The organism is Bradyrhizobium sp. SMVTL-02 (assembly GCF_051853005.1).
Taxonomy (GTDB): Bacteria; Pseudomonadota; Alphaproteobacteria; order Rhizobiales; family Xanthobacteraceae; genus Bradyrhizobium.
Map to the genome: position 1 here is coordinate 3,006,316 of NZ_CP182469.1, position 57,382 is coordinate 3,063,697.

At 60.1% G+C, this 57,382-nt stretch carries 47 protein-coding genes and 6 pseudogenes (2 of these 53 running past the window's edge); 34 read left to right on the top strand and 19 right to left on the bottom strand.

Going from position 1 to position 57,382, the window contains the following annotated elements:
* Positions 1-807, top strand: partial view of an ABC transporter ATP-binding protein gene (locus ACNJYB_RS13975; RefSeq protein ID WP_439374492.1) — the 3' portion only. It extends 177 nt beyond the left edge of the window; the window shows 807 of its 984 coding nt (coding positions 178-984); the start codon falls outside the window, past its left edge; it ends in the stop codon at positions 805-807.
* On the opposite strand, the gene ACNJYB_RS13980 is transcribed toward ACNJYB_RS13975, so the two are convergent.
* Complete coding sequence (locus tag ACNJYB_RS13980) at positions 780-1,451, bottom strand: aminotransferase class III-fold pyridoxal phosphate-dependent enzyme (RefSeq protein ID WP_439375819.1); 672 nt, start codon at positions 1,449-1,451, stop codon at positions 780-782. The two genes, ACNJYB_RS13975 and ACNJYB_RS13980, sit on opposite strands and share 28 nt — an antisense overlap.
* Here ACNJYB_RS13980 and ACNJYB_RS13985 point away from each other — a divergent pair.
* Positions 1,405-1,524: pseudogene (locus ACNJYB_RS13985) on the top strand (ABC transporter ATP-binding protein); the annotation flags it as partial. The gene ACNJYB_RS13980 and the pseudogene ACNJYB_RS13985 sit on opposite strands and share 47 nt — an antisense overlap.
* On the opposite strand, the gene ACNJYB_RS13990 reads toward ACNJYB_RS13985, so the two are convergent.
* Entirely contained in the window at positions 1,525-3,075 is a 1,551-nt protein-coding gene (locus ACNJYB_RS13990; protein WP_439374493.1) for a glucosamine inositolphosphorylceramide transferase family protein, read from the bottom strand.
* 29 nt (positions 3,076-3,104) lie between these two features.
* A complete protein-coding gene (locus ACNJYB_RS13995; RefSeq protein WP_439374494.1) occupies positions 3,105-4,295 on the bottom strand; it encodes a glycosyltransferase family 4 protein in 1,191 nt (396 codons plus the stop codon).
* A 276-nt stretch (positions 4,296-4,571) separates the two neighbouring features.
* On the opposite strand from ACNJYB_RS13995, the gene ACNJYB_RS14000 reads away from it, so the two are divergent.
* Positions 4,572-6,668 carry a GumC family protein gene (locus tag ACNJYB_RS14000; protein WP_439374495.1) on the top strand — a complete coding sequence of 699 codons (2,097 nt, stop codon included), beginning with the start codon at positions 4,572-4,574 and terminating at the stop codon, positions 6,666-6,668.
* 7 nt (positions 6,669-6,675) lie between these two features.
* On the opposite strand, the gene ACNJYB_RS14005 is transcribed toward ACNJYB_RS14000, so the two are convergent.
* A complete protein-coding gene (locus tag ACNJYB_RS14005; RefSeq protein WP_439374496.1) occupies positions 6,676-8,022 on the bottom strand; it encodes a lipopolysaccharide biosynthesis protein in 1,347 nt (448 codons plus the stop codon).
* Positions 8,023-8,307: 285 nt separating this feature from the next.
* On the opposite strand from ACNJYB_RS14005, the gene ACNJYB_RS14010 reads away from it, so the two are divergent.
* The 3 genes from ACNJYB_RS14010 to ACNJYB_RS14020 all read left to right on the top strand — a co-directional run bounded on the left by ACNJYB_RS14010 (position 8,308) and on the right by ACNJYB_RS14020 (position 11,354).
* A complete protein-coding gene (locus tag ACNJYB_RS14010) occupies positions 8,308-9,594 on the top strand; it encodes an O-antigen ligase family protein (RefSeq protein WP_439374497.1) in 1,287 nt (428 codons plus the stop codon).
* A gap of 18 nt (positions 9,595-9,612) precedes the next feature.
* Positions 9,613-10,635, top strand: coding sequence for a glycoside hydrolase family 5 protein (locus tag ACNJYB_RS14015; protein ID WP_439374498.1), 1,023 nt, complete (start codon positions 9,613-9,615; stop codon positions 10,633-10,635).
* Between the two features lie 443 nt (positions 10,636-11,078).
* Positions 11,079-11,354 (top strand): DUF3303 domain-containing protein, encoded by a 276-nt coding sequence (locus tag ACNJYB_RS14020; protein ID WP_439374499.1) that lies wholly within the window; start codon positions 11,079-11,081, stop codon positions 11,352-11,354.
* 155 nt (positions 11,355-11,509) lie between these two features.
* Here the strand turns inward: ACNJYB_RS14020 and ACNJYB_RS14025 are convergent, their stop codons facing one another.
* The gene (locus ACNJYB_RS14025) at positions 11,510-12,025 is read right to left on the bottom strand and encodes a ParB N-terminal domain-containing protein (protein ID WP_439374500.1); all 516 of its coding nucleotides are present in this window, start codon (positions 12,023-12,025) and stop codon (positions 11,510-11,512) included.
* Positions 12,026-12,557: 532 nt separating this feature from the next.
* Here ACNJYB_RS14025 and ACNJYB_RS14030 point away from each other — a divergent pair.
* The 3 genes from ACNJYB_RS14030 to ACNJYB_RS14040 are packed head-to-tail and all read left to right on the top strand — an operon-like array spanning position 12,558 to position 14,100.
* On the top strand, positions 12,558-13,523 hold the full coding sequence (locus tag ACNJYB_RS14030; protein ID WP_439374501.1) for a FecR family protein: 966 nt from the start codon (positions 12,558-12,560) through the stop codon (positions 13,521-13,523).
* A gap of 30 nt (positions 13,524-13,553) precedes the next feature.
* Positions 13,554-13,829, top strand: coding sequence for a hypothetical protein (locus ACNJYB_RS14035; protein ID WP_439374502.1), 276 nt, complete (start codon positions 13,554-13,556; stop codon positions 13,827-13,829).
* Positions 13,830-13,872: 43 nt separating this feature from the next.
* The gene (locus tag ACNJYB_RS14040) at positions 13,873-14,100 is read left to right on the top strand and encodes a hypothetical protein (protein WP_439374503.1); all 228 of its coding nucleotides are present in this window, start codon (positions 13,873-13,875) and stop codon (positions 14,098-14,100) included.
* Positions 14,101-14,127: 27 nt separating this feature from the next.
* On the opposite strand, the gene ACNJYB_RS14045 is transcribed toward ACNJYB_RS14040, so the two are convergent.
* Positions 14,128-14,574, bottom strand: coding sequence for a hypothetical protein (locus tag ACNJYB_RS14045; protein ID WP_439374504.1), 447 nt, complete (start codon positions 14,572-14,574; stop codon positions 14,128-14,130).
* Positions 14,575-14,785: 211 nt separating this feature from the next.
* On the opposite strand from ACNJYB_RS14045, the gene ACNJYB_RS14050 reads away from it, so the two are divergent.
* The 3 genes from ACNJYB_RS14050 to ACNJYB_RS14060 all read left to right on the top strand — a co-directional run bounded on the left by ACNJYB_RS14050 (position 14,786) and on the right by ACNJYB_RS14060 (position 18,758).
* On the top strand, positions 14,786-15,286 hold the full coding sequence (locus ACNJYB_RS14050; RefSeq protein ID WP_439374505.1) for a hypothetical protein: 501 nt from the start codon (positions 14,786-14,788) through the stop codon (positions 15,284-15,286).
* 391 nt (positions 15,287-15,677) lie between these two features.
* Positions 15,678-17,390: a type I secretion system permease/ATPase gene (locus tag ACNJYB_RS14055; RefSeq protein ID WP_439374506.1), complete on the top strand. Its 1,713-nt coding sequence runs from the start codon at positions 15,678-15,680 to the stop codon at positions 17,388-17,390.
* A gap of 9 nt (positions 17,391-17,399) precedes the next feature.
* Complete coding sequence (locus ACNJYB_RS14060; protein ID WP_439374507.1) at positions 17,400-18,758, top strand: HlyD family type I secretion periplasmic adaptor subunit; 1,359 nt, start codon at positions 17,400-17,402, stop codon at positions 18,756-18,758.
* Positions 18,759-18,949: 191 nt separating this feature from the next.
* Here ACNJYB_RS14060 and ACNJYB_RS14065 read toward each other — a convergent pair whose 3' ends face one another.
* Positions 18,950-19,594 (bottom strand): hypothetical protein, encoded by a 645-nt coding sequence (locus tag ACNJYB_RS14065; protein ID WP_439374508.1) that lies wholly within the window; start codon positions 19,592-19,594, stop codon positions 18,950-18,952.
* A 473-nt stretch (positions 19,595-20,067) separates the two neighbouring features.
* Between ACNJYB_RS14065 and ACNJYB_RS14070 the strand changes: the two genes are divergently transcribed.
* From ACNJYB_RS14070 to ACNJYB_RS14085, 4 genes are all read left to right on the top strand, one after another.
* Positions 20,068-20,445, top strand: coding sequence for a helix-turn-helix domain-containing protein (locus ACNJYB_RS14070; protein WP_439374509.1), 378 nt, complete (start codon positions 20,068-20,070; stop codon positions 20,443-20,445).
* A gap of 1,198 nt (positions 20,446-21,643) precedes the next feature.
* A complete protein-coding gene (locus ACNJYB_RS14075; protein ID WP_439374510.1) occupies positions 21,644-23,008 on the top strand; it encodes a TadE/TadG family type IV pilus assembly protein in 1,365 nt (454 codons plus the stop codon).
* On the top strand, positions 23,005-23,580 hold the full coding sequence (locus ACNJYB_RS14080; RefSeq protein ID WP_439374511.1) for a TadE/TadG family type IV pilus assembly protein: 576 nt from the start codon (positions 23,005-23,007) through the stop codon (positions 23,578-23,580). The genes ACNJYB_RS14075 and ACNJYB_RS14080 overlap by 4 nt, the downstream gene beginning before the upstream one ends.
* A 2-nt stretch (positions 23,581-23,582) precedes the next feature.
* A complete protein-coding gene (locus ACNJYB_RS14085; protein WP_439375550.1) occupies positions 23,583-23,957 on the top strand; it encodes a TadE/TadG family type IV pilus assembly protein in 375 nt (124 codons plus the stop codon).
* 747 nt (positions 23,958-24,704) lie between these two features.
* Here the strand turns inward: ACNJYB_RS14085 and ACNJYB_RS14090 are convergent.
* The 3 genes and pseudogenes from ACNJYB_RS14090 to ACNJYB_RS14100 all read right to left on the bottom strand — a co-directional run.
* Positions 24,705-25,079, bottom strand: a pseudogene (locus ACNJYB_RS14090) (transposase); the annotation flags it as partial.
* A 576-nt stretch (positions 25,080-25,655) separates the two neighbouring features.
* A complete protein-coding gene (locus ACNJYB_RS14095) occupies positions 25,656-26,327 on the bottom strand; it encodes a hypothetical protein (RefSeq protein WP_439374512.1) in 672 nt (223 codons plus the stop codon).
* 93 nt (positions 26,328-26,420) lie between these two features.
* Entirely contained in the window at positions 26,421-28,070 is a 1,650-nt protein-coding gene (locus ACNJYB_RS14100; protein WP_439374513.1) for a hypothetical protein, read from the bottom strand.
* An 835-nt stretch (positions 28,071-28,905) separates the two neighbouring features.
* Here ACNJYB_RS14100 and ACNJYB_RS14105 point away from each other — a divergent pair.
* Complete coding sequence (locus ACNJYB_RS14105; RefSeq protein ID WP_439374514.1) at positions 28,906-29,805, top strand: isoaspartyl peptidase/L-asparaginase; 900 nt, start codon at positions 28,906-28,908, stop codon at positions 29,803-29,805.
* 331 nt (positions 29,806-30,136) lie between these two features.
* Here ACNJYB_RS14105 and ACNJYB_RS14110 read toward each other — a convergent pair whose 3' ends face one another.
* Genes ACNJYB_RS14110 through ACNJYB_RS14120 form a run of 3 tightly spaced genes read right to left on the bottom strand, consistent with a single transcriptional unit; the run spans position 30,137 to position 32,592 of the window.
* Entirely contained in the window at positions 30,137-31,111 is a 975-nt protein-coding gene (locus ACNJYB_RS14110; RefSeq protein WP_439374515.1) for a glycosyltransferase family 2 protein, read from the bottom strand.
* Positions 31,112-31,114: 3 nt separating this feature from the next.
* Positions 31,115-31,828, bottom strand: coding sequence for a class I SAM-dependent methyltransferase (locus ACNJYB_RS14115; RefSeq protein WP_439374516.1), 714 nt, complete (start codon positions 31,826-31,828; stop codon positions 31,115-31,117).
* Positions 31,829-31,833: 5 nt separating this feature from the next.
* Complete coding sequence (locus ACNJYB_RS14120; RefSeq protein WP_439374517.1) at positions 31,834-32,592, bottom strand: class I SAM-dependent methyltransferase; 759 nt, start codon at positions 32,590-32,592, stop codon at positions 31,834-31,836.
* Between the two features lie 294 nt (positions 32,593-32,886).
* Here ACNJYB_RS14120 and rfbF point away from each other — a divergent pair, with 294 nt between their 5' ends.
* The 6 genes from rfbF (at position 32,887) to ACNJYB_RS14150 (ending at position 39,795) form a co-directional block, all read left to right on the top strand.
* Entirely contained in the window at positions 32,887-33,657 is a 771-nt protein-coding gene (gene rfbF, locus ACNJYB_RS14125; protein WP_439374518.1) for a glucose-1-phosphate cytidylyltransferase, read from the top strand.
* Positions 33,654-34,733: a CDP-glucose 4,6-dehydratase gene (gene rfbG, locus ACNJYB_RS14130; protein ID WP_439374519.1), complete on the top strand. Its 1,080-nt coding sequence runs from the start codon at positions 33,654-33,656 to the stop codon at positions 34,731-34,733. The genes rfbF and rfbG overlap by 4 nt, the downstream gene beginning before the upstream one ends.
* Before the next feature lie 71 nt (positions 34,734-34,804).
* The gene (locus ACNJYB_RS14135; protein ID WP_439374520.1) at positions 34,805-35,674 is read left to right on the top strand and encodes an NAD-dependent epimerase/dehydratase family protein; all 870 of its coding nucleotides are present in this window, start codon (positions 34,805-34,807) and stop codon (positions 35,672-35,674) included.
* Positions 35,655-36,467, top strand: coding sequence for a transketolase (locus tag ACNJYB_RS14140; protein WP_439374522.1), 813 nt, complete (start codon positions 35,655-35,657; stop codon positions 36,465-36,467). The genes ACNJYB_RS14135 and ACNJYB_RS14140 overlap by 20 nt, the downstream gene beginning before the upstream one ends.
* On the top strand, positions 36,464-37,384 hold the full coding sequence (locus ACNJYB_RS14145) for a transketolase family protein (protein ID WP_439374523.1): 921 nt from the start codon (positions 36,464-36,466) through the stop codon (positions 37,382-37,384). Before ACNJYB_RS14140 ends, ACNJYB_RS14145 begins: the two co-directional genes overlap by 4 nt.
* Positions 37,385-38,016: 632 nt before the next feature.
* Positions 38,017-39,795, top strand: coding sequence for a hypothetical protein (locus ACNJYB_RS14150; protein WP_439374524.1), 1,779 nt, complete (start codon positions 38,017-38,019; stop codon positions 39,793-39,795).
* A gap of 1 nt (position 39,796) precedes the next feature.
* Here the strand turns inward: ACNJYB_RS14150 and ACNJYB_RS14155 are convergent.
* Positions 39,797-40,039: pseudogene (locus ACNJYB_RS14155) on the bottom strand (IS3 family transposase); the annotation flags it as partial.
* 253 nt (positions 40,040-40,292) lie between these two features.
* Here ACNJYB_RS14155 and ACNJYB_RS14160 point away from each other — a divergent pair.
* Positions 40,293-41,519: an IS110 family transposase gene (locus ACNJYB_RS14160; RefSeq protein WP_439372688.1), complete on the top strand. Its 1,227-nt coding sequence runs from the start codon at positions 40,293-40,295 to the stop codon at positions 41,517-41,519.
* Positions 41,520-41,616: 97 nt separating this feature from the next.
* Here the strand turns inward: ACNJYB_RS14160 and ACNJYB_RS14165 are convergent.
* Positions 41,617-41,748 (bottom strand): annotated as a pseudogene (locus ACNJYB_RS14165) (IS481 family transposase); the annotation flags it as partial.
* 168 nt (positions 41,749-41,916) lie between these two features.
* On the opposite strand from ACNJYB_RS14165, the gene istA reads away from it, so the two are divergent.
* Together istA and istB are read left to right on the top strand one after the other, a co-directional pair.
* On the top strand, positions 41,917-43,179 hold the full coding sequence (gene istA, locus ACNJYB_RS14170; RefSeq protein WP_439373215.1) for an IS21 family transposase: 1,263 nt from the start codon (positions 41,917-41,919) through the stop codon (positions 43,177-43,179).
* Positions 43,176-44,033, top strand: a complete 858-nt coding sequence (istB, locus tag ACNJYB_RS14175; RefSeq protein ID WP_439374525.1) for an IS21-like element helper ATPase IstB — start codon at positions 43,176-43,178, stop codon at positions 44,031-44,033. The genes istA and istB overlap by 4 nt, the downstream gene beginning before the upstream one ends.
* A gap of 83 nt (positions 44,034-44,116) precedes the next feature.
* Here the strand turns inward: istB and ACNJYB_RS14180 are convergent.
* A pseudogene (locus tag ACNJYB_RS14180) lies at positions 44,117-44,717 on the bottom strand (DDE-type integrase/transposase/recombinase); the annotation flags it as partial.
* Positions 44,718-45,119: 402 nt separating this feature from the next.
* On the opposite strand from ACNJYB_RS14180, the gene ACNJYB_RS14185 reads away from it, so the two are divergent.
* The gene (locus tag ACNJYB_RS14185) at positions 45,120-45,851 is read left to right on the top strand and encodes a hypothetical protein (protein WP_439374526.1); all 732 of its coding nucleotides are present in this window, start codon (positions 45,120-45,122) and stop codon (positions 45,849-45,851) included.
* Positions 45,852-45,859: 8 nt separating this feature from the next.
* Here the strand turns inward: ACNJYB_RS14185 and ACNJYB_RS14190 are convergent, their stop codons facing one another.
* Positions 45,860-47,128, bottom strand: a complete 1,269-nt coding sequence (locus tag ACNJYB_RS14190) for an IS256 family transposase (RefSeq protein ID WP_439370872.1) — start codon at positions 47,126-47,128, stop codon at positions 45,860-45,862.
* A 123-nt stretch (positions 47,129-47,251) separates the two neighbouring features.
* On the opposite strand from ACNJYB_RS14190, the gene ACNJYB_RS14195 reads away from it, so the two are divergent.
* The 4 genes from ACNJYB_RS14195 (at position 47,252) to ACNJYB_RS14210 (ending at position 52,622) form a co-directional block, all read left to right on the top strand.
* On the top strand, positions 47,252-48,211 hold the full coding sequence (locus ACNJYB_RS14195) for a hypothetical protein (protein ID WP_439374527.1): 960 nt from the start codon (positions 47,252-47,254) through the stop codon (positions 48,209-48,211).
* A 649-nt stretch (positions 48,212-48,860) separates the two neighbouring features.
* Positions 48,861-50,255, top strand: coding sequence for a hypothetical protein (locus ACNJYB_RS14200; RefSeq protein ID WP_439374528.1), 1,395 nt, complete (start codon positions 48,861-48,863; stop codon positions 50,253-50,255).
* Between the two features lie 43 nt (positions 50,256-50,298).
* A complete protein-coding gene (locus tag ACNJYB_RS14205) occupies positions 50,299-51,054 on the top strand; it encodes a sterol desaturase family protein (RefSeq protein WP_439374529.1) in 756 nt (251 codons plus the stop codon).
* Complete coding sequence (locus ACNJYB_RS14210) at positions 51,054-52,622, top strand: hypothetical protein (RefSeq protein ID WP_439374530.1); 1,569 nt, start codon at positions 51,054-51,056, stop codon at positions 52,620-52,622. Before ACNJYB_RS14205 ends, ACNJYB_RS14210 begins: the two co-directional genes overlap by 1 nt.
* Before the next feature lie 246 nt (positions 52,623-52,868).
* On the opposite strand, the gene ACNJYB_RS14215 is transcribed toward ACNJYB_RS14210, so the two are convergent.
* Complete coding sequence (locus ACNJYB_RS14215; RefSeq protein ID WP_439370872.1) at positions 52,869-54,137, bottom strand: IS256 family transposase; 1,269 nt, start codon at positions 54,135-54,137, stop codon at positions 52,869-52,871.
* A 420-nt stretch (positions 54,138-54,557) separates the two neighbouring features.
* On the opposite strand from ACNJYB_RS14215, the gene ACNJYB_RS14220 reads away from it, so the two are divergent.
* Positions 54,558-55,397 carry a sterol desaturase family protein gene (locus ACNJYB_RS14220; protein ID WP_439374531.1) on the top strand — a complete coding sequence of 280 codons (840 nt, stop codon included), beginning with the start codon at positions 54,558-54,560 and terminating at the stop codon, positions 55,395-55,397.
* Between the two features lie 122 nt (positions 55,398-55,519).
* Positions 55,520-56,260, top strand: a complete 741-nt coding sequence (locus ACNJYB_RS14225) for a methyltransferase family protein (protein ID WP_439374532.1) — start codon at positions 55,520-55,522, stop codon at positions 56,258-56,260.
* Between the two features lie 101 nt (positions 56,261-56,361).
* Here the strand turns inward: ACNJYB_RS14225 and ACNJYB_RS14230 are convergent.
* Positions 56,362-56,720, bottom strand: a pseudogene (locus tag ACNJYB_RS14230) (IS5/IS1182 family transposase); the annotation flags it as partial.
* A gap of 547 nt (positions 56,721-57,267) precedes the next feature.
* Between ACNJYB_RS14230 and ACNJYB_RS14235 the strand changes: the two are divergent.
* Positions 57,268-57,382: the 5' portion of a hypothetical protein gene (locus ACNJYB_RS14235; RefSeq protein ID WP_439374533.1), read on the top strand. Its footprint extends 98 nt past the window's final position; only the first 115 of its 213 coding nucleotides appear in the window; the start codon lies at positions 57,268-57,270; the stop codon falls past the right edge of the window.

Genomic DNA, 57,382 nt, shown 5'->3' on the forward strand with positions numbered 1-57,382 from the left:
CGCGCCATCCTGCGCCTGTTCGAGATCACCTCGGGCCAGGTCATCCTCGACGGTCAGCGCATCGACGATGCGCATCCGAGCACGATGCGCCAGATGCGCCGCCGCGTGCAGGTGGTGTTCCAGGACCCGTTCTCCAGCCTCAACCCGCGCATGCGCGTGCGCGATATCCTGGCCGAGCCGATCCGCAATTTCGGCCTCGCCAAGTCCAAGGAAGATCTCGAGGTTCGCGTCGCGGAGCTGATGGATACCGTGCGCCTGCCGCGCGAGGCCTTGAACCGCCGGCCCCATGAATTCTCCGGCGGCCAGCGCCAGCGCATCGGCATCGCGCGGGCGCTCGCGGCCGAGCCAGAGCTGATCGTGTGCGACGAGGCGGTCTCGGCGCTCGACGTCTCGGTCAAGGCGCAGGTCGTCAATCTGCTCCAGGACCTGCAGCAGAAATTCGGCCTGGCGCTGCTGTTCATCAGCCATGACCTCGCCATCGTCGAGCACATGACCCATCGCGTCGCGGTGATGTATCTCGGCAAGATCGTCGAGGTGGCGCCGCGCCGCGAGATCTTTGCCGCGCCGAGGCATCCCTACACCAAGGCGCTGCTCTCGGCGGTGCCGCTGCCCGAGCCCGGCGCCCAGCGCAATCCGATCATCCTCGGCGGCGACGTGCCGAGCCCGATCAATCCGCCGAAGGGATGCCGTTTTCACACCCGCTGCCCGTTCGTGTTCGACCGCTGCCGGACCGAGGAGCCGATGCTCCGCGCAGCCGGAGACGAGCAATGGGTGGCGTGTCACCTCGATGCGTTGCCGGCGGGATGAGACCCGGCGGCGCCACCAAGGCTGGAATGAGTCTTGGTTGAAACGATGCGCAGCCCGGACTCGATTCGCGGCTTCAGGTCGATCGCGGCGAGCGGCCCGATGTTGCGGATGTCGACGACGAGAGGGAGATCGCGCAGGCCATGCGCGTGGTTCTCCCACACCGGCGCGAGGCGGCAGGCGCGCTCGAACAGGCCGGAATCCTGGTACACATCGAGCGCGGCAAGACTCGCCGCGCAGGCCAGCGGATGCGCCGAATAGATGTAGCCGTGGAACAGCCCGATCGCGTTGTCCGGCCCCTGCGTCAGCGCGTCATGGACCTTGCCGCTGACGATGACGCCGCCCATCGGCACGGCGGCATTGGTCATGCCCCCCGCGGCATGCGGGATTTCGCCAGCACGCAGTGAATGCCCTTGTTGCCGTCGGCCAGCTGCGTCACGCCGCAGCGCAGCTCGATAGCCAGGACGGACGCGCACTTCCAGCACGTCGCCAGGCTCGGCGCCCTCGATGGATTGGCCCGGCGAGAAGGTGTGCGGTCCCGGACCACGGAAGGCACTTGCCAGCACCTCCGCATGTCCGGGAACGGTGTTAAAGCCGAGCGCGGCGGAGCCGTCGATGCTGCTGCTCGACGAGCCCGTCTCCGGCATGAACGCCTCGGAAACGCACCGGTTCGTCGAATTGATCCGCAGCATTCGCGACCGCGGCATCACGGCGTCGCTCTCACCTGTCTGCCACGAATCCCGCGCGGATCGAACGTCGCTCGCGCTCAGGCGAGGAATGCGCCCGTGACGGGACGAAAGCGCGCGTCTTGGGCTGAACGCGCGATCCGTCGATCACCTCGAGCCGGCCGCAGCGGTTCAGCGTGTGCAGCTTCCGGCCGGGCCATAACGGTCCGGGCTTGAGGGAGCGGCGGACGATCTGTTTGAACGTCGTCGGTGATAGTTCGATAATTTCCGCCAGCGCCAGCCCCGCGCCGTAGGCTTCGGCGCAGTCCTGCACCGGGCGCCACAATTTGCGATCGATGGTGACGAAGTTCCCTGCCGGTCGCGCGCTGGCGCGATCGATCATAACAGGGTTGCTGGCATGCGGCCGCCAGGGGCCGAGCAGGTGCTCGGCGTAGTAGATCGCAAGCGAATCCGAATAGCCGCCGGTGCCGTCGCGCCAGGCGCCGAACAGATAGGAGAGGCCGTTGTGCCGTGTGATCGTCGCATCGGCAAGCTCGAGGCCTGACAGCAGGGTCGCGTGCCGCTCCCACTTGTCCGGAAACCGCACGCATTTGTAGAGGGCGACGTCACCGTTGAGCGAGCTCTCCGGGATCATCCACAACTCGCCACCATCCTCGATCAGGAAGGGATAGGAGAGGTGCCAGGGCTCTTCGAGCACCGGCATGACCTCACCGATCGGCCCGCTGTCGCCGAATTCGATGGCCGAGATGATTCCCTTGCCGACGCGGTGATCGAGATCCTCGAAGAAGACGAATGTTCGTCCGCGCCAGGTGATGGGGAAGGGATCGGCGTAGAAATGGTTTCCGGGATCGCCGAGCACGTTCCAGCCGGGGCCTGAGAGATCTCCCGTCTGCCAGACGCCTGCATCGTCGTTGAAGCGCCACCCGACGTGCCAGTGTGGGGCGTAGCAGCAGAGGCGATAGATCTCCTTGGCGATCGACATGGCGAGGCCGCGGGCGACGTAACCAGCCGGGCCGCGCTGGCTCGTCGTCGTGGCGGGATGGGCAAGCTGCGGCACGATTCGGGGCCGTCCCGACAGGATCGCGGTCACCATGGTCATGGTCCGCGCCATCAGGGTTTCGAGCGCGCCGCTGAGACCGGCCGCCATCTCGCCGGATGGGTGACCGCGATCGAGGATTGCTCCGTCGACCTCGTTGACGATCTCGATGACGGGCAGGTCGCCGGCGAGAATGGCGGCGAGTGCGGCGTTCTCGCCTGAGACTCCGTTGAACCGCGGACGGAGATATAGCCGGGCAGGACAGTTTGGGTCTCGCACTCCGCCCGTGAAATCGACGATCACGTCGGCCGTGCCGGTGCGAGTCTGTGTTCGCTCCGGAATGATCTTCAGCCTGGAGGCGGCGCCGTGTTTGCCCTTGTGCAGCACGATGCGTTCGAGCTCGAACAGCATGTCCAGACCTGCGAACCGCGGCTCTGCGGTCGCCGTCCAGGCGATTTGAACGGGAACGTCGCGCCCGTCGATCGACAGCGTCTCGCGGTCCATCCAACGCCGCGCATGCTCAATTTCACAGCGAAACTCGATGATCATGTCGAGCCCATCTAGTCCAACCTGTCAGGTCAAATGACTTGGCCGAGAATTCGAACGTATTCCTCCACCATGGCGTCTACCGAATAGCGCGACCTCAGGCCTTTGGCGTTTTGTCGCAGCTCATCGCGCAAGGGTTGGTCGGTCAGCAGTTTCGAGACGGCCGTCGACAGCTTCGCATGATCGGCGGCATCGACGAACAGTGCGGCCGGCTTTCCTTCGAAGGACAGCACCTCGCGCAGCACCGGAAGATCGGTGACGACGGAGGGAACGCCGGCGCTCGCGGCCTCGACCGCAGCGAGGCCGAAGGTCTCGGCCTGCGTCGGAAACACGAAGACGTCGAGACAGGCGAGAAAGTCCGCCATCCGGCGCGGCGTGATTTCGCCGAGCAGATGCAACCGGTCCGCTACTTTCAAATCATCCGCAAGCCGCCGCAACCGGGCCTCGTCGGCGCCCTGACCGGCCAGCGCAAGCTGCCAGGACGGCTGCTCCGGCAACAGACGTATCGCCGCATCGAGCCGCTTGTGCGGGTGCAGCCGCGCGGCGCAGCCGAGCAGGGTGCAGTTTTGCGGCAGGTTGAAGTTCGCGCGCGCAGCCTCTCCGGAGAGGGTGGGGGCCTTGTCGTCGAAGCCGTGCGGGACATGCACCATGCGCGAGCGGTATGCCGCGGGGTAGCGCAAATATTCGCGTTGCATGTCCTGCGAATTGAGGGTGATGCGGTCGAAGAAGCCGAGGCTGCCCATGACGATGTCGGCCGTGCGCACCGGCCGCGTCATCGACAGCGCGGACGAGACCTGGTTGGCGACGACGGGTGCGCGACTGACGAGACGTGATACGGCTGCACCGATGACGTTGCCGAAATGCTGGAAGGTCAGAACCGCATCGGGCCTTGTGGTCCTGATATGACGGCCGAGCGTCCACAGCATCCGCAAGAGTGCCAGCGGGTTTCCCGGCCGGCGCGCCGCGCAATAGAGTGTATCCGGCGGTTCGTCGAAGGACTCCGATTTGCGGAAGAAGAACAGGTTGCTGACGCGGTAGCCGCGCGCGGCGAGACCGGCGCCAAGCAGCCTGGAGATCTCCTGCGCACCGGCGTTCTCGGCCTGGGTCTGGACGAGAAGCACGTGCGGCATCGCTGCACCGCTGTCTGGACTTGCGAGTGCTGCTGCGGTGGACGGCAGCTTCGGTGCATCGCCCAGTTCTGCGCCTGGTGGGTAATGGAGCACGAAGGCCGACCTGCTAATGAAACGTTCACCGTCTTAACCCCGTACCTATCATGCGAGCATCTCGCGGACACCGACTAGCAACAAACGGAGTTAATGCGCGCAGCGCCGGAACGGCGTCGAGCAAACGGGACTTCCACCGGTTTCGTCACGGCGTGACGCGCGCCTTAACCAATGGTGAGGGTCGCGCGAGGGGCGGGTAACCGCCGATTAACCACAGATATTTACGGTGGAGCAGGCCACTGAACAGTGTTCGCCAGTTGAATCCGAGTAAAGTCCATGACGTTCGGTCGCCGCGCAGACCCGACAAGTTCCGGATCGACCGATGTCGCCGCGTCGTGGCAGTCTGGGACCGCATCGACCGACAAGCCTCGCGGAACGGCCGCGCGTCTTGGCGGCCTGCTCACGGCCGCAGGCGCGTTCTCCTTCCTTCGCGACAATGCTCGCCGCATCCTGACGCTGGCGCTGGCGATCTTCGGCCTCGGCGTCGTCGTTCTCCTGGTGATCCCGGCTCGATTTGCCGCGACCGCGCTGGTCGTCGTCGATCCCCGCGAGCAGCGCGTGACTGCGGACCAGGACGTTCTGCCCGGCATCGGGCAAGATAGCGCCGCACTGCAGAGCCTCGTCGAAGTGGCGAAGTCTGATGGTTTCCTCAAGCCCCTGATCGAGCAGCTCAAGGTTCGCGACGACGAGGATATTTCCGGGGGGCACACCGACCCTGCGCGCTTGCTCGAGCGGTTTCGCAAGCGTCTCGATATTTCACGGCGCGGGCTCACCTACGTCATCGCCATCCGCTTCACCTCCAACCGGTCGGAGCGGGCGGCCTATTATGCCAACGCGATCGCCGAGGCGTTCGTCGCCAGCCAGAGCCGCATCCGTAGCGAGGCGACTGATGAAGCCGCCGACTGGCTGAGTGGACGGCTCAAGACATTGAGCGACCGGCTGAAGGCATCGGAGGACGCCGTCGCCGCGTTCAAGCTCGAGCACAGGATCGTCAACGCCGGCAGGGATTCCACGACCCAGCAATTGCGCGTGACCGAGCTGTCGCAGCAGGTTGCCGCCGCCCGGGCCCGGACCGAAGAGGCGAAGGCCCGCTACGAGCAGGCGCAGCGCGACGTGAAGGCGAATGTCGAGGCGCCCGCCAAGCAGGATCTCCTGAGCGCGCTGCGCGCCCAGCGATCGGCCCTCAACGACCAGATTGCGCAGAAGCGGGCGGTGCTCGGCGATCGCCATCCCGATCTCGTGATGTCGTATAGCCAGCTGAACGATCTCAACAGGCAGATCGAGGTCGAGCGGGCCAAGGGCGTCGATACCGCAAAGTCGGAATACGAGTCCCAGCGCGATCAGCAAAAGGCCCTCGAAAGCCAGATGAAGGCGGCTGAATCGCAGCTCCTTGTCGATGGCCAGGCCCTGGTGAAGCTCCAGGAGCTGCAACGCGACGCCGAGGCCAACAGGAATATCTACGAGCAGTTCCTTTCGCGCTCCAAGACGACGAACGAGCAACGCCTCTTGCAGAGCTCCCAGACCAAGGTGGCCTCGCCCGCCATTCCGCCGCTGCGCTCGACCCTGCCGCCGCTGCCATTGTTGCTCGCCGCTCTCGCGATCGGCTCGCTGCTGGCATCGACGGCGGTCGTTGCCGCGACCGCGCGCGGATCCGACGAGCCCGCTGAAGAGGTTCGTGCCACCGATCCGGCGCCGCGCCAGCCCGCGGCTTGGCCGCGCCCGCCGGTGTGGGCCCGCATTCCCGACCTGTTGCCCGGCGATGCGCCCAGAAACATCTGGCAGAGCCCGGTGTCCGCGACAGCCGAGCTCGATCTCGGTCCGCATCTGCGTCCGGTGTTCGACAGGCTGGAGAGGCTCCCGGGAGCGAGGGGCAAGGTCGTGCTCGTGATGTCGGTCGGCAAGCGTGCCGGCGGCAACACCGTCGCGCGATCGCTGAACCGGTGGGCGGTGAACAGGGGGAAGCTGAGCGTCCTGATCCGAGTGGAGCCTGACCTCGGCGGTGCCGGGACCGGTCTTGCCAAGGGACAGGCCGACGGTGTGAGCATCGCGAACGTCCGCAGCGTCGATGCGCTTCTGGGCGCGAGCAGGAAGGCCGAGCCGCTGCCTGCGGATGACATTCGCTCGGAGTTCGATCTGATCCTCATTCATGCGACCTCGCTGGCGCTGCAGCCGGAGGCGGCGGCGCTTGCCGCGCATGCCGATCTCGTCATGCTGGTTGCGCGCGACGACGTGGTCGATTCAGCCGCAATGCGCCGGACAACGGCCGCACTCTCGGGCTTCGGTGGTGTGCCGACCGGGATCGTCGTCAATCATGTGCCGGCCGATCCGGCGACTGCGCGACGTCGGGGGGAAGTGCTGGGCCTCGCCGGTTGATCGGCGCCTACTCGCCGGGCTCGGCAGCGCGGACAGCATAGGCGCGGCGCTTCCATGCCGAGAAGCGCAACAACGCCAGAATGGATGGATCCACGCCGGTTCGCCGCCGGCAGAGGATGTTGAGCGCGATGGTCGCAAGCGCTAGCGAGGCGGTCGCCGAAATCGCGGCGCCAAGCACGCCGAGCCAGGGGATCAGGACGAGGAATCCGACCAGCCGCAGCGCGACATTCGCGGCGACGACGGGGACATAGATGCGCTCGTGACCGGTCAGCTGCAGGATCGCCGCAGAAGGACCGCCCGCTGCTTGAACGGCCGTTCCGATCGCGAGCACGATCAGGACCCAGTGCTGTGCCGCGAAATGAGGCCCGAACAGATTGAGAAGATGTGGACCGCCGACCCAGATCAGCAGCAGTCCGCTGACCACGCAGAACGCGGTCACTTCCGCCATGAGCTTCAACGTTTGCTCGAACTCCCGATGGTTCTTGCTGAAGTACAGCGAAGGAAGGCGGCGTGCGCCAAAACTGTACAGGGCAGCCGACAGCATGGCGAAGATGTTGGCGAGGCGGGAGGCGGCGAAATAGATTCCGGCCGTTGCCGGATCGAGCATCCAGTGGACCAGAATGACGTCGAAAGACTGGTTTGCCGCCTCCAGGATGGACGCGATCCAGAAATGAAGTGCGCTCGATCTCCAGCGCGACGTCTCGGACCGGGCCACCGTGCCCCGAAAATCCGGGAGGGCTTGTGCAACGGCAGCGATCTGCGTGACCAGACCAATCGACATCGCGATCGTTATCACGGCGATCAGTTCGGCAGGATCGAGCTGTCGGTGGCCGAACAAGACGGCGAGCAGGAACAGGACGACGGCGACCCGCCAGAAGAATTCCCTGTTTCCTTCCCCCATGAGAATGCTGACCAGCGAGCGTGCGACCTGGCTGCCGAGCATCAGTCCTGCGCTCACCGCGGTGTAGGCGGACACCGCGACGATCAGCAGCCATCCATCGCCTCTCATGCTCGCCACGATCGCGATCGCGCCGATCGCAACCAGCATCGCGACGGCCGATACCCCCAGGCTCGATAGCAACACGCCCTTGGTCAGATCGGGCCGATCTTTCACCCGGTACTCGTTCAGGAAGCGCACCAGAAGCGATTCCTGCCCGACCAGTCCCACGACGGCCGCGATCTGGGAAACCGAGAGCCAGGTCGCAAAGATGCCGAATCCATCCGGCGACATTGTTCGCGCCGCCAGCGAGAACAATGCAAACGCAAGCGTGCCGCTACCAACCTTGAGGAGGATGGTCCCGACGACACCGCGCGTTACATCACGCCGCAGAAACTGGAGGATTGTTTCGATCATTGAGGTCAAAGGGGCAACTTCCCCTGAAGGAACGCATTACGATATCGGCGGCAGCCTAGCATGTCGAAAAAACCCCGAGGGTTAATGGACCCTCCGAAGCCGTGGATCGCAACCGATGCCGGTGGAACGTCCGCTGCGCCAGGATGAAATACCTTCGTCCGGATTGTCCCAGATAGAGAGCTTGGTTCGTATCGTTACCGAATTCTTAACGGGGCGTGGGGGACTCGGACGTGGAGGCCGACCCGCGCTAGCGAACAATTAACCGCGTTGAAGCAAGGTCGGCCCATGGCCAGCCTACAGAGCGATGCCGACTCCGGGGTACCCGAGAGCGCGATCTGGCACACGCGCAGCGTTGGCATCCAGAGGATTGCCAGCGCCGCAATCCGCTGTTCGATCACCGTCAATGTCATGGCGTCGATGGGCACCCTCAACCCGGGGCTGCTGCCGGCGGAGTTGACCTATCTGCAGCAGGCCGCCGCGATCCTGATGTGGGGCGTCTTGATCTATGCAAGCGCGTTCGTGCCGCCGCGCCTGCGTCTGCAGTTCAACCCCGATATGATCGTGCTGGTCGCGTTCTACGGCTTCGCCGTCACCTCGGTGTTCTGGTCCAGCCTGAATGTTGCCGCGCTGATGAAGAGTGCGGCGCTCGCGATGACGACCTTTGGCGCCTTCTGCCTCGTCACGCGCATCGACCTGGACGAGATTGTAGGAGCCACGGCCCTAGGACTCTTCGTCCTGGTCGCCGCATCGGCCTTCTTTGCGGTCGCTGTTCCCGACATCGGGATCGATCACAGCTGGATGCACAGCGGTCAATGGCAGGGCATCTATGAATCGAAGCAGACTCTTGGTTTCGTCGGCGCCTATCTGATGTTCTTTGCGTGCTATCTGAAGATGAGGGGGCAGGCGTGGCCGGCCTTCCTCGCGGCATTCCTTCTGGCGTCGACATGCGTCCTTGCCTCGGAATCGCGAGGTGCCGGTGCGGTCGCGCTGGCCGCCTGCGCGCTGCTCGTGACCTCGATGTGGTCGGTCACCTGCATGCGGCTTTATGCGGTGCTGCCGTTGGTCATGTGCCTGGCGGCCGGCGCGCTGTTCCTCTATTTCTACACGACCGGATACGATGCAATCCACATCGGCGACGCGAGCATCGACTTCACCGAGCGGACCTTCATCTGGCACTACGCGATAAGCCATTTTGACGATGCCCCGCTGCTCGGATTCGGGATCAACGGCTTCTGGACGATTCCGTCGATCTACGATTATTTCGAGCAGAACCACAGCTGGGTGCTGGACAATTATCACAGCGGCTACATCGCCATCCTGATCGAGACGGGATTCCTCGGGTATATGCTGTTCGCAGGAAGCGTCCTTCTGTTCTCGAACAAGATGCTCCATCTTATCTCAGCACAGTCGATCGATCGGTCGCACTGCGCCCTCATCATCGGATTTGTCGTTCTGAGCTTCCAGACCAATTTCACGGAGACGACATTCCTTCGCTCGACGATGTTCACGTCGGTGCTGCTGGTCGGGTTCTTCTTTGCGACGTGTAGACCGGTACGACAGACAGATTTCTAGCCTCTGGAATGGAAGCAGATGACCTTCATCCGTGCTCGCTGGCCGAAGAGTCTCAATCTTGCGGCGGGCTTTCTCTTCGTCGCGGCGCTCTGCTCTCCATCTGTCGGTGCCGCGCAGGCTTCCAATGGTGTGCCGAAACTGGGGCGCGGCATCAATGTTCTCGGCTACGACGGGATCTGGGAAGGCGGTCAGAATGCGCCGTTCCGCCTCGACAATCTGACGGCCATCAAGAAGGCCGGGTTCGCGCATGTCAGGATCAATTTCTTCGGCTTCAAGTTCATGGGGCCGGGTAATGTCCTGGACGAGATCGTCCTGAGGCGGCTTGATGCCGTCATCGAGGAGGTTCTCGCGCGCAATCTCGTTCCCGTTCTCGACGAGCACGATACCCATGTCTGCCAGAGTGACGTGGCTGGATGCGTGGAAAAGCTGAAGGCGTTCTGGCGGCAGATCGCCGAGCGTTATACCGGCAAGTATCCGAGACTGGTTTTCGAGGTCTTGAACGAGCCGGGCGGACGGATGACGTCGGCCGAGTGGAATTCGCTGCTCAACGAATGCCTCGGAATCATCCGCCACACCAACCCCGTGCGGCCGATCGTTGCCGCCGTTCTCAACGTCGATGACAATCCGGTCGAAGAGCTGGTTCTGCCGGCCGACGACCGGAACCTCATCGTCACCTTTCACTATTACGCGCCCTTGCGGTTCTCGCATCAGGGAGCACCGTGGTCCCCGACGTTCTCGCGGATCGGTCCGCTGGATTGGGGCTCACAGGATGACGAAGCGCGGGCCGCGGCCGATTTCGGGAAGATCAGCCTCTGGGCAGAGAAAGAGAAGCGCCCGGTCTATCTCGGTGAGTTCGGCGTGTACGAGCGCGCGCCAACCGATAGTCGCGCGAGATACCTGTCGTACGTGGCGAGAAGCGCCGACCGGCTCGGCTGGTCATGGGCCTATTGGCAGTTCGACCATGATTTCGCCGCCTTCGACAGCGCGCGCCAGGCCTGGAAGGCGGACATCCTGCGAGCGTTGATCCCGCCTTCGCGTTAGAGAGGCATGCTGGGCGGTCAAACCTCGAAAGTCCCTGGTCGGAAGATCGTCGCGTTCGAGTAGGGCGACGGTTGGATGACCGCGAAGACCGCGTCGGCAACCCTGCGTGGCACGAGCCTCGGACGCCTTATCGGTCGCGCCTGCCGCTGCGGTGGCTGGTTCATCCAGTAAGGATGTTGGTTCAATGCCCGGCTGAAGATCCGGCCCGACGCCGGGCGGCACGGTTTGCGCGGATCTGCCATCGCCAAATGCGCCGTTGCGCGAAGAGCCAATCGTTTGAATTAGCTAGTCCCCGGAAACGTCCAAGAACACGCCGGAAATGGCGTCGACCGACAGAGGCCCATGCTCGAGCAAGGTGCGGGCCTTTGCAGCGTCATCGCTTCGTGTTTGACTGGGCACTGCCGTACAGGCAAGGAAGCGCATTTTTAAATGGGAGAGCATTGATGAAGTACATCTCGCATTGGAAAATTCCGCCAAGCTCGATCGATGCAGCGATCAAGAAATTCCTGGAGACCGGCGGAGCGCCGCCCGAGGGCGTCAAGATGCTCGGGCGTTGGCATGGAATGAATGGCGAAGGTTTCGCCATCTCGGAAAGCAATGATCCCAAGGCCATGTACCAGTGGTACGCACAATGGGCGAATGTCATGGAGCTCACGGTCACTCCCTGCGTCGAGGACGCGGAAGCGGGCCCTATTCTGGCAGCGATGGCAAAGCACTGATAGCGCGCTCGGGCGAGCAATCAAAAGCTGCGCGTCGAGGGGCGCCGATGTTTCCGGGGATCGGCGCCCCATTTCTGCGCCAGAGATTGTCCGGGCCAAATCCCATGTTGCAGCAACAGGCTCGCCAATTGGCGCTCGGACAGCGCGGCGAAGGGTCAATAACGGCCCCCGTCGCTTTTCTGTTGAGCGATCCATTGGGACAGGGTTTTCGTTCTGTGTCCCAAAGTTGCTGCCGTCCGGGCGGTTCGCGCCGATGATGCGGCCGGCTTCGCCCCAGTGCTTCGTTCCGGTTGCCGATTCAAACCGGGTTTCGCCGGTGCAGCTGCTGCCGCCGCCTCTCTTTCAAGGCGCAGTTGCTTCAGCCGGGCCATCTTGTTGCGCTCGGCTTCCAGTTCGGTGCTGTCGGACAGCAGCTTCCTGGGCTGAGAACTCTCTGCCGCGACCGCGACAGCGATGACGGACATTTCGCCAAGGGCCTTGCAGGCCTCGAGCCGATGCAGTCCGTCGACCAGGACGAACTGATCATCATCGGGGCGAACGGAAATGGGAACTCGCTGTCCGATCTCCAGGATGCTTTCCGCGATCTTTTGAACGAGCCCGGGGTCGAGCGTCTTTTTGCTCTTGGTCGGAACGCGAATTTTGTCGATCGACAAGCTTTCCGCCTTGGGCATAGCTTCTGCTCCGGCACTCTCGATCCCGTCGCCGCGCGGCGAGGCGAGGGATGCGGCTATCCTAGGAGCGAGCGGGCGCGTGAAGCAACCGGTTTTCTTTCGCTTGTACAGGGCGGACGGGAGACTGGGAAACAGCGCCTTGAGGCAGGCGGCGTGCCGACGCAGGCCGAAGGCTCTCTCTGGAGTGCTCGCGGCAGTCTGATGGCAGGTCGTCAAAACCGGCTGGCCAGGTTTAATCCCGTTTCTCCTCGACGGCGGGCCGCGATCGGGCTCCGGGCCGTCTTCCGGCCCCGCGCTCCGCGAGCCGGAGACTGCTTTCGGATAAACGCCAAATCCAACTTTCATGTATTGGAATTGGGTAATATTTTCAGATGCCTGTCGCGGATTTGCGTCGCGGTTTTTACGCCGTCGCGGGCTGAATTAATTACGGTGCAGAAAACTCGGGCAGGCGGTTCGTCGCCACTTTTCTCTGGAACTTCATAATGGTACTTAAAAACAATTTTATTCTTTTTCAACAATTTACGGTGGCGTCTTGAACCACACCGACAGAGTTTTGCCGAACGGCTGGGGGCACCAATCCCTTCAATTCGGGCACGACGCGTTGGCGGAGATGCCGTCCGCTGCAGTTGTGATCCCGGACGCGCACCTTCTCTTCTCCGGCGATTTCCTGCGCAGCGGCGTCGACCTGATCCTCTCGGATCAGCTCCATCGTGTCATCGTGCCAAACCATTTCCGAGATCACGCCCGCCCGTTGCTCGTTTTCCCCGAAGGCGCACACCTTGACCCCGGCGTCGTCGATGCTCTGACGGGACACCCCCACTTGGCGCAAGCCGGCGCGCCCGCGGCGAGCGGCAAGGTAGTGGGCCATGTCGTCAAGATGACCGGCAGCGCGAGCATTGTCCGCAACGTCGTGACGATCGTCGCCAACGTCGGTGATGCGGTCTACCAGAACGACGTCGTGCAGACGGGGAGCGACTCGACCCTCGGTCTCGTGCTCGACGACGGTTCGACGTTCAATCTGTCCGCCACTGCGCGGTTCATGGTGAACGAACTGACCTATGATGCCAACAGCACGTCCAACAGCTCGCTGATAACCTTGGTCCAGGGCGCCGCCAGCTTCGTGACGGGACAAGTTTCGAAGACCGGTGATATGCGGGTCGCAACACCCAGCGCCACGATCGGGATTCGCGGCACGGCTGTGATCCTCGATGTTTCGGCGACCGACGGAAAGATTTCGGTTTCCGTCATCGATCAGCGCGACGGTCTGGTGCATGCCATCCAGGTCTTCAACACGACCGGCGTCCTGATTCGTATGATCACCGATTTCATGGAGGGGATCGACAGGCTCGACATTCGTCAGTTCACGAACGTAACCTGGGCTTCGGCGGCAGATAGCCTCAACGACACGGTGGTGACGCTCGATGCCAACGACTCGATTCTGCTCAAGAACACCGTGGCGTCGAACCTCAAGGCGGCCGACTTCACCTTCCATGTGTAGTCGGCACAAGCAGGATGTGGACTGAACGGAATGCGTGACGTAGAGGTCTTGTTGAATTCGCTGGTCGATGTCGATCGCAGCATGCTGATCTCGGTGTTGTCGATGGAGGTGCAGACTGCCACAAAGCTCGCAATGAGTGGGCACCAGCGCACTGCCTGGCAGCGTGCGAAAAGGCGAAGCGCCATCGAGCACGCTGCCCGTCTCGCGCATATCCTGGCCTATTTCAAATATGGGGAGACGCCGCCCGGCATGTCGGAGGACGATCGCCGGCTTTGCAGCAGTCTCGTGGAGAAGCGTAGCGCGTAGGTTGACCTGAGTGACCCTGTCTGCAAGACATTTGGATGAAGAGTTGACCGCCATGAATGAAAACGACGCCCTCGTGCTGGATCTTGCGATCGGCAGCCGCTTCCGAGTCAAGTCCCTCGGCAAGCACAGCAAGCGCTTGGACGGGAGGACGGGACGGGTCATCGGCTTTGCCCAGACCAAGAACGCGCTGCGGGTCCTTCTGGACGGACACAAGCATCCGCAAACGCTGCACCGCAGCTATCTGGAACCGCTGGTCGAGACCGCGTCGTGAAGCGGCACCGCCCGCGGCGGCAGCGTTTCAGTTGGATTCGATCGGCGCGATCAGGTCGACGATGCGGAGCAGGCCCTGGCAGACACGCCAGATGCAGCCGGTGCCGAGAAACAGTTCGGTCGCTGCGTTCATGTCGCCAAACTGGAGGTGATATCCATTGGCGACCACGTTGATGGATATCCTGATGCCATTCGTGCCCACCAGCTGGGTGCGCGCCGTATGGACCGCTTCGACCAGCCGCCGTCCGAACTCCCTGGCATCGTCGAGATCAAGCGATGCGAGCCGCGGTGGCGTGCGCGCCTGGTTGAACGGATACACGGCGTCGATGAGGATGGTGTGGCCGTCCGATAGCAACAGCAGCTGGCTGACCGACTTGCCGGCCGGAAAGAGGAAGCATCGCTCGTCGAGGTCGATCTTGAGCTCGTACTTCGGCCGCAACTCTGCAATGATCCGGGAAGCGGGATTGATACTCATAGTGGTGCAATGCGAATTGACTGTAACATGGCTTTATCCTAGGTCGCTCGTCTGGAAGCAGCAAGGCGGATGCGCCAAGGTTGATCCATCGCCCGATTTTCGGGCGACCGGCGGAGAGATGCTGTCCCAGGCCGTCCTAGGCAGTATAGTCGGCGCATAGTCGGGCAGGAGGGCCAACTCGGCCCCAGCCACATTTCGAGGCATTAAGCTCATGGCGATCAGGATTGCGGCGGTGGGTTCCGCCACCATGTCGGACGACAAGAAGGAATTCATTGTCCAGACCACGGGCAAATATACCGGCGCACTGGAGCTGAGATTTGCCAGTGACTGCGTCGACGATCTGATCACGGCGCTGACAAATGTGCGCGGCGGGGCGCAGCCGGCCGCGTCAAACGGCGGGGAAGCGGCGCTTGCCTCCGAAGCAGTCGCCCCCAGCGCTGAAGCCGCGGCGCAGATCACGCCGGGCGCGACCGACAAGGCCAACGAGGTGAGGTTCGAAATCCCCAGGAACTGCACGATTTCCGCGGACCCCAGCGGCCGCGGCCTTGTGCTCTTCATCCTCAATCACCGGCTGGAAGGCCAGGCCGGTTACGCGTTCTCGCCGGACGCAGCGAAACAATTGGCTGGCGGACTCACCAAGAGCGCCGATGCATTGCTGGCGCAGGGGGCGGTACCCAAGAGCGATCGGATGACGGGACCAAACCAAAGGTAGGTAAATTGAGCGGTAAAACCGGGATCAGCGGTTCCAGAGCGGGGACGACGGCCGTCCAGGTTTCCCAATCTCTTCAACGGCGCTAAAGGCGCATAAATAAGGGAAGCGCCGCTCGGGATCGAGCACGTTGCGCTGCGGGAATCCGAGCCGGTCCGGCCGCATTTAGGCCAGCGCTCAATCGAGATAAATATCATAAACGCGCGGGAAGCCCGTATCTCTACGGGCACCTTTACCTTTCCAGCGAGGATCATTTCGCGGGGCCTGATGACTGTGCTAGACACGCTGTCGATTGGACAAGAATTGTAACGGCTATCAATAGATCTTTAATTCAGCCGGCCGTTGTCGCTGCGGCGGTCATTTTTGATGGGGGGCGGGGTATCCGCCGGATTGTGTGAGTGCGCCTTTCAAAAGGCCGGACGAGCTCCGGCGCCTGCTGCAGACATGCCAGGGCTATTTCGTGACGGCCGGCATCTTCAGCCTTGCCATTAACCTGCTGTACCTCGCCGGCCCGCTCTACATGCTGCAGGTTTATGACCGCGTGATCTCGAGCGCCAGCGAGATCACGTTGCTGATGCTCACGATCGCGCTGCTGCTGGCGTTCATGGCGCTGGCCGGGCTGGACGCGGTTCGCGCGAGGGTGCTGACCCGCGCCAGCGTCCGCCTCGACCGCAACATCGCCTCGCGGGTGATGACGGCGATCATCGATCGATCGGCCAACGCGGGCGGCGCCCGCAGTCAGGCGATCCGGGATTTCGATACGTTTCGCCAGTTCGTCACCGGGACCGGCATCCACGCCATTTTCGATCTGCCCTGGGCTCCCATCTACATCGCGGTGATCTTCGCCCTGCATCCGTTCCTGGGGGCATTTGCGCTGGGGTGTTCGGTCCTCCTGGTGCTGATGGCGCTGTTGAGCGAGTGGCTGGTGAAGCTGCCGCTCACGGAATCGAACGAAGCCGCCGCGCGCAGCTACAACTTCACCGAAATGAGCCTGCGCAACACCGAGGTCGTGCGTGCCATGGGCATGACAGGCGGCCTGCTGCGGCGCTGGAGTCGCGATCGCGACCGGATGCTCGAGCGCCAGGTCGCTGCAAGCGACCGTGCCGCCGCGATTCAGAGCCTGATCCGTTTCCTGCGCCTCGCCATGCAATCGCTGATCCTGGGCTTGGGCGCATATCTCGTGATCGAGCGAGTCACGACCGTCGGTTCGATGTTCGCGGCCAGCATTCTGCTCGGCCGCGCGCTGCAGCCGGTCGAGCAGATCGTTGGATCGTGGCGCGGTCTCGTGTCGGCGCGTGCTGCGTTCCTGCGCATTCGCGAGCTGCTGACGACCCATCCTCTTGTCGAGGCCGGCCTGACGCTGCCCAGGCCCAGGGGGCATGTTTCGGTGGAGGCGCTCAGCTTCGTTCCTTCGGGCGGCTCCAAGCCCATTCTGCGCGGCGTCACCTTCGCGGTAGAGGCAGGAGAGGTGCTCGGGGTCATCGGGCCGTCCGGGGCCGGAAAATCGACCCTGGCGCGCCAGCTTGTCGGCGTGCTGACGCCCTCGGCGGGCGCTGTGCGGCTGGACGGCGCCGATGTCGCGACCTGGGTCAAGCGGGCGATCGGCGACCATGTCGGCTACCTGCCGCAGGACATCGAGCTGTTCTCGGATACGATCGCCGCCAATATCGGCCGCTTCGATGAGGGCAGCGACAAGGACGTCATCCTCGCCGCCCAGCTCGCCGGCGTGCACGAAATGATCCTGAGACTCCCGTACGGTTATGACACCCAGGTCGGAGAAGGCGGCGCTATTCTGTCCGGCGGCTTCCGCCAGCGGATTGCTCTGGCCCGCGCCGTCTATGGCCGCCCAAGCCTCGTCGTGCTCGACGAGCCGAGCTCGAACCTCGATGCCGAAGGTGATGCCGCTCTGGCGGATTGTATCGTGCAGCTGAAAAAAGGCGGCACGACGGTTGTCATCGTCTCGCATCGGCCGGCGACCATCGGAGTCGTCGACAAGATTCTCGTCCTCAGAGATGGCGTCGCCGAAATGTTCGGGGCTCGTGCCGAGATCATGGCACGGCTGACCCGTCCTGTCCCCGTGCATGCCGTGCAAGGCTCCAGCAGCTAGGCTCGCCCAATGGCCATTCTAGACGGAACACCCAAGACTCTCGCCGCTGCCGGCAGCCGGACCGGTCTTTTCGCCGGGCCGCCCAGCGACTCGATCAGGCACATCTCTCTCGCCGGCTGGATCATTGTTGCCGTATTCTTCGGCGGGATCGGTGCGTGGGCGCTGACCGCGCCGCTCAACGGCGCCGTCGTTGCAACCGCGGTCGTCAAGGTCGAGGGCAATCGCAAGAGCGTCCAGCACCTTGACGGTGGCATCGTGAAGGAGCTGCGGGTCAGGGAGGGCGACAGGGTCCGCTCAGGTGACCTGCTGATCGTGCTGGATGAGACCCAGGCGCGCGCCGAATACGAAGTGCTGACGCAGCAATGGGCCGTGCTTCGCGCCACCGAGGTTCGGCTCCTGACCGAGCTTGATCACGGCTCCGAGCTCGTGATGCCATCGGATCTGAAGGCGCGTTCCGAGGATCCCTATCTCAAGAGCGTCTGGAACGGGCAGGTCAGTCAGTTCGAGAGCCGCCGAGCCGCGCTGGAGGGACAGCGCAGCGTCATCCGCGAGAAGATCAACCAGCTCGGCTCGCAGATCGTCGGCGCCCAGGCACAAGTGAAGTCATTTACCGACCAGATCAATTCCGTTCACAGCGAGGCGAAGGATATCGCGCCTCTCGTCGAGCGGGGCCTGATCGCGCGCCCGCGTATTCTGCAGCTGCAGCGTACCGCCTACGGCCTCGAAGGTCAGATCGCGGATTCCAACGCCAGCATTGCCAAAGCGCGCCAGGCCATTGCCGAGCAGGAGCAGCAAATGGCGCAACTCGACAATGATCGAATGACCGACGTGACCAGGGACCTTCGGGACACGCAAGCCAAGATTCTGGAGGTCATCCCGAAAGCCATGAACGCCAAGGCGGTCTTGGGGCGCATGGAGATCCGCGCGCCCTATAGCGGCCAGGTGGTCGGCCTCAACGTCTTTTCAGTCGGCGGGGTCATACAGCGCGGCGACAAGATCCTGGACATCGTCCCGGAGCAGGACGGGCTGACGATCGAAGCGCAGGTGGCGGTCGAGGACATCAGCGACGTGCATCCCAACACGCGCGCGGAAGTTCACCTCACGGCTTACAAGCAGCGGATCGTGCCGATCATTCATGGTGACGTCATCCAGGTCTCGGCAGATCGTCTGACCGATCCCAAGAGCAACAACCCATACTACACGGCCTTCGTGCGAATTGATCAGGGTGAGCTTGCGGCCATGCCGAACATCAAGCTCTACCCGGGCATGCCGGCAACCGTCATGATCCCGACCGTCCAGCGCACGGCGTTTGAATATCTGGTTGGGCCGCTGATCATGTCCTTCAATCACTCCTTCCGGCAGAAATAGGCGCCGCGCGTTCGGAAGGGCAGGGACGGGACGCAGCCCGTCAGCCGTGGTTTCAGTGGCGGGCTTCCAATTCCGATGCGTGTGCCCGGCTCAGGGGCAATTCCTCGAATTGCTGCTGAACGCGCCTGACTGGCGGAGGCCAAACTCTGGCGCGGAAGGCGGCGCGAAAAACCGCCTGCGTCGCTCCAGGACTATTTGGCCGTAGGACTATTAAACGGGTCGTCGATCGAGGCGGCCGACTGCCTCACGCGCCGAACGCCGACGGGAGAGCCGTCCGACACGAACAGCAGCTCGTAGCTCTGTCCCCGCGAGTCCGTCGCGGTGCAGGTGACGCTCGAGACCCGCCGCGCGGCAAAGTTGCCGACCTGGCGGCAAATGCCCGTCGATGCCTCCTCCGCGGGCACCGGCAGCCCATGGAGCCTCGGCCGGTGCTTGGAATTCAGGAGCATCCGATCGATCGGAAGCTCGTAGGAATTGTCGTCGAAGCGCTTTCCTCTTTCGCCGGAGAAAGACACGACGTGGCCGTCGTCCGCCGGGTCCTCGATAGCCACTGCGAAGCTCACACGTCCGGTTTCGTTATGGGCGTAGGCAACGGCCTTGCAGGCATAGCTGCGACCCGCGATCTTCAGCGTCGTGCACTTGCCGGACATGTGTGCGAGGAGGTCGATTAAAGGCTGACGATGCTCGATGCGTTTGGGCGCCTCCGGACCTTGCTCTGCTGCCGGACGTGGCCCGGCCGTCTGCGCGACGCCAGGGACCGCAAGAGCAAAAAGCGCCCCGGCCGACAGCAACAGCCCGGGCCGCAGCCGACATACAAAACGCCGCCAAATGGTCACGCGATCCCCTCTGCCCGGCCGTGTCCCGCGACGAGGAAAAGCGCGTCCGGCCAAACCCTTATCCTGCCAAATCCGGCGCATAGTGACATTGGAGCGATCACTGATCAATCGAGTGAAGGAGCGACGGGGCGAGCCTTGCCTGTTAACTTAACGCCGCCGAGGCATTACAGGGCCGTAACTGGCCGTCCTTTCCCTCGGCGCTCACTCAGCGTTACGCGTTCATAACGCCGCGGCTGCGAATGGCCGCTCCGCGCTCGACCCTGGCGTGACATGAGACCCGCCAGTTCTGGCTCAGGCCTTACATGCCTTGCCGGTTGAACGGAATCGAAGAGGGCGGTGGGGCTGACCGATTGCACGGGATTGTTACAAACTGCACGGGCTTCCGCAGGCGAAAACCCAAATCGATGATTGACTTGAAAACGACCGAGACCGTAATCTTACGGACTTGTGGTCGTTAACGCTGATTCTCGCACATGCAATGGAAGTTACAGGTGCCTAAATTAAAAAACAAACCGATTGCCAACTTCGGTTCGCGCTTGAAACAGCTGCGGGAAGAGCGGTCGATGACCATCACCGAGCTGGCCAGGCGGATTGACGTAACTCCCCCCGCGATTTGGCATTGGGAGAAGCGGGGCAGGGTGCCCAAGCCCGCTACGATAAAAGCCGTGGCAAAGGCGCTTAACGTCAGCTCTGAGTTTCTCGAGGACGGTGTTCACCTTGTGAAGACTCAGGATCAAGGCCCTTCGGACCAGCTCTCGCTGCGGCCGGACGAGATGAGCCTCGAACAGCTGATCCGCGCCATTGAGGCAAAAGGCTTCCACGTCAGGATCTCTTCGGCTGGCGATCGGTAAATCTAGAAGGCGAGGTGCACCGGCGGACCACGCCAAGTGCCTTCACCTGTCGTGTTTTAACCTGGATCGAGTTCACGCCTCTTCGATGAGCCGTGACTGCCACGCGCTTGTGGGCAAGTTACGTCCGTGACATATTTTCGCGGTTAAATCCCATTTAAGCTACGCGTGAATTTCGTTTTAAGCCGCAATTCAACATTCGGGGCAGCGCAATGAATGGAAATTTCGGCACCCTTAGCATTTGACATCACCACGTCGGCGCGCCGGTTACTCGCCGGCCGGCTGCAAGCTCTTCATGTTGCGGGGACATCATGTTCGGTCGCCTTCGAAAGATTGTTTTCCACATTCGACACCGTAGTCCCGCAGCCCGCTTCAGCGACAACGTTCGCCGCGTGAACCGCCTGGCGCGCCTAATCTCCTTGATGCAACGACGATCTCTTGGCAAAGCCGGGCAAGACTGAGCGGACGAACCGGACGGAAGCAGCATGGTCGAGCGGGAGACGGTCGTTGGTCGACTGTTGCTCCCGTTCGGCCGCGAAAGCGGCCCCAATCTCGAATTTGACGAGCGCCGGACCAGTAGCGAACTGGGGGTGGCTACTGCACCAAAATGCGGAAGCTGGAGCTGACGCACTGAGGCAGACGACGCGCCCGGCCCGTTCCGCTCGCAACAGCGGCAATTGCGGAGATAGTCGAGGACCAGTGGTCAGCGACACCGACAACAACGTGTCTCTCGCTCTGCCGTCACCTCCGCCTACGGCGTCGAGACCAATCCACTTGCTGTAGCAACTATCAGCGGTTGCCCCAACGCACGATGGAGTCGAGTTCGCCCGACGCCGGGGGCCAAATCGCCCCCTTGCTGCCATTCATATCCCCGGGCCCTTCGAGCACTGTGGTTCCACGCGAATCGCGAACAGTTGCATCCGGTTGATCATCGGGCAGACCAAACTGAGCGAAACTAGAACGACGTTAGGATCGCTATGCTCATTGAAACCACGCGCAGCGAGGCGGCGCATCTATTCGGCCGTGCGAAGCTGATGTGGGACGAGGTGCGTCAGGTCGCAAGCCGATGTCAGGATCGCGTCGTGTCTAGGCGCGAATGGATGTCCGGTTTTCATTAGACCTTCACCATATTCCTTAGGCTACCTTTGAAACTTTCGACGTAAACGAACAACTTTCTACCGCGGACGATCAGGAGAATTTTATGATCCTTTGTTCCGTCGTAAATCCATTGCTTCGCCTGCGCACGGATGAAACGGGTGCGGTGAGTGTGATGATGGGCTTTTTGCTCGTCCCGCTGGTCGGCTTCCTAGCCATCGGCTTCGAGGTTTCGAACTGGTATCTTATTACTCGGAACATGCAAAACGCGGCCGACGCGGCCACGGTTGCCGCCGCGATCAACAACGGGGCGAACTATGATGTCGAAGCCAGAGCAGTGGCGGCGCAGTATGGCTTCGTGAATGGAGTTAGTAACGTCAGCGTCGCAGTCACCAATACCGCCGCCTGCCCTGGCGGGGGCAACAGCTGTTACAGTGTGACAATTTCCGGCTATACGCCGCTGCTGTTGTCTCAGATTGTGGGCTTTCAAGGCGACGCGAATTTTAACGGCACTCTCGAAAAGAAATTAAGTGCTGCTGCCGTCGCCAAGCAAACCACTGTGCCGCAGGAGGTTTGCCTGTTGGCGCTCGCGAGCAGTGGGGCCCCTCAGGGTATCCGCACCAACGGGACGCCCACCGCCAATATGAATGGCTGCGACTCCATGTCGAATACGGCAGCCCAATGCAACGGATCCAATCTGGGGCTGGGCATCAGCTTTGCCGTCGGGTCCAACAATGGCTGCGGCGCCAAACAGATGTCGAGCCCGGCGTTAGCGGATCCCTACGCTTATCTCGCGAGCAATATTCCAGCGCTTAGCTCCAGCGGTTGTGCCGGAAACTACCCGCAGGAATCGAAGCACGGGAATAGCTACACGGTCGCCGCGAGCAATCAGCGGACGGGCACTCTAAACCTGTCGGCGGGCAATAATTTCCTGTGCGGGGATCAACTGCTCACTGGCGATGTGACCATCAATACGCCGCTGGGTCAGCCAGCCGTCCTGATCATTGAAAACGGTCAGCTCGATCTCAATGGGCACACACTCACCACTTCAAGCGGCTCAGCGGTCACACTGGTTTTTTCCGGCACTAACGGCAGCTACATGCACGCTCCAACGGACAATACAAATGGATCCGGCGGCGTTCTCGATATCACCCCTCCGACCACCGGCACGTGGAAGGGCGTCGCAATTTATCAGGACCCTAGCCTAACGACCGGCGTCGACGTTTCTGCGGCGGGAAACAGTCCGACGTGGAACGTCACCGGGCTGGTTTATATGCCGCACGCCAGCCTGACGCTAAAGGGCGCCATCGATAAATCGACGTTCGGCAAATCATGCCTCGTCATGGTTGCCGATAACTTTCAAATCAGCGGAACCGGTGGGGTTCTGAAGACGGACATCGGGCAATGCGGACAAGCGGGCTTGACAATGCCGACGGCTAAGATCCCCGGCGGAGCAGTGCTGGTGCTATGAAGCAAGCAACACGCGCACGATATTGGCTGTCGGAAGGCTTGGTCTCCAAGCTCGTCAGTAAAACGAACGCAATATCCGCCGATCAGCGTGGTGTGGCCGCCATCGAGTTTGGCATCTTTGCCATCTTTCTGTCGGCCACGCTCGCGAACGTCGCCGACGTTTCGATCTACATCTACCAGCGAATGCAGGTCGAGAACGCAACCCAGGTTGCGGCACAAGCCGCGTTGAAGACTTGCAGCTCCAATTTGCCTGCAACGACCAACTGTCCCGGCCTGTTGGCCGCCATGCAACAAGCGCTACAGAGCACTTCGCTGGGTACGAGCGTTACACTGGTAACTGGCTCACCGTCCGAGGGATACTATTGCATCAATGCATCCAGTGCGCTGCAATATGTGGGTGATGTCTCTTCGAAGCCCGCCGATTGCACAGCCGCCGGCACGCCGGCATTGCAGCCCGGCGATTACATCCAGGTACAAACGACGTTCACCTACAAATCATTGTTTGCGGGCCTTAGTGTCGCGAGCACTTTCCCTACACCCATTAACCGAACAGCTATGTTGAGATTAGGTTGATCGTGCGCAATCTCAAGTCCATGCGCCTGAACCAGGACGGCACGACAGCGGTAGAATTCGCAATGGTCGCGCCGGTGTTCATTCTGCTGGTGATCGGCACGATCGGGCTGTGTTTTGCTCTTTTTTTGGTTGGAAGCCTTCACTTTGCGGTGGAAGACGGTGCGCGCTGCGCTTCCGTAAAAACCACCATATGCGCGGATGCTGCGTCGACCATCGCTTATACCCGCAGCCGTTATCTGGGACCGAACGTATCGCCGACCTTCACTTATACCTCAGCCGCCTGCGGCAACTCCGTGAGTGCGTCCGTCAGCTACTCGATGGACGTGGGATTCAAAACGTTCGTAGTTCCGATTTCGGCGACGGCCTGCTTTCCTTGACCAGCTGTCACCTTCGATAGTTCATCGTCGTCAGTTCTGCGCTCGTATGCGCTCCCGATGAGAGATGTCTTCACTGGGGCCGTCACGATCCTATCCGGATCCGCGCCCGGCGTGGCCATCAAGTCGCCGCGGTGGCCGTGGCTCGCAAGCTCACGGTGCTCTGCTGGCATTTGCTGACGAAGGGCGAGGATTAGCTGTAGGCGCGCCCGGCGCTGGTCGCCAACAAGACCCGCGCGATGCAATTTCAAGCTGGACATCGGCAACAGAAGGGCAGCCGGCGCGGACCAGCCCATGCCTGCAACATCAAGGCGCTGCGCGACCGTGAGATGTTGATTGGCGCCCAGGCGGAGCGAAGCTACGAACGATTGGTGTCGCAATGGAAACCGCGGCGGCCAAAACCCGGCGCGCGGGCGCCTCAGTTCGGCAGGACAAAATAGGCAGTCCGGTAACGCTTGCAGCCGACGCGTCACGCTTCGCCACGAGGTCGCCCGCGCCCGACAACCATAACCGCCGGTGACGGCAAGTGCCAGCCAGGAATGCTGTCCCGTTCCACACCAGCATGCCGCCGTGCTCGGGCCGGTCAAGGCCAAGCCGTGCGGTGGCCGCAAATGCGGCCAGCCTTGACCGACCCTGCGCGCGGCAGCTGCTTGATCGGTGGCCGGGACGGAAGAATGGCCCGCGGCGGCCAAACGAAAGAATGGACGCGATGCCCGCAATCGTCATCGGGGCACGGTCATAAAAAAATCGCTTGTCCATCTCATCCGTCGAATGCAGGTTTGGCGTGGTGCTGAGGCGGGAAGCTCATAGGCGAGCACGTCGGGCTCGGCCTCATCCATGAAGGCGGCCAGCTCTAGCAATTTGGGACGGAGCTGGTCGGCGACGTTGCGCCACTGAGCCCTGGCCGCTTCGGCATCGTCCTGGGCAAAGGCGGTGGCGATGAAGGTGGAGACGATGGGCCTGGCAGCGCTTCCGTGTGTCCACTTCATGCGGTGTTGAGCACCTTGCTGACGGCTGCCTTGATGCCCTCATGCGCATCGGAGATCACGAGCTTGACGCCACGAAGCCTGCGCCGAGCGAGCTTGCACAAGAACGCGGTCCAGAACGTTCGGCCTCAGAAGGGCCGTGTCCATGAGAGAGGATGATCACCAGACCGGGCTAGCCCGCCTACGACCCGCCAACCATTGCAGAACCTTAGCCGGAGATCGCAGTGAGACGGCCCCGGCGCCAGAAGGATTAAGAGCGCCGGAGCCGTCCGCCATGGCGCCCGTCCGAGCGCACTTCATCCTACCGGGAAAACGCGGCAATTTGCGAGAAGCAGGATGCCACTTATGCTTAATTTCCACCGCCCGTAGGCAAGAGCATCGTTGAGGCTGAACCGACCGACAGACACATTTCGATCGATGGTAAATAGATATGGGCCGCGGTTATGACCGTTACCGCGCAGCTGGGACACCTTGTCAAAATTTACGGCGCGCAAGAATGTCGATCTCAACGCGGGGCACACGCTCGTCTGGTGCAACCAGTTTGGCTCCGGACAGCCCGATGGAGACCCGCTGAAGCCGACATCGCTCGCTGCCGAGTGGAGTTCGACGCCGGCTGCTTGCGGTCGCAAAACCGCTACCGTCGCGATGCCGAAAGAGACAAGGCGAGGAGGCGGGCTCGACGTTTTGATCCTCCTCCCTGAACATACACGAGACATCAAAGAACGCATCCGCACCGGGCAGATTTGGCATACGCCAAGAGCCTGGCATCAATTTTCGCATCGGGCGCGCAGAACTCGTCGATGATCTTGGCCACCCTTTCTTGGTGTCCTGACTGCCAATGCCCTAGCCCGTGCAGGGCGCTCTCCTGGCAGGCGAGAGAATCAAGGTGAAGGGTGCGCTCCATAGTGCTCAGCGCGCAGTCATGGATGGTTGGCAAGTTTGGATCGCCGGCAAACGCGAGAGATGGAAAGGCATCCCACCACATATAGCAGACGCCGTTGAGCGTCCCGGCATCGACCTCGCTCAGGTGTGAGAGATGCGGGGTGCAGCGCGGTTTAAACAGTCGCTCAAAAAACGGCACGATCGCCTCGACACTGCGGAGGCGCTCCCGAACCGGCACTTCGGTCGAGCAAAACCATCGGCTGTCGCCGGATGCCATCGTGTTGACAAGGTAAGTCAGGCCTTGAGCGATTTGGCGATCAGCGAATCCTTTCAGTGCCGGCGCTGGGTCTTCGAATAGCCGAGTGAAATAGGCAATGGCCTGAGCTGGCCGTGGATCCCACCAATCGTGATCGGGATCGAAATACCAAGGGGCCTGCTGAAAGCGAACTTCGTGTCCAAACGCATGCTCAAGCCATTCCTCAAAAGTGAGCTCTTGCAGGCGCATCACAACGACCCCGACCGACCACGTCCGCAGACCAGATTTTTCTGATGAGTTCAGCGAACCCGCGCTCGAACAATGACGAGCACCATCCGCCCCCTAATGCAACGCGACAGATCGATCCTTGGCCTGCCGGATCCCGCCGGCAAGTGCCTTTGCATATAGCGCGCGCGCCTTCGTCACATCGCCGCGCGTTCCGTGGGTCTTCCACGCGGAAAGAACGAGGGGATCATATGTCTCCGCAAGCATGAAGCTCGCCTGTGCGCTACCCGTCTCGACAGCGTGCTCGAGCACGATCCGCGCTGCGCCGATATCCCCTTGGCCGAGCAGGGCGCTGGCGCGGGCCAGCAACCTGGCCGCTTCCGGACTGCCTTGCGCGGCTTCACCGACCGCTGGCTGCTCTGTCGCAATCGCCTCCGCGGCTTGACTCACCTGGGCGATCTGGCTGTTCGACGCACGTTCGATTCGCGCCCCGATCATGGGCTGCGTCGGTTCGCGCCCGGGTGCCGACGCCTCAGCGCGGTCGCGCTCCTTGTTGGGAGACTGTTGCAGCTCCGCCGTCGCGCTCATGGCGGCCTTCTTCACCTGCACCGCTTCGTCACCGGCTTTGCTTGACAGCGCCAGCCGGCTCTCAAGGTCCCGCCGTGTCCTCGCGAGCTCGTTCGTCAGTGCCTCGGCCCTATCGTGCTCTTTCTGAAGAGACTGTCGCAGCTCCGCCGTCGCGCTCTCGGCGGCCTTCTTCGCCTGCACCGCCTCGTCACCGGCCTTGCTTGACAGCGCCAGCTGGGTCTCGAGGTCGCGTCGCGTTCTCGCGAGCTCGTTCGTCAGTGCCTCGGCCCTATCGTGCTCTTTCTGCAGAGACTGTCGCAGCTCCGCCGTCGCGCTCTCGGCGACCTTCTTCGCCTGCACCGCCTCGTCACCGGCCTTGCTTGACAGCGCCAGCTGGGCCTCGAGGTCGCGCCGCGTTCTCGAAAGCTCGGCAGTCAGCGTCTCGGCTCTGTCGCGTTCCTTCTGCAGCGACTGTCGCAGCTCCGCCGCCGCGCTCTCGGCGGCCTTCTTCGCCTGCACCGCCTCGTCGCCGGCCTTGCTTGACAGCGCAAGCTGGGTCTCGAGGTCGCGCCGCGTTCTCGAAAGCTCGGCAGTCAGCGTCTCGGCTCTGTCGCGTTCCTTCTGCAGCGACTGTTGCAGCTCCGCCATCCCGATCTCCGCGGCCTGACTGAGCTGCGTCGCCTGATCGCGCGTCTTGTTCGCCTGCGCTACCTGCATCTCAATGATCTGCTGCGCGCTTGCCAGTTCATTTGCTAGGGCATCTGTGCGGCGCCGCTCCTTTTCAAAAGTCTGCTGCACTTCCGACTGCATTGCCACCGCACCTTGCTTATCCTGCGCAGTATCCCCCTGTGACTGTGAGATCGCTCGGTCGGCTTGCTGATGAAGAGCCAGATCCCGCGCCGATGAATCGGCTTTTTGAAGGCCCTGGCTTGGGATCTTGGTCTCTAGCTTGACGGCCGCCACGCCAGCTGTGGCAGCCGGGACGTTATCCTGCTCACCAATGTATCGCGTCACATAGGCGGCGAGCTCGGCGTGGAAATACCAGCCGATGAGCGACGCCCCGACCATCACCGCGGCGATCGAGGAGGTGGCGCGCCGCGCGGTCCGTCCGCGCTCCTGTTTGCTCTGCGTGGCCCGCGCTTCAACCAGGACGCCAGTGACCGGGTCGGCGTTCGTAACCAGACGAGTTAATTCCGTCACCCTCGCGCGTTCGGCTAGGCCCGAGGGGAAACAAAAGGAGCGGGGCCCTAGCGACGCTGGGGGGGCGATCGATCCAGTTTCCTTTGGCGGAATAAACTCATCTTGCAGGATAAATTCATCACCTTCCTCTGGGAGATGCATTGCTTGCCAATGCGTCGGCGTAATCTCGCTTGGCTCGCCATTTTCCCTAACCCACCCGCGCCCCTCTGCTGACCACCGACCAAACTCGAAGCGTCCGCTTACGTCATCCTCAAGAATGACGAATTTCCCATCCCTTGGGGCGGTGTCGATCGGGTGGCGCATGTAAAAGACGCCTATTTGAAGCACTTATTCAATTCTCAAGAAAAAGCTTCGTGAATGCACAAAGCCTACTCCACCGCATCAAAGGCCTCAAGATAATAGTCATCAGGAGGTGGGACCCGCATCGCGGACGTTGATATCCGATTGGCTGTCAGATGCCGCGATTAACAGCGCTCACGCCCGCGAAAGGTTCTTCGAAGATTTGAAGGCGGGCGTAGCGCTGCGGAAAGCGCGGATGCTTTGTGGTAAAAACTCGAATGGGTTAACTCGAATGGGTTAATGCAGGGGGTGGAGAGCGAACGACTGGGGTTTGAAGGGGTGGCGCGGGGCCGGCTTGAACCGGGGGCTTCTCTCCACTTATTTGTGGGCTCGTGTTCGAGACCGACCTCGCGGGCGAGCCGGTCCGGTGCAGGCCCTCGTGGTTCGAAGGATGATTGCTGAAATGGGAGGATGAATCAGAATCGAAGCAGGCTTGCTGCCGGCTGCAAATTCTCGAGGGATGAGTATGGCACCGGAATCTCGAGCGGAGGCACAATTGAAATTCTTGTTGCGCAATTGCGAGATCCCCAATGGCATAGAGCAAGCAGCGCAGGACCTGTTGGCGCTGAAACACCGACATGATGTGCTCGAAAATTGCCTTCGGGAGCTCGAAGAGGACGAAAGCATTGAGGCTGTAGGATATGGTGGAGCTCCCAACATTTTGGGCGTAATGGAGCTCGATGCGTCGTTCATGGACGGTAACAACCGCTCGGTTGGCGCCGTCGCGGCAGTCCAGAAATTGCTTCCCATCAAAATTGCCCGCCGTCTTATGGACGCGCGACTGCACACGTTACTGGTCGGACCTGGCGCCGAACGCTTCGCATTTGACTGCGGCTTGAAATCCGAACCAACGTTGGCCCCGGCCCAATTTAAAAAGTGGGAACAGGACGTTAAACCTTTGCTGGACCGTCACCACTCTCGGCTCCTTGATTTAGTCGCGCACATCACGGCGCCTCGGAAGGAAGCATTTGATACGATCATCATGGTTGCATCGGACGGGCAGGGACTCTCGTCTGCCAGTAGCACGTCTGGCTGGCCGTGGAAGCATCCCGGACGGCTGGGTGATGCTCCAGTTCCTGGCGCGGGCTTTTATGTCGATAGCCGGTTTGGCTGGTGCGGATGCACCCACACAGGCGAAATGGCAATGCGGGCCGGAATAGCGCGCTACGTTGTGACCCAGTTGGCGTTGGGAAAGGGCGTGCATGAGGCGGTTGAGAATGCCGTTAACGACCTGGCCGCTCTAAACGAGGGATTGATTGGCGGGGTAACGATACATGCCGTGGACAGCGCCGGTAACGCGCGCGTCGTAGCAGCGAACGTCCCCGATGACATTCATTATTGGTATTGGCGTGAAACGATGACGCGCCCCGAATGTAGAAGCGCTGAACGCATCTGAATTTCTTCATCGCACCGGAAGGGCGCCAAGAACGCTGACAGAGCACGACAATTGCGGCGAGGCGGAAGCCCCGGGGGCCTTCCACAATGAACCGGATCTGGCCAGGACGGCCGACGAATGTTCGACCCCGAATGGAATATCGAGGCCATTGTTCTGGTGTAAGCAGGTTTCCGTGAATGTATCATCGGAGCGAGCTCAACCGGAGTTTTATTGCCGGAGATTCTTCGCGAATATCCATGCGCGCCATGTACCTCCAAAAATTAAAGGTCTCGAATCGAGACCTTGTATGTAGTCGTGTTGCGGTGAATTATCTCGCTCTCGCTCCCTCCGGTCATCGAGTGGCGTCGGTCGGCGGTGCCGGCGGATCGAGATTGATACGCTCGCGCTCAACTACCATCGGCCCGCGGCGTACCTGCGAATGTATCGCGGTTATGTACTCGCCCATCATGCCAATGAACATCAGTTGGACACCCGAGAAGAAGAAAAGAGCAATGATGATGGTCTGCGTGCCGGCAGGGGCCTCCTTCTGAGTCACCAATGCAAGCAGGAAAATGAAGAGCGCATAGAGGAGCGCGAGGGTGGCAACGCCGAACCCTAGGAAACTGCAAAAGCGCATCGGCGCATTGGTAAAGGAGAAGATACCATTCATCGCTTGATCAATCAGGCGCACCGCATTGTTTTTCGAGATGCCGAGTTTCCGTGCCTTCCAGGTGTAGGGGATAATCAGCCGCCGAAAGCCGGCGGAGGCGATGATGCCGCGGATATAAGGGTATTGATCGCGATGGCTGACCACTACCTCCCATACCTTACGATCGATAAGTTGGAACTCACCCACGTTCTCCGGAATTTCGAAATCAGAGAGCATGTTGACAATGCGGTAGAAGATGCGCCGGCACGTGCGCAGCGTCCAGGTCTCTTCGCGATTGACGCGCGCGCCAGCTACGACCTCGATGCCAGTTTCCCAATGGCGCACCATCTCGGGAACGACCTCCGGCGGGTCCTGCAGGTCGACCGGCAGAAAGACGAGAATCGCATTACCTGTCGCATACCGCAGCGCGTTGAAGTTCGAGCGGAAAGGCCCGAAATTTCGTGCATTCAGGATCACCTTCACGGATCGATCGGTGCTCGCAATGCGGCGAAGGATTTCGACCGTAGCATCCTCTGACGCGTTGTCGGAGAAGATGTGTTCACGCTCGTGATGCGCGAGTGGTCCGTCCGGCGCGAAGAGGGCCAACACAGCCTGGTAACAGGTTTCGACATTTTCCTCCTCGTTGTAACAAGGAGAGACGATTGTGATGCGTGCCATAAATCAGGCCTGTGCAGTGATGAAGTGAGACTGTGCAAGCCAGCGCGTGGCGGCCGAGGCCTCAAGCACAGGCTCGATCGCAATGCTTGGTTTGATGAACATCTCGGGTAGGCCGGGCAGAAGGAAATCGCGCGTGATCACCTCCACCGCGCGCCAGCCCGCCGCCGGCAGCACGCTGCGCAATTCACCTGGTGTGAAGGCCATTTCGTCCGGCTCTAGCTTGGCCCAGCGGCGGCCAAACTTCGTCCCGAAGATGAGGGCGCAATAAGGGTTAAGAAAGTTTGGTTCGATAAAGGCGAGGCCGCCGTTGGAGCTGGTTAAGCCGTGCAGCGCTCGTAGTACGTCGGGCAATCGTCGTATCAGGTGATGCAAAATGCCGTTACCACAAACCATGTCGAAATGGCCAAAGGCAAGCGGCGTATCCCCCAATACATCGAACAGTTCATAGCGAAGATTGGTAGCCGCGTGACGCGCACGTGCCTCGGCCACGAATCTCTCGCTCATATCGACCGCGACGATCTCCGCTTTGCTGTGCGTGGCCAGATAAGCCGCGGTGTCGCCCGTGCCGCTGCCGATCTCGAGCACGCGCCGAGCTCCGAGCCGCTCGATCTGCGTTACAAACCAGTCGCCCCGTCGGCGCATCCGCAGCGGCGTGGAGCCCACCGGCTTAAAAACCTGGTTGAAGCCACGCTCGTCCTGCAGAGCCGTTCGGGACATGAGAATCAAACTTTCCGTGCGAAGATGCCGTAGCCGAGCGGATCGTTCTTCGACCCCCACCCGAAGCGAAGTGAAAGATGCGCCAAGCCAACCGCCAGCATGGCGACCGGGCCTGACACCAGTAGCAACGGCAGAAGCCATGGCCGGGTGGGCTTTGCCAATCGCATGCAGACGACGACGAGCTTGTTCGCGATCACCGCTACATCGTCGCCGCGCTCTTCGACCGCTAGTCCTTCGAAGCCCGGAAACATCTGCACGAGGCGATAGCGGGTGAAACGGTGATAGTCATAGGGTGCGTGATGCACGCGGGCCGCAAAGGGCACCGTGGCGACAAGCGTGCCGCCCGGCCGCAGCACACGATGCATCTCGGCGATCAACGCCGGCGGATCCTCAACATGTTCCAGGACCTCGGTGCAGAGAATGTGGTCCTGACTGGCGTCCGGAAAAGGGATAGTGACGCCGTTGAATTCCACTATCTCGGGATGGCGGCCCATGCCGAAATCGTTGGCGGCTGGCACGTCAAGTCCCGTGTAACGCGCGGCTTCCGGTAGCAGGCTGCGAAAGGGCATCTCGCCACAGCCGACGTCCAGCACGCTGCCTTTCATCACCATTAGATGCGGCATGAGGAATCGCTTGCAGGTGAGTAGTTGCAGGTCCACCACCATGCGCGCAGCGAAGGCCAACCGGCCCACCATGCCGGCGTTCCGCCGGATCGGGATGGGCTTGAATTCCTCAACAGGAGTGGCGCTCATGTCGATCCCCATGGGGAAAGTTCAATGGGAAAGTTTAGCTTGTCGTCGATCCATGGTACGATGGCCGCAAACACCCTGCAACCTCGACGGTGCTCGCGAGCGGGTCGAGCGCGGCGCATAGACGCCCCCTGTTCAAGGCGCCGTATCGATCAGTGTCGCCAATCGTGGCGGTTGCCAGGGCGCAATACTCCGGTGCAAACGATGGCGCCGCTGTTGCAATAAAGCGTTGTGTCCTCTAGAGCTCAGAGCTGTGGAATGCCAGCTTTTGCAGACTGATTGCGCTCTCCTGCCTCTTTTGGGAAGATCATGAAGGTCATCATTCTTGCGGGCGGATTGGGTACTCGCATTTCGGAAGAGACCACGATCAAGCCTAAGCCGATGGTTGAAATCGGCGGCCGTCCGATCCTATGGCATATCATGAAAATCTACAGCCATTATGGACTGACGGATTTTGTCGTTTGTCTGGGCTATAAGGGCTATGTGATCAAGGAATATTTCGCTAACTACTTTCTTCACATGTCGGATGTGACTTTCCATTTAGCCGAAAATCGGATGGAGGTGCACCGCGAGACCGCCGAGTCATGGCGCGTGACGTTGGTTGACACGGGCCAAGAAACCATGACCGGAGGCCGGCTCAAACGGGCGCTGCCTTATGTCGGTGATGACGACGTGTTCGCCCTGACGTATGGGGACGGCGTTGCGGACATCAATATTGCTGCGGAACTGGAGTTTCACAGGAGGCACGGCCGCAAGGCGACTGTGACCGCGGTGAGGCCGGCCAAACGTTTCGGCGCGATTGCGATCGAGGGCGATCGGGTCGCTAGTTTCAGAGAAAAGCCGGACGACGATGGTGGATGGATTAATGGTGGTTTCTTTTTGCTGTCCCCTTCGGTGGGCGAGTTGATTGCTGACGACAAGACCGTTTGGGAGCGGGAGCCGATGGAAGCCCTGGCCTCGCAGGATCAACTACGTGCGTTTTCGCATCACGGATTTTGGCACCCGATGGACACCCTACGCGACAAGACCTTCCTCGAGGAGGAGTGGGCAAGCGGTCGGGCGAAGTGGAGAACGTGGTGATTGAGCCCAGCTTTTGGCGAGATCGGCGCGTATTTTTAACCGGGCACACCGGTTTCAAAGGCGCATGGATGGCGCTCGTTCTGAAATCAATGGGCGCCGAGGTCTCTGGCTTCTCGTTGCCGCCGGAGCACGACCGCGGGATCTTCGTTGCGGCGAGGATCGCCGATGACGTTCACCATCATCTGGGAGACATCCGAGAATACGACAGCTTGAGGACCTCACTGGGCGAGGCGGAGCCGTCCGTGGTCATTCACATGGCGGCTCAAGCGCTTGTGCGACGATCCTATGTCGCGCCTGTCGAAACTTACGCCACCAATGTGATGGGGACGGTCCACCTGCTTGAGGCCGTGCGCCAGCAACCGACCGTCAAGGCGGTGGTCGTCGTTACCAGCGACAAGGTCTATGAGAACGTGAACTGGTCGTCGGGTTATCGAGAGGGGGATCATCTCGGCGGTCACGATCCCTACAGCAATAGTAAGGCTTGTACGGAGCTGGTGGCTGACTCGTACCGCCGCTGCTTCTTTCGCGGCGAGCGGGTGGCGCTTGTGGCAACGGCGCGGGCCGGCAATGTGATCGGAGGTGGCGATTGGGCTCAGGATCGACTCGTTCCCGATGCAGTCAGGGCGTTTTCAACCGGCTTGCCCCTTGCTATTCGTCACCCGGGTGCAGTTCGCCCCTGGCAACATGTGCTTGACCCGGTTCTCGGGTATCTTCTGCTCGCCGAACGGCTGGTAAAGGAAGGCGATCGCTTCGCGGGGGCATGGAATTTCGGGCCCTGCGCGGCGAGCGAAGTCCCGGTCGAAAATATCGTTCAGGAATTGGTGCGGGCTTGGGGCGAGGGCGCGAGCTGGACGCGCGATGTCAGTGAACATCCGCATGAGGCTACTTACTTGAAGCTTGACAGTTCCAAAGCTACGCACGAGCTCGGGTGGGCCGCAATGCTACGTCTGGAGCAGGCCCTCTCTTTGACCGTTGAGTGGTATAAGGCTGAGCAGCGTGGCGCTGACATGAAAGCGGTAAGCCTGGATCAGATCCACACGGTGCTCTCGGCTGCAAGAGCTAGTGTGCGCTGCTAAGCCGGATTTAGCGGAGCGCAGCCATGCGAATATTTGTGACTGGCGCGAGTGGGTTTGTTGGGTCTTATCTGGTGGCCGAACTGCTCGAGCATGGCCACCAGGTCGCGGTACTGCTCCGCTCCCGCGGGGATCCATGGCGTATTTCGGAGCAACTCTCGCGTCTGACCACGATCACCGGTGATCTCGACGACATTGAAACCCTGCGCGGGCCGCTCACCGCGTTTCAGCCAGATGCCGTCGCCCATCTGGCCTGGCGCGGTGTCGGCAACGCCGATCGTAACAGCGCAATCCAGGCCCACAATATTCCGGACACGCTCGATCTGGCCGCGCTCAGCATGAAGGCTGGCGCCAGGATATTTGTCGGCGCCGGGTCGCAGGCAGAATACGGCCCCTATTCGCGCAGCATCCGCGAGAGCGACGTTCCCGGTCCCACCACCCTCTATGGGCGCGCCAAGCTCGCAGCAGGGGCGATGGCGGGGCAGCTCTGTGCCGAAGGCGGCGCGCGGTTCGCCTGGCTTCGAATCTTCTCGACCTACGGACCGAAGGACGCACCGGACTGGCTCATTCCGAGCATGATAAAGACGCTCCGGGAGGGAAGGCGGATGTCGCTGACCCAGTGCGAGCAGCGCTGGGGGTTTCTGCACGTGCGCGATGTCGCCTCGGCCTTCCGACTGACGATAACCCGAGATGATGCCGAGGGAGTTTTCAACCTGGGGAGCTGCGATGCCCCATCCTTGCGCGAAACCGTCACGGCGCTTCGGGATCTGGTCAACCCGAACGCGGATCTTGGCTTTGGCGATATTCCCTATCGCCCGGATCAGGTCATGATACTACAGGCTGACGTCAGTCGCCTCGAAGCCCTCGGTTGGCGACCGCAGATCGGACTTCAGGAGGGTCTTTCCGAAACCGTGACGTGGTACAATGCGCACCACCGAAATTGATCCGCATGATTTTGCTCGCCGCATTCGAGCCCATGCATTGCGCATGGTCTTCAAGGCGCGATCTTCCCATATCGGCAGCTGCCTTTCGATGGCCGATATTTTGGCGGTCCTCTATACGCGCATCATGCGTATCGATCCTCTGCAACCGCTGCTGCCCGAGCGCGATCGTTTCATCCTGAGCAAGGGCCATGCCGCGGCGATTATCTACGCGGCGCTGGCCGAGCGCGGCTATATCCCGGTTTCGGATTTGGATAGCTATTGTGAAAACGGCTCCGCTCTCACGGGCCATGTCAGCCATGCGGTCCCAGGCGTCGAAGTTTCGACGGGCTCGCTCGGCCATGGTCTGCCTATCGCGGTGGGCATGGCGATTGCGGCAAAGTCTGCCGGAATGAAGAATCGCATATATTGTCTACTCAGCGACGGGGAGTGCGACGAGGGCTCCAATTGGGAGGCGATCCTGTTTTCGCCACATCACAAGCTCGATAACCTGATCGCCATCGTCGATTTCAATAAGATCCAAAGCTTCGGAACAGTATCTGAGGTTCTGAACCTCGAACCGTTCGCCGACAAATGGCGTGCTTTTGGTTGGGAAACATTGGAGGTCGATGGCCACGATATTGTTGCGCTGGAGAAGACTTTCGCGGCGCCACCGATTCCGGGAAAGCCGCGCGTCCTGATTGCCCATACGATCAAAGGCCGGGGTGTATCGTTCATGGAGGATAAGCTTGAATGGCACTACAAATCCCCGTCCGATGAACAGCTGAAAGCTGCCTTGGCTGAGATTGGTGCATGAGAAACAATTTTATCGCCACCCTGGCGGATGTGGCCGCGCAGAATCCGAAAATCTGGCTGCTCGCTGGTGACCTCGGGTACTCGGTGCTGGAGCCATTTGCTGCGCGTTTTCCTGATAGATACCTCAATATCGGGGTCGCGGAGCAGAACATGGCAGGTGTCGCTGCCGGAATTGCACTGAGTGGAAACACGGTTTTCATCTATTCGATCGGTAACTTCCCGACCTTGCGCTGCCTCGAGCAAATTCGGAACGATATCTGCTATCACGGTGCAGACGTCAAGGTCGTCGCCGTCGGTGCCGGCTTTGCCTACGGCAGCCAAGGCTACACACATCACGCGATCGAAGATGTCGCTATCATGTCGGCTTTGCCTGGCATGGAAATATTCGTGCCCTGTGATCCCATCGAGGCGCGCATCGCCACGCAGGTCATCGCTAAAAGTGGTCGGCCTTCCTACCTTCGGCTTTCGCGCGCCGGTGAGCCACTGCTGCATTCAAGTCCGCCAAGTGATTTATGCAGACCAAGCGTGCTGCGGCAAGGCCGAGATGTTATGATCTTTGCGAGCGGGCCGATCGCTTCTGCTTGTTTGGCCGCCGCCGACAGCCTCGCCACCGAAGATCTCACGGTTGGCGTTCTGAGCGTACCTTGCATCAAGCCCTTCGATGACGCGTTCGCGCGAGAACTCGCAAATGGGGCTCGGCTCTTTGTTACCGTTGAGGAGCACATTCTTCGTGGCGGTCTGCATGCAGAGGTGTTAGCGTCACTCTCGCTCGTTCGGGACAGACCTCCGGTCCTTGGACTTGCAATCCCGGAGCCAACTGGCAAGATCACCAGCGCGGGCGATCGTGAGATGCTCCTCGAGGCGGCTGGACTTTCAGCAGAAACCATTGCAGATCGTGTACGCTCGGCTCTAGCTTAGCTAGCCGGAAAATCCATAATGGGAATATCTGTATGCGATTCGCGACGTCGTTCGTACGAGGAGCACGATCATCCTTTATTGTGGCGTGTCGCTGCAATTGAAAAATCCGGCGGCATAGCCAACGTCGCTTGCCTCGATATGCGCCAGCCAAGTCTCTTGAGCAAACGCGCGTATAGGAGTGGAAGTGATAAAAGTTAGGGCGCAAGTTGACGGTGTTCAGTGGCCCGGCCGCTTCGTGCACACGCCTGAATGCCTGTAGCGGCCGAAGATTATTGTAGCCATTCGCCGATATTTTCACTAGATCGCGCAACTAGGGTAGAGTTGTCATGCGAACGCAGATGTCATTCGCGGTGGCGATCCGTAACAAAACAAGCATGCAAGGCCGCGGTCGCGGTATTGAGCGGGTTGAGCTGTTTGCCCTTTTTAAGGAGCGTTTTGCGTCGCTTTTATTCGAATGGCACAGTGAGATTGGCGAGGCGTTGGCAGGTACCTCGCTCTGTGGTACCCGAAAAATGAACCTACAATGTCGGGGGAAGTCCAATTATGCCTAGCCGGAAACTATTCAGACAACCGGCGCCCGTTCTTTGAGTAACACATGCTGCAGTAGGTTAGAACGGAGGGGAGCATGCACTGTGATCTCTAGGCTTGGAGCGAAGTCGTCTCTTAGTGTCGTTGAAAATCCAACAAATCTTATTGTCGTTGAAAATTTAACAAATTTCGCGGGTGCAGAGAGATTGACGCAATTGCCGCGCTCACTGCGGCAAGGCGGCTGGTCGCACATTGGTTTCGTTTCCGCTCTTGTCGCAATCTATTTCGCCGCTATAGCAAACCAAATCCATCTTGGAGTGTACACAGATCCTCTTTGGTTGATGGACGTCTGCGCCCGGATGTTGAGCGGGCAGATACCTTACGTCGACTTTCTTGAAAACAGCCCACCGGTCGCAATTCTCATCTATTTGCCGCCGGTACTTGCATCCAGCTGGCTCGGCATTAACCAGGATTTGGCGTTCATCGTATATGTAGCCGTGCTGGTGACAGCGAGCCTATTCGCATCGGCTTGGATTATGCACAAAGCCGACCGGCTTACTGAAGTGCGCCGACCGGTTGCGCTGACAATAGCCGCCAGCCTCCTGCTATTGCCTGACTATACGTACGGGCAGAGAGACCACATCGCACTCATACTCGCCATGCCTTGGCTTTCGGCGATTAGCCTGCGCGCTTCGTGCATTAATCCTCCGCGCTTGGCTGCTATCGTATCCGGATTGGCAGCAGGCCTGATTTTCGCAATCAGACCACATTATGCACTGAGTTTTGTTTTGGTTGTCGCCTTCGTAGGATCGCGCAGAGGCGTTCGTGCGCTATTTGACTTCCCCGAATTGACCGTTGCAGTTGCGATGGGGTCTGTATTTACAATCCTGTCGATGGTCTTGTTTCCGAATTACCTCAGAATAATGTTTCCATTGTTGATTGACGTTTATGCGCGCGACCGCGAAAATTTTATTGTTTTGTTATTGAATCCTACAATAGTGGCGTCGACTTTATTACTATCTGCACTGTACGCGTTCAAAAATATCGAAAGTTTAAATACGCTTTGTATGATATTGATATGCGCCGCATTGGGAGTGCTGGTGTCGTTTTTTATTCAGGGAAAACCGTTTGCCTACCATGCGTATCCTTGCGTAGCTCTGCTGATAATTTCAATTTCGATTGCTGCTGCTGGGCGTATTACGAATGCTGAAGTATTTATTGCTGCCTTTGTGGGTTGTTTAATAACATGGCGATTTTCGATTACTTACGAAATTGGTAGCCTTCCATGGATTTTAAGCCAAATAGGGTTCTGTATATTTGCGATAGTTTTCGTTGGCTTTGTCTTCTGTTTGAAGTTAATGGGGTTTAGGCAACGCCCTACGGTGATTTTTGCGGCAACCTGTGCGTTCGCCGCCGCCGCGTTAGCTTGGTCCGCTTTCCATATGGAATGGTCGCCAAGACCGCTTTTTGTCGATGAGATTAAGATGTTCCGTCCACGTCCGACAGTGGCGCTAGTTGGCGCCGTCGGCGAATTCGGACATCCTGTCACGAACCTTGTTCATGGACGCTGGGGGCAAAGCGTGATTGCACTAATAATTACAGATTCGATTGATAGAATCATAAAAGCGCAGTCTCCCGAGACGGAGGTTTATCGAAAACTTTATTTATATAAATCAGAAGACCAACAGAGATTTCTGAGTGACGTCAACAATAATCCGCCGGACGTAATAATTCTCGATAGCACTTGGGCAAGTGATCATTTCGTGGATCCGCGCCTTGATGCAATCTTAAAAAATTACAGAGAGCTCGGGCGAAAAGAAGATACGAGATATTTTTTTGGAATGACACATTCGTATCTCCTATATGGTCGAATAAACGAATAAACTAGGTGTTTAGTCCCGGAATTTGCTGGAGCGGGTTGAGTTTGAATCGTTCGGGCTGGGAAGTCCAGCATTTGCAAATGTATTCGTAGGGTGTGGGGCCCTTCAGGGTCTTCAGCCGCCGAGCATAGTTGTAGGCGTTGATGAAGTCGACAAGGTGAGCTTCGAGCTGATCGTGTCGATCGTAGTAATAGCGTTGGACGGTCGCTTCCTTGATCGTGCGGTTCATGCGTTCGACCTGGCCATTATCCGGTATGTGATCTGCGGTGCCTTTTCGTCCGGCTGTTCTCTTCGGAGAACGGCATTATGGTGAGCCCATCCGGGACGCGGGGCACCGGGAGCACGAAGGTGCGGGCAGGCCGCCGATAGACAGTGGGCTGAGAGCCCGAGCTCGTTACATGGCCGCCCCTTGCGACTTTCCCGGATGCGCCGCGAGCGCGGATCAGTAGATGTCGTGTTGCCCGCCAGCTCCCGTTTCGTCAGACCGGAAAGGAGCAGACATGCGCATTATCGGACTTGATATCCACCGCGCCTTTGCGGAAGCGGTGGCTTGGGAGGATGGCAAACTCAGACGTCTCGGCCGCGTGGACATGCGACGTGCGCTGTTGACCGCGTTCGCCAAACGGCTTTCGAAGGACGATGTCGTCGTCGTCGAGGCGACCGGGAATGCCGCAGCAGTCGCGGCGGTCATCGGGCCACAGGTGAAGAAGGTGGTGATCGCAAACCCAATGCAAGTGCGTATCATCGCGCATGCGAAGATCAAGACCGACACGATCGACGCCGGCGTTCTTGCCCAACTTTACGCCAGCGGGTTTCTACCGGAAGTCTGGGTTCCGGACGAACCGACACAGGCGCTGCGCCGGCAGGTGACACGCCGCAACCAGATCGTGCGACAGCGGTCGAGACTGAAGAACATCATCCAGTCGATCCTGCACGCGCATCTGATTCCGTCTTGCCCACATGCCGACCTGTGCGGCGGCAAGGGCCGTGCATGGCTTGCCGAGCAGATCGTGCCAGAGGACGAACGGCTCGCCATCGAACGACATCTGCGCGAGTTCGATCGGCTTGGCGAAGATCTCACCGTGATCGAGCGTGACCTCGCCGGTTCGGCACTCGCGGACGACGGCGCCAAGCGGCTGATGACGATCCCAGGTGTCGACATGATCGTCGCGCTTGCGCTGATGGCGGCAATCGGCGACGTGGCCCGTTTCAGCGATCCGCAGAAACTTGTCAGCTACCTCGGCCTGAACCCGAGCGTCCGGCAATCCGGGCCAGGTCCGGCCTACCATGGACGGATCACCAAGCAGGGCCGCGGCCATGCCCGTGGCATGCTGGTCGAGGCGGCTTGGGTCGCAGCACGGGCACCGGGTCCGCTGCGGGCTTTCTTTCTCCGGGTCAGGGCCCGTCGCGGTCAGCATGTCGCAGCCGTCGCGACGGCCCGCAAACTTGCTGTCGTGATCTGGCACCTGCTGGCCAAGGGCGAGAGCTATGCGTGGGCGCGTCCCTTGCTCCACGCAAAAAAGCTTCGCGATCTCGAACTCAAGGCCGGCCACAAGGCCACACGCGGCCAGAAGGGGCCGGCGCATGCTTACAACATCAAGAGTTTGCGTGAGGAGGAGCGCCGCTGGGTCGAGCAGGCCGAAACCGCTTATGCGCGCTTCGTGACAGGCTGGAACCCGCGCGGACCGAAGAGAGCACGTGCGGGCGCCGCAACTGAGGAACGATGATGATGGCTGTGCGGCAAGGCTCTCACCTCTCGCCCTGCTCTTCGCCACGCGGTCGCCGCACGCCGGGAGAGAATAACCCAAATCCACGAAGAAAGGGCTTGTCGATCACATCAGTGGTCCAGGGATGCTTCATCTTAGTCAGCCGATGTTCGATCCCGTTCTCCCGGCAGCGCATGTCGAACATATGCGTCGCGTATCTTGCTGTCGGGCCGTCCGCATAGCGCGGTGGTGTCACTGGGCGGTGAATACTCCCCAAATATGGGCATCGAAAATTCCCTAGCTGGCATCCCAGCCTGAAGGGGCCGCGGCGCGTAGGCCCCACATACCGAAGCGCTGCGGCCCCTTCAGGCTTTCCGCATCCGATCCTGTCCCCGAAGTGATTCGGGGGGCGGAACGGATGATCCAGCTTGGAGATCTCATCGTGATTTTGGACCTTCACCGTGAGGGCTTGTCGATCAGCGCGATTGCCCGGCGCACGGGGCGCGACCCGAAAACGATCCGCAAATACATTGCGCGTGGTCTCGAGCCACCCGCCTATGGCCCTCGGCAGACTGGCCGGCCGAGCAAGCTCGCACCCTATCTCGACTATCTGCGAGAGCGCATCGCCGCATTCCCGGACTTGAGTGCCATCCGGCTAACGCGCGAGCTTCGCGAGCGCGGCTACACCGGCGCCTACACGGCCGTGAAACGCTTCGCGGCTGCGATCCGTCCCGACAACGCACCTAAGCCCTTTGAGGTGCGATTTGAGACGCCTGCCGGGAAGCAGGCGCAAGTGGACTTTGCTCGTTTCGTGACCATCTTCACTGACGAGCCCGGTGCGACACGGATCATTTGGCTGTTCTCGATGGTACTTGGCCATTCGCGCTTCATCTTCGCCCGCTTCGTCATGCATCAGGACCTGCAGACGCTGCTGCGCTGTCACATGCAGGCTTTTGCGGTCATCGGCGGTGTCCCGATCGAGATCCTTTACGACCGCATGAAGACGGCCGTGACGGGCGAGGACGGCAATGGACACATCGTCTATAACCGGTCGCTCCTGGCGCTCGCACAACATTACGGCTTCCATCCGAGGGCCTGCCGGCCGTACCGCGCCAAGACCAAGGGTAAGGTCGAGCGTCCGTTCAGCTACATCCGGCAGGACTTCTTCCTCGCGCGCAGCTTCCGCAATCTCGACGATCTCAACACCCAGCTCGATGACTGGCTCGCGACCGTCGCGAACGTGCGCGTACACGGCACCACGCAGAAAGTCGTCGCTGAGGCGTTTGCCGCCGAGAGACCCGAGCTGCAGGCGTTGCCAGCGGGGCCGTTCGACGCGCTGCTCAAACTCGAGCGCCGAGTCAGCCACGACGGGCTCGTGTCGATCGGCGGCAACTATTACAGCGTACCAGACCGTACGCGGCGCATTGTCGAGGTGCAGCAATTGCCTGATGTAATCCGCATTCTCGATCAAGGCGAAATCGTCGCCGTCCATCCCGTTCTGGAAGGCCGCCGGCGAACTCGCGTCGCACCCGAGCATCGCCAGGCGGTCAACCGGTCCAGGTCGCGACCTGGCGTGTCCGAAGCCCTCGTCGGTCGGGCCGGCGATCACATCCCACGACGGTCGCTGGAGTTTTACCAAGCTGTCGGCAAACGGCTCGCCCAATCGGGAGGCCGGCCATGACCATCCACACGCAGCCGGCAGCGATCGACAGCGTCAAGAAAAGCCTGGTCGCACTCAAGATGCCACGTGCGCTGGAAATACTGGACACCACGCTGCGGCGAATCGAACAGGGCGAGGTCACCTGGATTGAGGCGCTCGATCAGTTGCTTATCGAGGAGCTGACGCTGCGCGACAATCGCCGTGTCAGCACCGCGCTGAGAATGTCTCGCCTGACCACCGTCAAAACGCTCGCCGGCTTCGACTTCGCATTCCAGCCCTCGCTCGATCGCAATCGCATCCTGGCGCTTGCCGAATTGAAGTTCATCGACCGCGCCGAGGTGGTCCATCTGCTTGGGCCGCCCGGCACCGGCAAGAGCCATCTCGCGACGGCACTCGCGGTCGAGGCCGTGAAGGCGGGAAAGAGCGTCGCGTTCGCCACGCTCGCCGACATCGTCACCACCCTCGCAAAAGCCGAACGCGAAGGCACTTTGCGCGAGCGCCTGCGGTTCCTCGCCCGCGCCTCCCTCCTTGTCGTCGACGAGATCGGTTACCTCCCGGTCGTGCCCGGCGGCGGCAATCTGTTCTTCCAGTTGGTCAACGCCCGCTATGAAAAGGGCGCGATGATCCTCACTTCGAACCGCGGCTTTACTGAATGGGGCGAGGTCTTTGGTGATGCCGTCGTCGCCACAGCATTGCTTGATCGCCTGCTTCACCACGCCGTTGTTATCCAAATCGAGGGATCGAGCTATCGGCTCCGCCAGCACGCCGCCCTCGTACCGGAAAACGTCCGCTCGCGCCCGCTCACAAACCAGCCGCAGCCCAAGCGCCGCGGCCGCCCGCCTGGAAGGACCAATGACGATCCCGATAGCGGCTGATCCCCGAACCACAATCGCCGTCACCTAGGGAAATTTGGAAGCCCATTCTCACGGAAAGTTCGCTGCCCGTTGACAGGTGGGAAGGTGAACTGGATCCCATTGTCGGTGAGAACCGTGTGGATCTTGTAGGGGACGGCCGCAATAAGAGCTTCGAGGAAGGCCGAAGCCGAGGTCCTTCCCGTCTTCCTGGCCAGTTGCACGAACGCGAACTTACTGGTGCGATCGATTGCGACGTAGAGGTAGAGCTTGCCTTCGGCGGTCTGGAGCTCGGCGATGTCGATGTGGAAGTAGCCGATCGGATAAGCCTTGAACTTCTTCCTCGAGGGCTTGCCACCGCCCACTTCCGGCAATCGGCTGATGCCGTGACGCTGGAGGCTGCGATGCAGGGATGACCGCGTCAGATGCGGGATGGTCGGCTGCAGCGCATAGAGGCACGAGTGGCAGCAGCGTATGCTGCCGGAAAGCAACGATGATCGCCTCCTCCTCGATGGAAAGGACAGTCGACTTGGCTTCCTTGGGGTCAGTCTAACGATCGCTGACAGTCTCGCGCTGCTTCCACTTCGCGACAGTCTTCTGGTTGATCCCGCAGCGCTTGGCGAGACCTCTCAGGCTCTCTTGACTATTTTGTATTGCTCGACGGACTGCCTCCGTCGTGGTGGCGCAGCCGTGTAAAATCTGTCCCATAGCGCTTCCTTCGAATCGTGCGACAAGGATGCACCATCAAAGTCTGGGACTAAACACACACCTAGATTTGAATTGCTCAGGCCCGTTTCGATGGCGCTGGCTCGACTGTCGATTTGATGTCGGCGAAGAGCTTGCAGCCCCGTCCGGCACGCTGGACGCATGATGAGAAGCTTCTGACCTGTTCGAGTTGGTAATCGGCGTAGGCCAGGCCACATGGAGGTCATCTTACCGACCTGAGCGCTTGAGCGCTTGAGCAGTAGTTGGCGCATGAGCCACTGCGCATCGGTCTTGCGTGACCCAGAAGATTTTGAGTGGATCGATTGCTAGCGAAGCCTCCGCGGTGATACTTATCCTCTGAGTGATCGCGAGTCGTGCTCTGTTCTTCCAGCTGGTCATTTTAAGATGAACAAACTACTAGTCGCTTCGCCGCTCCGCCTCCCGTCCGCCGAATTGTTGGCCCTGCTTATAGCCATCGCCTCGTTTCTCTTTGGGCTCCTCGTGCCGATTTATACGGATGAAGTTGGCTGGCGCTTTCAAGCTCGCAGCGCGATCGATGACGGTGTCGATCGGTCCATAGGGGAGAATTGCGGGCCGAACACGCTTGCCGTTGTTCCGCTGTTCATCCAGCCACTCCGATATGCAAGCGCCACGGTGAATCTGGCGTTCGCCGATCCAATCTTTGTTAGGCTCACGGGCGTCACCTTTTCACTCGTATGGTTGACAATCCTGTGGAGGCTGACTGGCGCAATCGCACAGACGACGCGCGAGAGGAGCACGCTGCGAGTACTTGCTTTTAGTCTCTCGTCGTTCGGCGTCCTTCCCTTCCTGCTGGTGCTGAGCCGGCCCGAACAGCCAATCCTACTGGCTCTCACAGTTTCCATCCTCGTTGCCACAGGCGCATGGGCGCAAAACGCCCCGGATAGTGGCCCAACGGCAGCCGCCGGTCGGGCTGCTATCGTTGTCACCTGCGGTGCCTTGGCGCTCGGCTACCATCCGAAGGGGATAGTTTATATGCCGATGTTCCTGCTCTGCGCAGGTCTCAGCAGTAGCAGGCGGGCGAGTGTGTGCGCACGATTCATTGCCGTTGCAGCGCTTGTTGGCCTTAGCGCGGGAGCTATGCAGGATTTTGGGTGACGAGGCGATCAGGCGGCGTGGTTTGCCGGCATGTGGATGACCTCGATGCCGTCGTTGAATCTGACACCTGCGATGAGCTTCGGCAACTGATTTGTGCCTTTGAGCCGCCGCCACTTTTTTGATGCGGCGATAACCAGCTTGAACACCATCAGCCTGGCGGTCGTTGAGGACAGCGATCCTTTCGTTCGCACGGTTCTGTGTCGCACGGTCGCGAACACGCTTTCGATGGGGTTGGTCGTGCGCAAGTGATCCCAATGCTCGGCAGGAAAGTCGTAGAAGGCCAGCAGCGCGTCGCGGTCCTTTGCGAGGCATTCGACCGCCCGGCCGTACTTGGTGCGGTATTTCTCGGCGAAGACGTCGATCGCCACTTCGGCGGCCGCCCGGTTTGGCGCCCAATAGACTTCGCGCAGGTCCTTCTTCATGTTGGCCTGCACCGAGAGCGGGACCTTGTCCAGGACGTTGACGGTCTTGTGCACCCAGCAGCGCTGGTGCCGCGTGCCGGGAAACACCTCGTCAAGCGCCTTCCAGAAGCCGAGCGCGCCGTCACCAACGGCAATTTCCGGGGCGATTTGCAACCCGCGTTGCTTCACGTCGATCAGGAGCTCACGCCAGCTCTGCGCGCTCTCCCGGACACCGACCTGAAAGCCGATCAACTCCTTCTTGCCTTCCGGCGTCGCGCCGATCAGCACCAGCATGCACTCGCCGTGGTCTTCCATGCGTGCCTGCAGGAAGACGCCATCGGCCCACACATACACGTACCGCCGCGCCGAGAGATCGCGCTTCTGCCAACGCTCATACTCGCCCTGCCATTCGGCCGTCAGCCGGGAAATCACCGCCGGCGACAGGTTCGGCGCGTCCTTACCCAGCAGGGCCGTCAGCGCCTCCTGGAAATCGCCCGTCGAGATGCCACGCAGGTACAACACCGGCAACAGCGCATCCAGGCTCCTGGTCCGCCGCGCCCATAGTGGCAGAATCGCCGAGCTGAAGCGGATCCGCTCGCCATCGCCGGCTGCACCGCGGTCCCGGATCTTCGCCCGTGCGACCTCGACCGGTCCGATGCCGGTCGCAATCGTTCGAGCCGGGCCGTAACCATGCCGCACGACACGGGCGCGCCCGTCGGCAAGCTTCAAATCTTTCACCGTGGCAAGAAACGTCTCGACTTCGATCTCCACGGCCTGCGCCAGAAGCTGCCGAGCACCAGCTCGCAAAATATTGGTCAGTGGATCGTCGATCTCGTCGGGCTGACGAAGGGCAACAATATTGCTAGTCTCGTTCATGGCGTATCGCTCTCCTTGAGAGGTTCTGGCAGGCTCGACACCCGCCTCGATACGCCGCCTATCTCATTCCGTCATCACCCAGCTTCACGCATAGCTCTTAGCGCGGTTGCGATCCCTTATTGGGTGGACCGCTTCAGATGTCCGGCTGACCCGGTCCTTGCAGCAAAGCTAGCGAAGGAAAACATCGCCGCAATTCTATTTGGCGGCGGCCCTGTCATGTCCAGAATGGGCGAGGCTCTACGCGGTGCCAACATCTTCGCTTATGTGGGGCTGTCCATGCCCGCCGAAAGGTATATGTCGAATTGGCTGCCGCCGGACGTGATCGACCACAAGGAGGCGACCAATTGGGCGGCGCCGCTGCTGTTGGCGTGGATGTCTGCAATGCTTCTCGGCATTGTGTCCACCGGAAGAGCGCTCGTCCGGGCGGCGCGTGCACGCAAGATGGATGCTCGGCTGATGCTCCCGATCCTGCTCGTCGGAATCGTCCTCGGATGGGGCGCTACACAGCTCACCAAAAACGCGTACGAGGCATCGTTGGCCCTTCCGGCAACGATCCTCTCCATTGTGCTCGCCATTCGCGCAGCCGAGTTTTCCGAGATCACGATCAGGTGCGCGCAGATCGTGAGCCGATTTACGCTCGTCGTTGCTGCTGCGAGTTTGGTCGCGCTTATGGCTTTCTATGCCAAGCCTTTATGGGTATCCGCCCATCAACCCGGCTATGTTGCGTTGCAACCCTATTCTGTTTCGCCCTATGGCTTCTCCAAGATCGAGGATCAGATTGTAGCAACGGGGAGGTTGTGTGGGATCGATCCGGCGAAGAGGCCCAGTGGCCTCTTGATCGATGACCTCACATATTTCGCCTATATGGCGAGCTATCGGCCGCTCCATCGGACCGGCGTCCTGTCGGATTGGAACGGTTCAATCATTGATCCGGTCGCTTATCTCGCCACACGCCGTTCGTCCGGCATCGTGCTCGGTTGCAGCTATCTGCCGCCGGCGCTGCGGCAGCTGGCGCACAGCATCGGACAATTCTGCTGCATCGGTCCGCTAGATTGGTCTCAACGGAGCCCTCGCGGGCAATGAGCGGGCACCGGGCGTAGGGAGGCGGTCAACAGAGCCGAGAATGACCCGCATCACAACCCCCAGGCGACCAGCCGGTGAAGTCCGAGCCAGAAGCGCTCCCGCACGATGCCTAGCGACGAACTCTAGCGCGGTCAGCTGCGGCCCGGCTGCCAATTTTGTACTAGCCAAGCCCTGCTGCAGGATTACCTCGCGAGATCCTTGACAAGAGAACAGAGAATGATGCCGAGCAGATCGCTGAGAAGGAGAGGTTGTCGCATGAGTAGCAACACCGGCCCAAGGCGCGCCGACGTTTAATATCTCGACGAGGTCTAGACTAGGAGGCCGCCGGGACCTTCACAGGTTAACGGCGAAATTTCCAACGCCGCTTTTTCCGTCTAGCTGGGCCGTGGCCTTTTCGATCCAATACTAGGGTGGGCGCGCAATGGGATTACATGGCCGCACTATCATCGTTTGGCATAGCCTCCGCAAAGTAGCTTGGGATGGGCTGTTCTAATAGAGGAAATTCGACGATGTCGATCGACAGGCAAACGTTGTGTTGGAAGGCGGATCATTGATGCCAGGGGTACTTTCGGACCAGAGGAGTCTGATCTCCGTCGGTCTTCTATTTGCTGTGTCGGTGGTCCCCGTATTGTCGGTCGAAATTCCCGCGATGATCGACTATGTTAACCACCTCGCACGGATGCATCTTCTTGTGGATGCTGCTGCGGGACGCGCGAACCCGGCTTACGAAATACATTGGCGGCTCTATCCCAATCTCGCCGTCGACATCATTGTCCCGGTGTTCGCGCGGTTTGTTGGCGTCGAGACCGCCGCTCGTCTTTTTTTGCTCGGAAGCCAGATATTGGTAGCATGTGGCGCGATAGCGCTGGAGATGCAGGTACGGGGGCGGCATCAATTATCAGGCTTTGTTGCGCTGATCGCGCTGTACAGCCTGCCGTTCCTTTGGGGGCTAATGAATTTTGAATTTGGATGTGGCGTGGCGCTTTGGGGGATCGTCGCCTGGATTTACTTTCGCGAAGGTCCGTGGCTTCTCCGGATTGCCTTACATGCAAGCGTTGTCGTCGTGTTGTTCAGCGCTCATTTGTTTGCGCTCGGTATCTACGGCCTGACGATTGTTTGCTATGAAGGCAGCCGGATTACGAGCTACCGTCATGCCGTGCGAACCCTTGCTGTACTGGCGCTTCCGGTCCTCGCCGGCTGTCTAGTTGTGCTTTGGTCAGGTGATACGCTTAGCAATCCGGGATTCAGTTGGTCGTTCGGGCTAAAGTTGATGTGGCCTCTGTTCGTCATGAACTGTTATAGTCTGCCTCTTTCAATCGGACTTGCGCTCATAATTGCGGTGCTCTTGGGTTACCTTGGCTACAGCCGCGTATTTGGGCTCACGCGACCCGCGGTCTTTATCGGGTCAGGCTTTCTGGTCGTATATTTGTTGATGCCTGCGCGTATTCTGGGCGGCGCCTACACTGACGTACGTCTCATTACCGCAATGATGCTAGTCCTGCCCGCGTTCTTGACTGTGAACTGGCCGTCGCGTGCAGTGAAAACTGTGGCCGCGCTCGTAGCTGTAGGCATCATCCTTGCTAATGTAATGAGTGTAGCGTCGGTTTGGTATTCCTACCGATCGGACTACGCGGATATGATCAAATCGTTTGCGCTACTTCGCGCCGGTTCGACGATCCTCATCGCACGAGGAGATGTCGATGAGGGCCAAGCAAATGCCCCGATGTTCTATGCTCCGACCTTGGCGGTCCATTATGCAAACGCGTTTGTGCCGTCTCTATACACAATCTCTGGTCAACAACCGGTCAAGAAATCCGCTTCGAAGTCGCTCTTGGAAATCGGCGACGCACTTGACTACCGGCCGACACCAATTGCGCAGTTGAATAGCGCGTCAGCTGGTGGAACCGTCCCGGCCCATGTTCGCGGTTGGCGTACCGACTATGACTACCTGTATATTGTCGGTGATCAGACCGGCAGCATCCCCGAACATTTAACCTTTATGATGCGGAGCCGCCGGTTCGCCCTTTATGCGATCGATAAATAGCGATAGGGTGGCATTTTACGAGGAGCCCCTTACGAGGAGCTCAATGGATCCTTTTGGCCTTAAACTTATTTTTTTCACCGCTCTTGTGTTCATACCGCTCGAGCGGTTGTTCGCCCTGCACCCGCGGAAGGTTTTTCGTCGCGATTGGGGCAACGATCTGATCTTTTTGCTCTTAAATAGTGTGCTGATAAAGCTTGGTCTGCTAGCCATTGTCGTTGCGGTCATTTTTGCCGCGGCATGGATTGTCCCAGCATCCTTTCAGACGATGGTCGGCGGTCGGCCGTATTGGGTACAAATCCCGGCCGTTATCCTACTTTCTGGTTTGGGATTCTATTGGACCCATCGCATGTTCCATGTCGTGCCCTGGCTATGGAATTTCCACGCCATTCACCACACTATCGAGGAGCTTGATTGGCTCGCCGCGACCAGGGTCCATCCGGTCGATCAGATTTTGACCAAGGGGGTCTCGCTGATCCCGGTTTTTGCGCTGGGTTTCTCCGGATGGGCGATTGGCGTCTATGCGTTGCTCTATCATTGGCAGTCAGTTCTCATTCATTCCAATGTTCGCCTGGGATTTGGTCCGCTGCGTTTCCTGTTTGCTTCGCCAGAGTTTCATCACTGGCATCACAGTAACCACCGCGAGGCCAGGGACCGGAATTTCGCAGGTCAACTTTCCTTCCTGGATGCGTTGCTCGGTAGTCTTCATTTGCCGCGCGGACAAACACCGACGACCTACGGTCTGGATTGCTCTGATAAACGGATCGCCTTGCGGCAGATTCGCATGAATGCGGAGGGGTAATGACTCATCTCGAAGTTTCGGCTAGGTCCGACGGCGGCCATGCCGTCGCCGCCGCCACGTTCAGCCAGAAGCCCCACCGACTGCGTCCCAGCGATCAAGACGTTCAGCGAGCCAGATGGTTCATATTTGTCGTTCTGGTCGCGCTTCTTTTACTCTTGTATCTTGTGTTCCTTCCTGCTGACCGGCTTCTGTTGGATGCAGACCTGTATTGGCACATCGCAACTGGGCGTAGGATTTGGGAAGGCGGATCGTTTCCCCAAGTCGACGAATTCACCCATACGTTTCCTGGGCATCCCTGGATAGCGAGAGACTGGGTGAGCGATCTGATCTTTTTCGGCGCTTATCGGCTTTCAGGATTCCGTGGGGTCGCCATGATTACCGGCGCCGCCGTAGCGCTCGCCTACGCGCTGCTTTTCCTCATGCTCGCGCGCACCATGCGGTTCACGGTTGCAATCGGCGTCGCCGCGGTGGCGCTTGGGCTGGCGGTCAGCCACTTGCACGCCCGGCCGCAGATATTTGGCGACGGGCTGATGGTGGTCTGGGTGGCGGCGTTGGTGAGAGCTGTCGACACCAAGGCTTCGCCAAGCTTGATGCTGCTCCCGATCATGACCCTTTGGGCGAACGTCCATGGTAGCTTTGTGGCGGGTCTTGCCTTGACGGTCGCGCTAGCCGCAGAAGCAGCATTCGAATCCCCGAGCGGTGAGCGCCTCCTAGTAGCCCGACGTTGGGCGGTCTTTCTGGTTGCTGCGTGCGGGGCGGCGTGCGTGACGCCCTACGGCGCGCGCCTGTTCCTGACGACCCTTCCGGTTATCGGGGCACATGAAGCCAAACTATATGTGGCGGAGTGGCGAGCCGTAAGCTTCGAGAATGGGCGTCTTGTAGTCCTCAGTGTTCTCGCGCTCGTATTTTTAGCTCTGCTGAACGGGGTTAAGATTCGTTTTTGTCGACTAACGATCTTGCTGTCAATCGCAGCGTACATGCTGACCGCAATTAGATTTATCTTCTTATTCAATATAGTTGCGCCTCTACTCCTCGCCACCCCATTAACGAGACAATTTCGATTTCTGCGGCTCTCTGAGCAAATTGCGACTCAACCACAATTCTTCACGACGATGTCCCGACTTGGACGGCGCGGCGTGTACGGGACTTATGCAATAATCGCGATCATCATTCTTGTAACGGGCATCTTTGGCGACTCAGTTAAGCCCCAAAGACAGATTTCTCCGGAGGGTGCTGTCGACTACATTTTTGCGCACAATTTGCATGGTAACATTTACAACGATTACGATTTCGGCGGCTATTTGATTTTCAGAGGACTTCCCACCTTTATCGACGGCAGAACGGTTTTCGACGAAGGATTTATGACTGAAAATCTGACCATTGTCTTCCGACGCCCGCGTGAATTTGTTGGATACTTGGATAAGCACCGCATCTCTATTGGTGTGGTCAAGCCAAACTCCATGGAGTCTCAAGAATTTCGAGCTTCACCGGAGTGGATTGGCGTTTATTCCGACGATATTTCCGAATTATTCGTGAGGCGCAGTGAGCTAAACCCGCGCGGCGATTAGTTGCACTTAGATCCCCGGGTGGCTAGGACGCGGCGGTCCAGGCGAAGGGTTTGGGATCGGCGGTCGTCTAAGCGACGAAGCGGTTAACAGCGACTTGCAAGTCGACGACGGATCGGAAGGTGCTGCGCTTGAGGCGACGGTGAGTGAGCTTGGCGGAGACGCCTTCCAAAGGTTTTGAGTCTGACCTGCCACTGAGTATTTTCTCCGGAGGGCGGGAGCTATGCAGGATTTTGGGTGACGAGGCGATCAGGCGGCGTGGTTTGCCGGCATGTGGATGACCTCGATGCCGTCGTTGAATCTGACACCTGCGATGAGCTTCGGCAACTGATTTGTGCCTTTGAGCCGCCGCCACTTTTTTGATGCGGCGATAACCAGCTTGAACACCATCAGCCTGGCGGTCGTTGAGGACAGCGATCCTTTCGTTCGCACGGTTCTGTGTCGCACGGTCGCGAACACGCTTTCGATGGGGTTGGTCGTGCGCAAGTGATCCCAATGCTCGGCAGGAAAGTCGTAGAAGGCCAGCAGCGCGTCGCGGTCCTTTGCGAGGCATTCGACCGCCCGGCCGTACTTGGTGCGGTATTTCTCGGCGAAGACGTCGATCGCCACTTCGGCGGCCGCCCGGTTTGGCGCCCAATAGACTTCGCGCAGGTCCTTCTTCATGTTGGCCTGCACCGAGAGCGGGACCTTGTCCAGGACGTTGACGGTCTTGTGCACCCAGCAGCGCTGGTGCCGCGTGCCGGGAAACACCTCGTCAAGCGCCTTCCAGAAGCCGAGCGCGCCGTCACCAACGGCAATTTCCGGGGCGATTTGCAACCCGCGTTGCTTCACGTCGATCAGGAGCTCACGCCAGCTCTGCGCGCTCTCCCGGACACCGACCTGAAAGCCGATCAACTCCTTCTTGCCTTCCGGCGTCGCGCCGATCAGCACCAGCATGCACTCGCCGTGGTCTTCCATGCGTGCCTGCAGGAAGACGCCATCGGCCCACACATACACGTACCGCCGCGCCGAGAGATCGCGCTTCTGCCAACGCTCATACTCGCCCTGCCATTCGGCCGTCAGCCGGGAAATCACCGCCGGCGACAGGTTCGGCGCGTCCTTACCCAGCAGGGCCGTCAGCGCCTCCTGGAAATCGCCCGTCGAGATGCCACGCAGGTACAACACCGGCAACAGCGCATCCAGGCTCCTGGTCCGCCGCGCCCATAGTGGCAGAATCGCCGAGCTGAAGCGGATCCGCTCGCCATCGCCGGCTGCACCGCGGTCCCGGATCTTCGCCCGTGCGACCTCGACCGGTCCGATGCCGGTCGCAATCGTTCGAGCCGGGCCGTAACCATGCCGCACGACACGGGCGCGCCCGTCGGCAAGCTTCAAATCTTTCACCGTGGCAAGAAACGTCTCGACTTCGATCTCCACGGCCTGCGCCAGAAGCTGCCGAGCACCAGCTCGCAAAATATTGGTCAGTGGATCGTCGATCTCGTCGGGCTGACGAAGGGCAACAATATTGCTAGTCTCGTTCATGGCGTATCGCTCTCCTTGAGAGGTTCTGGCAGGCTCGACACCCGCCTCGATACGCCGCCTATCTCATTCCGTCATCACCCAGCTTCACGCATAGCTCCGAGGGCGGTAGAGTCCGGCCTGAGGAAGACGAACAGATGAAGCGCGTCGCGGAATCGCAGATTATCGGGATGGGGCTGGGAAAGACGGTTGACCTGGCTCGCAAGGGATCGGTTAGCGCACCGCAGCCCGAAGCTGGGCCATATGGACGGATGTATTGCGTACCAACTCTCCGCTCGGCACGCCGAATAGGATTACCTCGATTATGCCGGTTAATCGGATCCGCAACATCCCGGGCCCCTTAACCAGGATGGTGCGCGGCCATCCCTTTACTCTTTATGCGATCACCAAATAGCGATAGGGTGACGTCCAGCGAGGAACTCGATGGATCCCTTTGGCATTAAGGTTATTTTTATCACCATTCTTGTGTTCATACCGCTCGAGCGGCTGTTCGCCATGCATCCGCAGAAGGTCTTTCGTCGCAATTGGGCGAACGATCTGATCTTCTTGTTCGTGAATGGTGTGCTGATCAAGCTTGGTCTGCTCGCCGTTATCGTGGCGGTTATCTTTGCCGCCGCCTGGATTGTCCCGGTATCCTTTCAGGCGATGGTCGGTGGCTTGCCCTACTGGGTGCAACTCCCGGCCGTTATCGTCCTTGCTGATTTGGGATTCTATTGGACCCATCGCATGTTCCATGCCGTTCCTTGGCTATGGAGATTTCACTCCATCCACCACAGTATCGAGGAGCTTGACTGGCTGGCCGCGACCAGGGTCCATCCGGTCGATCAGATTTTGACCAAAGGAGTCTCGCTGGTGCCGGTGTTTGCGCTGGGGTTCTCCGAATGGGTGATTGGCGTGTATGCAGTGCTCTATCAGTGGCAATCGGTTCTCATTCACTCCAACGTCCGCATCGGATTTGGCCCGCTGCGCTTTCTGTTTGCGTCGCCGCAATTTCATCATTGGCATCACAGCAGCCAGCGTGAGGCCCGGGACCGAAATTTCGCGGGCCAGCTGTCTTTTTTGGATGCGCTGTTCGGAAGACTCCATTTGCCGCGGGGGGAGAACCCGACAACGTACGGTCTGGATCGGCCGATGCCGCAACGCTACGTGCCTCAGTTGCTTTATCCCTTCGTCGGCGAGCGGATATTTCAGTCCAAATCGGATACAGCGGCGCTGGCTGAGACGGAGCGGGCCTCAGTGGAGGCGCCCAATGGTTCGCTCTGATAAACGGATCGCCGTGCTTACCCGCCTGATCTGCACCTTGAAGCGTTCACGAATGATCTATCCCTTTTGGGGGCGGCTTGCCGATCAATTTCGGCGACGATGATAGCACAAGATAGAGACCGATGACGGATATCAAACTTGATGAAACCGATGGATCCCACGGGGGAAGTAGGGCCGTTGCGTTGACTGTCAATCGTTGGCTCGATTGGACGGCGAGAGCGGCGGTCGTTGTTGTTTTTATCGCGTTTGCCCTGATTGGCGTTGCGGGAATTCCTCGCCTGCTTCCGTTGGACAGCCTCCACAAGCTGCTCGTGGTGGCGGCCAGCATTGCCAACGTCCTTTTCGTGAGCTTGGTTGCAGCGACAACGATCACCCGGCTGGTTCCGATAAAGAAGTCCAAAAGCATCGAGCCGCGGATCTCGGCTTTGCTAGGCACATTTTTGTGCACAACACTTGCTTTGCTTCCGAAGGCAGAGTTGGGTCCTGTTGGGTCGATCGTGTCCACAACGTTGATCTTGGTGGGCACGTCGCTTTCATTCGTTGTGCTCCGCTGGTTGGGCAAGTCTTTCAGCATTCTAGCGGAGGCAAGGCGCTTGGTGATAGAAGGACCCTATCGAATCGTGCGGCATCCCTTGTATCTCTGCGAGGGAATCGCGTTGGTCGGGGTCACGCTACAGGTGCTTTCGCCGCTTGCCATCCTCATCGCCGTTGCGGCTGTGATGGTTCAATGGCGGCGTATGATCAACGAAGAAGCGATTTTGAAGGAAGCTTTTCCTGAATATCGCGCCTATGCTGCGAATACACCTTTTCTGATCCCCGCAAAACTTAGGCAATCCTCCGTCAAGAACGGGGACGACCGCTGATTTAAGCGATCTTTTGGGCCGGGACGGTTTCGGCAAAGGCCCGGATGATGGCACGCAAGAGTTCTGCGAGCCACCGCAGGAGCAGGCCGAAGTTGTAGCCGGCCGCGGTACCCTTTGGCGACATGGATGCGGCGAGCCGGCGAGCCGCCACGCCGGTGAGCTTCTCCATGTTGGCGACCACGGCCGAGCGTGTCTCCGTCGAAGGATTGCCCTGCAGCGCCTTGGCATAGAGCACGAACTGTCCGCCCTTCGGGGACGTCACGGGGGTGGCGATACTGACCTTGCAGCCGAACTCGTAGGGCGCGCGGGCTTTCCCCTTGCCGATGCACTCGACCTCCGGCGCATGTAACGCATAGACCTTGGGGCCGCGCTGATGCTGATCCTGGGTGCGCACCCGCTGCGCCAGATCGGGCAGCGGACCGAAGCGAGCTTCCAGCGCCGCATCGCCATCAATCTTGCGGCAGAACAATAACAAGCGCACTTCTGAGCTGTCTGGCTACGCCGTCTGCTGCTGATCTGCGGGCCGGAAAAAGATGCGTGCCGAATTCGAGGCCGAGCTTGAGCGGATCGGCCAGAAATTCCGCCAGCCACCTCGTCGACGCCGGCCTTGGGCGTCCGCGTCCAACTCCGATCGCGATTGCCGAGGAGGAGAGTCTCCCGTCTTACTCAGCGGGCAGTTTCGATTATCTTTGCGGCAGCATTTACCGTTTGACGGCTGCGACTAAGAGGTCCGCGTCGGCCGGCGCGATCTGGCCCGAAAGCTGGAGAACAACGCGGCCAACGTGGTGAGCGTAGTGGCGCCTCGAATGTCCGGAGTAACTCGGAAGGGGTACTCTGATCTCAGGCGCGTCGCCCCGTACAAGTACGGCAAAGCCGCCACAGTTAAGGTTAAAAAACGATTACCAGGTGACAGCTTTCGAGCCGGAGATTAAGATCAAAACGTTGGCAGGGGCTTTGTCTTGTCGGCGTATTTGTAGATTCACATTAGTAAGAAGGATACTTCTCCTATGTTGAAGTACTACACCAAGACCACCGGAGAGTTGAAGCGTTTGTGGACGGACAAGGACGGCGTGGTGTCGTTCGAGTACATCATCGTCGCGTTTTGCGTCGTCGCCGCAGTAG

What these genes read in the sequence shown, in the direction of transcription:
- ACNJYB_RS13980 (WP_439375819.1), bottom strand. Translation starts at nt 1,451, where the DNA reads ATGCCGGAGACGGGCTCGTCGAGCAGCAGCATCGACGGCTCCGCCGCG.
- ACNJYB_RS13990 (WP_439374493.1), bottom strand. Translation starts at nt 3,075, where the DNA reads ATGATCATCGAGTTTCGCTGTGAAATTGAGCATGCGCGGCGTTGGATG.
- ACNJYB_RS14000 (WP_439374495.1), top strand. Translation starts at nt 4,572, where the DNA reads ATGACGTTCGGTCGCCGCGCAGACCCGACAAGTTCCGGATCGACCGAT.
- ACNJYB_RS14005 (WP_439374496.1), bottom strand. Translation starts at nt 8,022, where the DNA reads ATGATCGAAACAATCCTCCAGTTTCTGCGGCGTGATGTAACGCGCGGT.
- ACNJYB_RS14010 (WP_439374497.1), top strand. Translation starts at nt 8,308, where the DNA reads ATGGCCAGCCTACAGAGCGATGCCGACTCCGGGGTACCCGAGAGCGCG.
- ACNJYB_RS14015 (WP_439374498.1), top strand. Translation starts at nt 9,613, where the DNA reads ATGACCTTCATCCGTGCTCGCTGGCCGAAGAGTCTCAATCTTGCGGCG.
- ACNJYB_RS14020 (WP_439374499.1), top strand. Translation starts at nt 11,079, where the DNA reads ATGAAGTACATCTCGCATTGGAAAATTCCGCCAAGCTCGATCGATGCA.
- ACNJYB_RS14025 (WP_439374500.1), bottom strand. Translation starts at nt 12,025, where the DNA reads ATGCCCAAGGCGGAAAGCTTGTCGATCGACAAAATTCGCGTTCCGACC.
- ACNJYB_RS14035 (WP_439374502.1), top strand. Translation starts at nt 13,554, where the DNA reads ATGCGTGACGTAGAGGTCTTGTTGAATTCGCTGGTCGATGTCGATCGC.
- ACNJYB_RS14045 (WP_439374504.1), bottom strand. Translation starts at nt 14,574, where the DNA reads ATGAGTATCAATCCCGCTTCCCGGATCATTGCAGAGTTGCGGCCGAAG.
- ACNJYB_RS14050 (WP_439374505.1), top strand. Translation starts at nt 14,786, where the DNA reads ATGGCGATCAGGATTGCGGCGGTGGGTTCCGCCACCATGTCGGACGAC.
- ACNJYB_RS14060 (WP_439374507.1), top strand. Translation starts at nt 17,400, where the DNA reads ATGGCCATTCTAGACGGAACACCCAAGACTCTCGCCGCTGCCGGCAGC.
- ACNJYB_RS14070 (WP_439374509.1), top strand. Translation starts at nt 20,068, where the DNA reads ATGCAATGGAAGTTACAGGTGCCTAAATTAAAAAACAAACCGATTGCC.
- ACNJYB_RS14075 (WP_439374510.1), top strand. Translation starts at nt 21,644, where the DNA reads ATGATCCTTTGTTCCGTCGTAAATCCATTGCTTCGCCTGCGCACGGAT.
- ACNJYB_RS14080 (WP_439374511.1), top strand. Translation starts at nt 23,005, where the DNA reads ATGAAGCAAGCAACACGCGCACGATATTGGCTGTCGGAAGGCTTGGTC.
- ACNJYB_RS14095 (WP_439374512.1), bottom strand. Translation starts at nt 26,327, where the DNA reads ATGCGCCTGCAAGAGCTCACTTTTGAGGAATGGCTTGAGCATGCGTTT.
- ACNJYB_RS14110 (WP_439374515.1), bottom strand. Translation starts at nt 31,111, where the DNA reads ATGGCACGCATCACAATCGTCTCTCCTTGTTACAACGAGGAGGAAAAT.
- ACNJYB_RS14115 (WP_439374516.1), bottom strand. Translation starts at nt 31,828, where the DNA reads ATGTCCCGAACGGCTCTGCAGGACGAGCGTGGCTTCAACCAGGTTTTT.
- ACNJYB_RS14120 (WP_439374517.1), bottom strand. Translation starts at nt 32,592, where the DNA reads ATGGGGATCGACATGAGCGCCACTCCTGTTGAGGAATTCAAGCCCATC.
- rfbF (WP_439374518.1), top strand. Translation starts at nt 32,887, where the DNA reads ATGAAGGTCATCATTCTTGCGGGCGGATTGGGTACTCGCATTTCGGAA.
- ACNJYB_RS14140 (WP_439374522.1), top strand. Translation starts at nt 35,655, where the DNA reads ATGCGCACCACCGAAATTGATCCGCATGATTTTGCTCGCCGCATTCGA.
- ACNJYB_RS14145 (WP_439374523.1), top strand. Translation starts at nt 36,464, where the DNA reads ATGAGAAACAATTTTATCGCCACCCTGGCGGATGTGGCCGCGCAGAAT.
- ACNJYB_RS14160 (WP_439372688.1), top strand. Translation starts at nt 40,293, where the DNA reads ATGCGCATTATCGGACTTGATATCCACCGCGCCTTTGCGGAAGCGGTG.
- istA (WP_439373215.1), top strand. Translation starts at nt 41,917, where the DNA reads ATGATCCAGCTTGGAGATCTCATCGTGATTTTGGACCTTCACCGTGAG.
- istB (WP_439374525.1), top strand. Translation starts at nt 43,176, where the DNA reads ATGACCATCCACACGCAGCCGGCAGCGATCGACAGCGTCAAGAAAAGC.
- ACNJYB_RS14185 (WP_439374526.1), top strand. Translation starts at nt 45,120, where the DNA reads ATGAACAAACTACTAGTCGCTTCGCCGCTCCGCCTCCCGTCCGCCGAA.
- ACNJYB_RS14190 (WP_439370872.1), bottom strand. Translation starts at nt 47,128, where the DNA reads ATGAACGAGACTAGCAATATTGTTGCCCTTCGTCAGCCCGACGAGATC.
- ACNJYB_RS14200 (WP_439374528.1), top strand. Translation starts at nt 48,861, where the DNA reads ATGATCGACTATGTTAACCACCTCGCACGGATGCATCTTCTTGTGGAT.
- ACNJYB_RS14205 (WP_439374529.1), top strand. Translation starts at nt 50,299, where the DNA reads ATGGATCCTTTTGGCCTTAAACTTATTTTTTTCACCGCTCTTGTGTTC.
- ACNJYB_RS14210 (WP_439374530.1), top strand. Translation starts at nt 51,054, where the DNA reads ATGACTCATCTCGAAGTTTCGGCTAGGTCCGACGGCGGCCATGCCGTC.
- ACNJYB_RS14215 (WP_439370872.1), bottom strand. Translation starts at nt 54,137, where the DNA reads ATGAACGAGACTAGCAATATTGTTGCCCTTCGTCAGCCCGACGAGATC.
- ACNJYB_RS14220 (WP_439374531.1), top strand. Translation starts at nt 54,558, where the DNA reads ATGGATCCCTTTGGCATTAAGGTTATTTTTATCACCATTCTTGTGTTC.
- ACNJYB_RS14225 (WP_439374532.1), top strand. Translation starts at nt 55,520, where the DNA reads ATGACGGATATCAAACTTGATGAAACCGATGGATCCCACGGGGGAAGT.